This window comes from Bradyrhizobium sp. 930_D9_N1_4 (genome assembly GCF_052076015.1).
In the GTDB taxonomy this organism is placed as follows: domain Bacteria; phylum Pseudomonadota; class Alphaproteobacteria; order Rhizobiales; family Xanthobacteraceae; genus Bradyrhizobium.
In genome coordinates, this window is sequence record NZ_CP197236.1 from 5,726,517 (window position 1) to 5,781,370 (window position 54,854).

57 protein-coding genes and 1 other RNA gene (2 of these 58 cut by a window edge) are annotated in these 54,854 nt (G+C 64.6%); 18 read left to right on the forward strand and 40 right to left on the reverse strand.

The genetic code is table 11. The features are described from left to right. On the reverse strand, positions 1 to 238 hold the 5' portion of the coding sequence (locus AB7532_RS27260) for an ABC transporter substrate-binding protein (protein WP_441237775.1). The gene continues 788 nt to the left of window position 1, outside the view; only the first 238 of its 1,026 coding nucleotides appear in the window; the start codon lies at positions 236 to 238; its stop codon lies off the left edge, out of view. 138 nt (positions 239 to 376) lie between these two features. Here AB7532_RS27260 and AB7532_RS27265 point away from each other — a divergent pair, with 138 nt between their 5' ends. Next, complete coding sequence (locus AB7532_RS27265; RefSeq protein WP_441237776.1) at positions 377 to 826, forward strand: cupin domain-containing protein; 450 nt, start codon at positions 377 to 379, stop codon at positions 824 to 826. Positions 827 to 871: 45 nt separating this feature from the next. Here the strand turns inward: AB7532_RS27265 and AB7532_RS27270 are convergent, their stop codons facing one another. Together AB7532_RS27270 and AB7532_RS27275 are read right to left on the reverse strand one after the other, a co-directional pair. Next, complete coding sequence (locus tag AB7532_RS27270; protein ID WP_441237777.1) at positions 872 to 1,657, reverse strand: ABC transporter permease; 786 nt, start codon at positions 1,655 to 1,657, stop codon at positions 872 to 874. Further along, positions 1,657 to 2,475 carry an ABC transporter ATP-binding protein gene (locus AB7532_RS27275; protein WP_441237778.1) on the reverse strand — a complete coding sequence of 273 codons (819 nt, stop codon included), beginning with the start codon at positions 2,473 to 2,475 and terminating at the stop codon, positions 1,657 to 1,659. The genes AB7532_RS27270 and AB7532_RS27275 overlap by 1 nt, the downstream gene beginning before the upstream one ends. A gap of 122 nt (positions 2,476 to 2,597) precedes the next feature. On the opposite strand from AB7532_RS27275, the gene AB7532_RS27280 reads away from it, so the two are divergent. Further along, positions 2,598 to 3,380, forward strand: coding sequence for an ATP-binding cassette domain-containing protein (locus AB7532_RS27280; RefSeq protein WP_441237779.1), 783 nt, complete (start codon positions 2,598 to 2,600; stop codon positions 3,378 to 3,380). Then, the gene (locus AB7532_RS27285) at positions 3,377 to 4,936 is read left to right on the forward strand and encodes a glycine betaine ABC transporter substrate-binding protein (RefSeq protein WP_441237780.1); all 1,560 of its coding nucleotides are present in this window, start codon (positions 3,377 to 3,379) and stop codon (positions 4,934 to 4,936) included. Before AB7532_RS27280 ends, AB7532_RS27285 begins: the two co-directional genes overlap by 4 nt. 153 nt (positions 4,937 to 5,089) lie before the next feature. Here AB7532_RS27285 and AB7532_RS27290 read toward each other — a convergent pair whose 3' ends face one another. Next, the gene (locus AB7532_RS27290) at positions 5,090 to 6,805 is read right to left on the reverse strand and encodes a sulfatase-like hydrolase/transferase (RefSeq protein WP_441237781.1); all 1,716 of its coding nucleotides are present in this window, start codon (positions 6,803 to 6,805) and stop codon (positions 5,090 to 5,092) included. Between the two features lie 315 nt (positions 6,806 to 7,120). Further along, on the reverse strand, positions 7,121 to 7,693 hold the full coding sequence (locus AB7532_RS27295) for a TetR/AcrR family transcriptional regulator (protein ID WP_441237782.1): 573 nt from the start codon (positions 7,691 to 7,693) through the stop codon (positions 7,121 to 7,123). Between the two features lie 190 nt (positions 7,694 to 7,883). Between AB7532_RS27295 and AB7532_RS27300 the strand changes: the two genes are divergently transcribed. Beyond that, positions 7,884 to 8,501 (forward strand): hypothetical protein, encoded by a 618-nt coding sequence (locus AB7532_RS27300; RefSeq protein WP_441237783.1) that lies wholly within the window; start codon positions 7,884 to 7,886, stop codon positions 8,499 to 8,501. Positions 8,502 to 8,508: 7 nt separating this feature from the next. Here AB7532_RS27300 and AB7532_RS27305 read toward each other — a convergent pair whose 3' ends face one another. From AB7532_RS27305 to miaA, 9 genes are all read right to left on the reverse strand, one after another. Further along, entirely contained in the window at positions 8,509 to 9,360 is an 852-nt protein-coding gene (locus tag AB7532_RS27305; RefSeq protein WP_441237784.1) for an SDR family oxidoreductase, read from the reverse strand. A gap of 28 nt (positions 9,361 to 9,388) precedes the next feature. Beyond that, positions 9,389 to 9,550, reverse strand: a complete 162-nt coding sequence (locus tag AB7532_RS27310; protein WP_441237785.1) for a hypothetical protein — start codon at positions 9,548 to 9,550, stop codon at positions 9,389 to 9,391. Between the two features lie 331 nt (positions 9,551 to 9,881). Then, positions 9,882 to 10,901, reverse strand: a complete 1,020-nt coding sequence (gene ilvC / locus AB7532_RS27315; protein WP_441237786.1) for a ketol-acid reductoisomerase — start codon at positions 10,899 to 10,901, stop codon at positions 9,882 to 9,884. A 135-nt stretch (positions 10,902 to 11,036) separates the two neighbouring features. After that, positions 11,037 to 11,639 (reverse strand): LysE family translocator, encoded by a 603-nt coding sequence (locus AB7532_RS27320; protein WP_441237787.1) that lies wholly within the window; start codon positions 11,637 to 11,639, stop codon positions 11,037 to 11,039. 7 nt (positions 11,640 to 11,646) lie between these two features. Beyond that, positions 11,647 to 12,522 carry an EamA family transporter gene (locus AB7532_RS27325; RefSeq protein ID WP_441237788.1) on the reverse strand — a complete coding sequence of 292 codons (876 nt, stop codon included), beginning with the start codon at positions 12,520 to 12,522 and terminating at the stop codon, positions 11,647 to 11,649. A 173-nt stretch (positions 12,523 to 12,695) separates the two neighbouring features. Then, positions 12,696 to 13,391, reverse strand: coding sequence for a class I SAM-dependent methyltransferase (locus tag AB7532_RS27330; protein ID WP_441237789.1), 696 nt, complete (start codon positions 13,389 to 13,391; stop codon positions 12,696 to 12,698). A 3-nt stretch (positions 13,392 to 13,394) separates the two neighbouring features. Beyond that, a complete protein-coding gene (gene ilvN / locus AB7532_RS27335; RefSeq protein ID WP_234679905.1) occupies positions 13,395 to 13,937 on the reverse strand; it encodes an acetolactate synthase small subunit in 543 nt (180 codons plus the stop codon). 145 nt (positions 13,938 to 14,082) lie between these two features. Continuing rightward, entirely contained in the window at positions 14,083 to 15,858 is a 1,776-nt protein-coding gene (locus tag AB7532_RS27340; RefSeq protein ID WP_441237790.1) for an acetolactate synthase 3 large subunit, read from the reverse strand. Positions 15,859 to 16,187: 329 nt separating this feature from the next. Further along, positions 16,188 to 17,129 carry a tRNA (adenosine(37)-N6)-dimethylallyltransferase MiaA gene (gene miaA / locus AB7532_RS27345; RefSeq protein WP_441237791.1) on the reverse strand — a complete coding sequence of 314 codons (942 nt, stop codon included), beginning with the start codon at positions 17,127 to 17,129 and terminating at the stop codon, positions 16,188 to 16,190. A gap of 11 nt (positions 17,130 to 17,140) precedes the next feature. On the opposite strand from miaA, the gene serB reads away from it, so the two are divergent. Then, positions 17,141 to 18,046 (forward strand): phosphoserine phosphatase SerB, encoded by a 906-nt coding sequence (gene serB / locus AB7532_RS27350; RefSeq protein WP_441237792.1) that lies wholly within the window; start codon positions 17,141 to 17,143, stop codon positions 18,044 to 18,046. Positions 18,047 to 18,187: 141 nt separating this feature from the next. Here serB and AB7532_RS27355 read toward each other — a convergent pair whose 3' ends face one another. The 12 genes from AB7532_RS27355 to AB7532_RS27410 all read right to left on the reverse strand — a co-directional run bounded on the left by AB7532_RS27355 (position 18,188) and on the right by AB7532_RS27410 (position 28,900). Beyond that, positions 18,188 to 19,687: a Do family serine endopeptidase gene (locus AB7532_RS27355; protein WP_441237793.1), complete on the reverse strand. Its 1,500-nt coding sequence runs from the start codon at positions 19,685 to 19,687 to the stop codon at positions 18,188 to 18,190. Positions 19,688 to 19,855: 168 nt separating this feature from the next. After that, the gene (locus tag AB7532_RS27360; protein WP_270162114.1) at positions 19,856 to 20,062 is read right to left on the reverse strand and encodes a DUF2065 domain-containing protein; all 207 of its coding nucleotides are present in this window, start codon (positions 20,060 to 20,062) and stop codon (positions 19,856 to 19,858) included. A gap of 71 nt (positions 20,063 to 20,133) precedes the next feature. Continuing rightward, positions 20,134 to 21,030, reverse strand: coding sequence for a protease modulator HflC (gene hflC, locus AB7532_RS27365; RefSeq protein ID WP_441237794.1), 897 nt, complete (start codon positions 21,028 to 21,030; stop codon positions 20,134 to 20,136). Further along, on the reverse strand, positions 21,027 to 22,163 hold the full coding sequence (gene hflK / locus AB7532_RS27370) for an FtsH protease activity modulator HflK (RefSeq protein ID WP_441237795.1): 1,137 nt from the start codon (positions 22,161 to 22,163) through the stop codon (positions 21,027 to 21,029). Before hflK ends, hflC begins: the two co-directional genes overlap by 4 nt. A gap of 152 nt (positions 22,164 to 22,315) precedes the next feature. Then, a complete protein-coding gene (locus AB7532_RS27375) occupies positions 22,316 to 22,825 on the reverse strand; it encodes a dihydrofolate reductase (protein WP_441237796.1) in 510 nt (169 codons plus the stop codon). Continuing rightward, positions 22,825 to 23,310 (reverse strand): N-acetyltransferase family protein, encoded by a 486-nt coding sequence (locus tag AB7532_RS27380; protein WP_441237797.1) that lies wholly within the window; start codon positions 23,308 to 23,310, stop codon positions 22,825 to 22,827. Before AB7532_RS27380 ends, AB7532_RS27375 begins: the two co-directional genes overlap by 1 nt. Before the next feature lie 5 nt (positions 23,311 to 23,315). Continuing rightward, positions 23,316 to 24,110: a thymidylate synthase gene (locus AB7532_RS27385; protein WP_441237798.1), complete on the reverse strand. Its 795-nt coding sequence runs from the start codon at positions 24,108 to 24,110 to the stop codon at positions 23,316 to 23,318. 186 nt (positions 24,111 to 24,296) lie between these two features. After that, on the reverse strand, positions 24,297 to 25,280 hold the full coding sequence (locus tag AB7532_RS27390; RefSeq protein WP_441237799.1) for a tripartite tricarboxylate transporter substrate binding protein BugD: 984 nt from the start codon (positions 25,278 to 25,280) through the stop codon (positions 24,297 to 24,299). Between the two features lie 120 nt (positions 25,281 to 25,400). Then, positions 25,401 to 26,915: a tripartite tricarboxylate transporter permease gene (locus tag AB7532_RS27395; RefSeq protein WP_441237800.1), complete on the reverse strand. Its 1,515-nt coding sequence runs from the start codon at positions 26,913 to 26,915 to the stop codon at positions 25,401 to 25,403. A gap of 7 nt (positions 26,916 to 26,922) precedes the next feature. Next, on the reverse strand, positions 26,923 to 27,684 hold the full coding sequence (locus tag AB7532_RS27400) for a tripartite tricarboxylate transporter TctB family protein (RefSeq protein ID WP_441237801.1): 762 nt from the start codon (positions 27,682 to 27,684) through the stop codon (positions 26,923 to 26,925). A gap of 92 nt (positions 27,685 to 27,776) precedes the next feature. Next, a complete protein-coding gene (locus AB7532_RS27405; RefSeq protein ID WP_441237802.1) occupies positions 27,777 to 28,307 on the reverse strand; it encodes a chromate transporter in 531 nt (176 codons plus the stop codon). Then, entirely contained in the window at positions 28,304 to 28,900 is a 597-nt protein-coding gene (locus AB7532_RS27410; RefSeq protein ID WP_441237803.1) for a chromate transporter, read from the reverse strand. The genes AB7532_RS27405 and AB7532_RS27410 overlap by 4 nt, the downstream gene beginning before the upstream one ends. Positions 28,901 to 28,995: 95 nt before the next feature. On the opposite strand from AB7532_RS27410, the gene ssrA reads away from it, so the two are divergent. From ssrA to feoB, 7 genes are all read left to right on the forward strand, one after another. Next, positions 28,996 to 29,370, forward strand: a transfer-messenger RNA (tmRNA) gene (gene ssrA, locus AB7532_RS27415). Between the two features lie 114 nt (positions 29,371 to 29,484). Beyond that, positions 29,485 to 30,003: an SspB family protein gene (locus AB7532_RS27420; protein WP_441237804.1), complete on the forward strand. Its 519-nt coding sequence runs from the start codon at positions 29,485 to 29,487 to the stop codon at positions 30,001 to 30,003. 89 nt (positions 30,004 to 30,092) lie between these two features. After that, positions 30,093 to 31,520 (forward strand): class II fumarate hydratase, encoded by a 1,428-nt coding sequence (gene fumC / locus AB7532_RS27425; RefSeq protein ID WP_441237805.1) that lies wholly within the window; start codon positions 30,093 to 30,095, stop codon positions 31,518 to 31,520. A gap of 276 nt (positions 31,521 to 31,796) precedes the next feature. Beyond that, positions 31,797 to 31,985, forward strand: coding sequence for a DUF4169 family protein (locus tag AB7532_RS27430; protein ID WP_441237806.1), 189 nt, complete (start codon positions 31,797 to 31,799; stop codon positions 31,983 to 31,985). Next, on the forward strand, positions 31,982 to 32,236 hold the full coding sequence (locus AB7532_RS27435) for a ribbon-helix-helix domain-containing protein (RefSeq protein ID WP_354137563.1): 255 nt from the start codon (positions 31,982 to 31,984) through the stop codon (positions 32,234 to 32,236). The genes AB7532_RS27430 and AB7532_RS27435 overlap by 4 nt, the downstream gene beginning before the upstream one ends. Positions 32,237 to 32,350: 114 nt before the next feature. Continuing rightward, positions 32,351 to 32,626, forward strand: coding sequence for a FeoA family protein (locus AB7532_RS27440; protein ID WP_441237807.1), 276 nt, complete (start codon positions 32,351 to 32,353; stop codon positions 32,624 to 32,626). Positions 32,627 to 32,660: 34 nt separating this feature from the next. After that, positions 32,661 to 34,535: a ferrous iron transporter B gene (feoB, locus tag AB7532_RS27445; protein WP_441237808.1), complete on the forward strand. Its 1,875-nt coding sequence runs from the start codon at positions 32,661 to 32,663 to the stop codon at positions 34,533 to 34,535. Between the two features lie 252 nt (positions 34,536 to 34,787). Here feoB and AB7532_RS27450 read toward each other — a convergent pair whose 3' ends face one another. From AB7532_RS27450 to soxC, 7 genes are all read right to left on the reverse strand, one after another. Continuing rightward, positions 34,788 to 35,105: a hypothetical protein gene (locus AB7532_RS27450; RefSeq protein WP_441237809.1), complete on the reverse strand. Its 318-nt coding sequence runs from the start codon at positions 35,103 to 35,105 to the stop codon at positions 34,788 to 34,790. A gap of 98 nt (positions 35,106 to 35,203) precedes the next feature. Then, the gene (locus tag AB7532_RS27455) at positions 35,204 to 36,715 is read right to left on the reverse strand and encodes a YncE family protein (protein ID WP_441237810.1); all 1,512 of its coding nucleotides are present in this window, start codon (positions 36,713 to 36,715) and stop codon (positions 35,204 to 35,206) included. Positions 36,716 to 36,728: 13 nt separating this feature from the next. Beyond that, complete coding sequence (locus AB7532_RS27460) at positions 36,729 to 37,220, reverse strand: DUF305 domain-containing protein (protein ID WP_441237811.1); 492 nt, start codon at positions 37,218 to 37,220, stop codon at positions 36,729 to 36,731. Beyond that, positions 37,217 to 37,537, reverse strand: a complete 321-nt coding sequence (locus AB7532_RS27465; protein WP_441237812.1) for a hypothetical protein — start codon at positions 37,535 to 37,537, stop codon at positions 37,217 to 37,219. The genes AB7532_RS27460 and AB7532_RS27465 overlap by 4 nt, the downstream gene beginning before the upstream one ends. Before the next feature lie 2 nt (positions 37,538 to 37,539). Further along, on the reverse strand, positions 37,540 to 38,013 hold the full coding sequence (locus AB7532_RS27470; RefSeq protein WP_441237813.1) for a DUF302 domain-containing protein: 474 nt from the start codon (positions 38,011 to 38,013) through the stop codon (positions 37,540 to 37,542). 10 nt (positions 38,014 to 38,023) lie between these two features. Further along, on the reverse strand, positions 38,024 to 38,572 hold the full coding sequence (locus AB7532_RS27475; protein WP_441237814.1) for a c-type cytochrome: 549 nt from the start codon (positions 38,570 to 38,572) through the stop codon (positions 38,024 to 38,026). Next, complete coding sequence (soxC, locus tag AB7532_RS27480) at positions 38,559 to 39,830, reverse strand: sulfite dehydrogenase (RefSeq protein ID WP_441237815.1); 1,272 nt, start codon at positions 39,828 to 39,830, stop codon at positions 38,559 to 38,561. Before soxC ends, AB7532_RS27475 begins: the two co-directional genes overlap by 14 nt. A gap of 105 nt (positions 39,831 to 39,935) precedes the next feature. On the opposite strand from soxC, the gene AB7532_RS27485 reads away from it, so the two are divergent. The 4 genes from AB7532_RS27485 (at position 39,936) to AB7532_RS27500 (ending at position 44,439) form a co-directional block, all read left to right on the forward strand. Next, positions 39,936 to 40,100 carry a hypothetical protein gene (locus AB7532_RS27485; RefSeq protein ID WP_441239427.1) on the forward strand — a complete coding sequence of 55 codons (165 nt, stop codon included), beginning with the start codon at positions 39,936 to 39,938 and terminating at the stop codon, positions 40,098 to 40,100. 565 nt (positions 40,101 to 40,665) lie between these two features. After that, positions 40,666 to 42,180: an ATPase domain-containing protein gene (locus AB7532_RS27490; RefSeq protein WP_441237816.1), complete on the forward strand. Its 1,515-nt coding sequence runs from the start codon at positions 40,666 to 40,668 to the stop codon at positions 42,178 to 42,180. Beyond that, positions 42,177 to 43,877, forward strand: a complete 1,701-nt coding sequence (locus tag AB7532_RS27495; protein ID WP_441237817.1) for a response regulator — start codon at positions 42,177 to 42,179, stop codon at positions 43,875 to 43,877. The genes AB7532_RS27490 and AB7532_RS27495 overlap by 4 nt, the downstream gene beginning before the upstream one ends. A 64-nt stretch (positions 43,878 to 43,941) precedes the next feature. Further along, positions 43,942 to 44,439, forward strand: coding sequence for a GNAT family N-acetyltransferase (locus tag AB7532_RS27500; protein ID WP_441237818.1), 498 nt, complete (start codon positions 43,942 to 43,944; stop codon positions 44,437 to 44,439). 15 nt (positions 44,440 to 44,454) lie between these two features. Here the strand turns inward: AB7532_RS27500 and AB7532_RS27505 are convergent, their stop codons facing one another. Both AB7532_RS27505 and AB7532_RS27510 read right to left on the reverse strand, forming a co-directional pair. After that, positions 44,455 to 44,940 carry a YkgB family protein gene (locus AB7532_RS27505; RefSeq protein WP_441237819.1) on the reverse strand — a complete coding sequence of 162 codons (486 nt, stop codon included), beginning with the start codon at positions 44,938 to 44,940 and terminating at the stop codon, positions 44,455 to 44,457. A gap of 233 nt (positions 44,941 to 45,173) precedes the next feature. Beyond that, the gene (locus tag AB7532_RS27510; protein WP_441237820.1) at positions 45,174 to 45,716 is read right to left on the reverse strand and encodes a TetR/AcrR family transcriptional regulator; all 543 of its coding nucleotides are present in this window, start codon (positions 45,714 to 45,716) and stop codon (positions 45,174 to 45,176) included. A 150-nt stretch (positions 45,717 to 45,866) separates the two neighbouring features. On the opposite strand from AB7532_RS27510, the gene AB7532_RS27515 reads away from it, so the two are divergent. Beyond that, positions 45,867 to 46,604: a 3-oxoacyl-ACP reductase family protein gene (locus AB7532_RS27515; protein WP_441237821.1), complete on the forward strand. Its 738-nt coding sequence runs from the start codon at positions 45,867 to 45,869 to the stop codon at positions 46,602 to 46,604. A gap of 216 nt (positions 46,605 to 46,820) precedes the next feature. Here AB7532_RS27515 and AB7532_RS27520 read toward each other — a convergent pair whose 3' ends face one another. The 4 genes from AB7532_RS27520 to AB7532_RS27535 all read right to left on the reverse strand — a co-directional run bounded on the left by AB7532_RS27520 (position 46,821) and on the right by AB7532_RS27535 (position 53,706). Further along, entirely contained in the window at positions 46,821 to 47,066 is a 246-nt protein-coding gene (locus AB7532_RS27520; RefSeq protein ID WP_441237822.1) for a hypothetical protein, read from the reverse strand. A 36-nt stretch (positions 47,067 to 47,102) separates the two neighbouring features. After that, positions 47,103 to 48,221, reverse strand: coding sequence for a DUF2336 domain-containing protein (locus tag AB7532_RS27525; protein WP_441239364.1), 1,119 nt, complete (start codon positions 48,219 to 48,221; stop codon positions 47,103 to 47,105). A gap of 314 nt (positions 48,222 to 48,535) precedes the next feature. Beyond that, positions 48,536 to 52,180, reverse strand: coding sequence for an AsmA family protein (locus AB7532_RS27530; protein WP_441237823.1), 3,645 nt, complete (start codon positions 52,178 to 52,180; stop codon positions 48,536 to 48,538). A 278-nt stretch (positions 52,181 to 52,458) separates the two neighbouring features. Continuing rightward, positions 52,459 to 53,706 carry a cytochrome P450 gene (locus AB7532_RS27535; RefSeq protein WP_441237824.1) on the reverse strand — a complete coding sequence of 416 codons (1,248 nt, stop codon included), beginning with the start codon at positions 53,704 to 53,706 and terminating at the stop codon, positions 52,459 to 52,461. A 130-nt stretch (positions 53,707 to 53,836) separates the two neighbouring features. Here AB7532_RS27535 and AB7532_RS27540 point away from each other — a divergent pair, with 130 nt between their 5' ends. Next, positions 53,837 to 54,448, forward strand: coding sequence for a TetR/AcrR family transcriptional regulator (locus AB7532_RS27540; protein ID WP_441237825.1), 612 nt, complete (start codon positions 53,837 to 53,839; stop codon positions 54,446 to 54,448). Between the two features lie 15 nt (positions 54,449 to 54,463). Here the strand turns inward: AB7532_RS27540 and AB7532_RS27545 are convergent, their stop codons facing one another. After that, positions 54,464 to 54,854 carry the final stretch of an MFS transporter gene (locus tag AB7532_RS27545; protein ID WP_441237826.1) on the reverse strand. 761 nt of this gene lie beyond the right edge of the window, so only the last 391 of its 1,152 coding nucleotides appear in the window; its start codon lies beyond the right edge, outside the window; its stop codon occupies positions 54,464 to 54,466.

A 54,854-nucleotide genomic window follows, 5' to 3' on the forward strand; every position in this document is an offset into this window, starting at 1 on the left:
CCGCGCTGCCGCCGAGCACGGCCTTGAGCGCATCCGAGCCGCCCTTGAGGTCGACCAGCTCGACATTGAGGCCGGCCTTCTCGTACTCGCCGAGCTGCTTTGCCAGCACCGTCGGTAGATAGCACAGGCAGGCCCCGCCGCCGACCGCAATGGTGACCTTGCTTTGCGCCGCGGCAAATCCGGTGGTGAGCGTCAGCGCGAGCAGCGCGCCGGCGAGCCTGGCAATCGTGTTCTTCATTGGTTTCCTCCGTTCGGCTGGCGGCACCATAATGCAGCGCAACCGGCTTGAGAAGCACTGCCTAAGTGCACTGGCCATTGGCCTCCCGGCGCAATAGCATGGCCAGACAAGAACAATTCTTGATGGGGAGGATCATCCATGAATCGTTTCACTGCCGGGCTCGCTCTCGCCGCCGCCTTTGCCGCAGGGTGCGGCGCGAACCAGCTGCTCCGGCCGGCGCTGGCCGCCGAGAACATCAATGCACAGATCATCCATACCGGCGAGATGGAAGGCGACGCGCTTGGCCCCGCCAACAAGGTCGGATACCGCTCCAAGACGTTCATGACTGCCGACGGCGCCACCATCTCGATCCAGGTCGGCAATGTGCCCAAGCACATGCATCCCAACACCAACGAGATCCAGTACATCCTGGACGGGACCGGGACGATCTGGCTCGGCGACAAGGAAGTGACGGTGAAGCCGGGCGACCTCGTGATCATCCCGAAGGGAACGCCGCACGGCGGCACCAAGCCGATCAGCGGCCAGATCAAGGCGATCGCGATCAAGACCCCGCCGCAGGCCCCTGACGACACCAAGCTGCTGGATTAAGTCTTTGCAATCGGGGCTCGCGCCGATGCGCGGGCCCCATCAAGTCTAGCCGCGTCCATCCACAGTCGGGCGCCAGACCAGCAGCCTGCGCTCCACCAGCGTCACCCCATAATCGATCAGGATGACGAAGGCCGACAGCACGAACATGCCGGCGAACACGCCCGCGACGTCGAAGACGCCTTCGGCCTGCTGAATGAGATAGCCGAGCCCCGCGGCCGATCCGAGATACTCGCCGACGACCGCACCGACCACGGCGAAACCGACCGAGGTGTGCAGCGAGGAGAACATCCAGGACAGCGCCGACGGCCAATAGACGTGCTGCATCAATTGCCGCTCGCTCATCCCGAGCATGCGGCCGTTGTCGAGCACGGTGCGGCTGACTTCCTTCACGCCCTGATAGACGTTGAAGAAGACGATGAAGAACACCAGCGTCACGCCGAGCGCGACCTTGGACCAGATGCCGAGGCCGAGCCACAGCGCGAAGATCGGCGCCAGCACGACGCGCGGCAGCGCGTTGACCATCTTCACGTAGGGGTCGAACACCGCGGCGACCAGCGGCTGGCGCGCGAACCAGAAACCGACGAGCACGCCGCCGGCCGATCCGATCACGAAGGCGAGGAGCGATTCCGTCAGCGTGATACCGAGATGCTTCCAGATCACGCCGGTCGAGAACCACTTGACGATCTGGGCGAAGACGTCGACCGGGTTGGAGAAGAAGAACGGCGGCAGCAGGATCTTGCCGAACACCGGCACGGTCGACAGCACCTGCCACAGCACCAGGCCGACGACGGCGACCAGGACTTGCAGTGCGAGCAGCGTCGCGCGCGACATCAGACCGCCTCCGCCGCTTGGGTGGATTGCGCGTAGCCCTTCATCACCTCGTCCTTGAGCACGCTCCAGATCTCGCGATGAAGTGCGTGGAACTCCTTGTCCAGCCGCACCTCGAAAATGTCGCGCGGACGCGGCAAGCTCACGCGCCAGTCGCCGATGATGCGCGAGGACGGTCCGGCCGACATGATCACCACGCGGTCGGCAAGCGCGATCGCCTCTTCGAGATCATGGGTCACGAACAGCACGGCCTTGCGGTCGGCATTCCAGAGATCGAGCAGCAGATTGCCCATGACCTGGCGCGTTTGCGCATCGAGCGGTCCGAACGGCTCGTCCATCAGCAGGATCTTGGGATCGCGGATCAGCACCTGCGCGAGCGCCACGCGCTTGCGCTGGCCGCCCGAGAGCATGTGCGGATAGCGGTTGGCAAAAGCGCTGAGACCGACCGAGGTCAGCCACTTTTGTGCCCGCTGCACCGCCTCCGCGCGCGGCGTGCCACTGATCTCGAGCCCGATCGCGACATTGTCGAGCGCGGTCTTCCAGGGGAACAGCGCATCGGCCTGGAACAGATAGCCGGCGTCCCGGTTCAGCCCCGCGAGCGGCTGGTCGAAGATCTTGACGCTGCCGGCGGCGGGCTTGAGCAACCCGGCCGCGACATTGAGCAGTGTGGATTTTCCGCAACCGGTCGGCCCGACAATGGCGACGAACTCGCCCTGCGCCACCGAAAGATGCGCCTTCTCCACCGCCGTATAGACCCGGTCGTCCCCCAGCCGGAACGCGACCTTGGCATCTTCCAGCGCCACTGCCGTGGGCATTGTCATGTGTTCCCTCCGAACCCTGGCCCGATGCCTTAGCCGCTCGCGCGGCCAAGTTCAATCAAGGCGCCAAGCATGCTACGCATGGGCTCTTGCCACCCTGTGCCCCTCCGTTGAGCCCACCCGCAATGCCGTCCCAGCTGGCGATCAGCTACCAGCACGTCTTCAGGAGCTTCGGTCCCACCAGGGCCGTGGACGACGTATCGCTCGACATCGCCGAGGGTGAGTTTGTGGCCATCGTGGGCGGCTCCGGTTCGGGCAAGACGACGCTGCTGCGGCTCGCCAACCGGCTGATCGAGGCTGATGGCGGCACCATCACGGTGGAAGGCGATGACGTGCAAGACGCCGATCCGGTCGCGCTGCGGCGGCGTATTGGCTACGTGTTCCAGAGCGGCGGGCTGTTTCCGCATCTGAGCGTCGCCGACAATATCGGAATCACACCAAAGCTGCTGGGCGTCCCGGCGGCGGACATCACGGCGCGCGTCGATGAACTGCTCGAGTTGGTGCAGCTCGACCGAACCGCGCACCGCGACCGTCTTCCGGAGGCACTGTCCGGTGGCCAGCGCCAGCGCGTCGGCGTGGCGCGGGCGCTCGCGGCAAAGCCTCGCATCGTGCTGATGGACGAGCCGTTCGGCGCGCTCGATCCCCTTACCCGCGATACGCTCGGCGATGATTATCGTTCGCTGCACCGAAGCCTCGGCCTGACCACGGTCATGATCACGCATGACATGACGGAAGCGATTCTGCTTGCAGACCGCATCGCAGTGATGCGCGGCGGCAAACTGCTCGCGCAGGGCACGCCGTCCGACCTGTCGAAAAGCAGTGATGCCTATGTGCTGGAGCTGTTGCGCACGCCTCGACGCCAGGTCGAGCGGCTGAACGCACTGCTGCCGCAGAGCGGTGCCGCATGAGTCTCTTTTCCGATCCGCGCTGGGGCGAGGCGCTGTCGCATTTGCCCGACTATCTTGGCAACCATGTGCGGGTCAGTATTGCCGCACTCGCGCTTGGCCTGGCCGTCAGCCTGCCGCTGGCGATCCTGACACGCAACCGCCCGGCGCCGCGAAGCGTTTTGCTCGCGCTCGCCAGCATCGTACAGACGGTGCCGGGGCTGGCGCTGCTTGCGCTGTTCTATCCACTGCTGCTCGCCATGGCGTCCCTGACGCTCGCATGGTTCGGCGTCTCCTTCTCGGCATTCGGCTTCCTGCCTGCGGTGCTTGCGCTGGCGCTCTATTCGATGCTGCCGGTGCTGCGCAACGGCATCACCGGGCTGAACGGCATCGATCCCGCGCTGATCGAAGCGGCGAAGGGCGTCGGCATGACCGCGCGTCAATCACTCGTGATGGTCGAGTTGCCGCTGGCGCTGCCGGTGATGATGGCCGGCGTCCGCACCGCGGCGGTGTGGGTGATCGGCACTGCCACCCTATCAACACCCATCGGCCAAACGAGCCTCGGCAACTACATCTTCGCCGGGCTTCAGACCCAGAACTGGGTGTTCGTCCTGTTCGGCTGCTTTGCCTCGGCCCTGCTCGCGCTCGCCGTCGATCAGTTGCTCGGCCTGATCGAAAGCGGCCTGCGCCAGCGCAGCCGCCTGCGCACGGCCCTCGGCGGCGTCGGAATCGCGGCGCTGGTCGCGGCCACGCTGGTGCCGACGATGGGGCGCTCATCGCAAGGCTATGCGATCGGCGCCAAGACGTTCGCCGAGCAATATGTGCTGTCGGCCCTGCTTCGAGATCGCCTCCAGGCGGCCGGCCTCTCTGCCACCGCACGATCGGGCCTCGGCTCCAGCGTGATCTTCGAGGCGTTGAAGGCCGGCGACATCGATCTCTATGTCGACTATTCCGGCACGCTCTGGGCCAACCAGCTGCATCGCACCGACATCAAGCCGCGCACCGAGCTGCTCGCGGATTTGAAGACGGCGCTTGCCAGGGACAACATCACAATGCTCGGCGAGCTCGGCTTCGAGAACGCCTATGCGCTGGTGATGCCGAGGAAGCGCGCCGAGGCCCTCGGCATCCGCAACATCGCCGATCTCGCCGCACATGCATCGACGCTGTCCATTGCCGGCGACTACGAGTTCTTCTCGCGTCCGGAATGGGCGGCGCTGCAAAAGGCCTATGGCCTCTCGTTTCGCGCGCAGCGCCAGATGCAGCCGGACTTCATGTATGCGGCCGTCGCCAGCGGCGAGGTCGACGTCATCGCCGGCTACACCAGCGACGGCCTAATCGCGAAATATGATCTCGTTGCGCTCGACGATCCCAGGCACGCGATCCCGCCCTACGACGCGATCCTGCTGCTGGCACCCAAGCGCGCCGGTGACGAGAAACTCCAGGCGGCGCTGAAGCCGCTGCTCGGCAAAATCGACATCGCCACGATGCGCGAAGCAAACCTGCGCGCCAGCGGCAATGATGCGAATTCATCGCCCGATGCGGTGGCGAAGTGGCTGTGGGGGAAGGTGGGCGGGCGATAGGCCCGCTGCACGCCCCGTCATCCTGAGGTGCGAGGCGTGCGCTGCGAAGCGGTGCGCGCGGAGCCTCGAAGGATGAACGGCCGCGATCAGCCGGGCCGAGCATCCTTCGAGGCCTCCGCTTCGCTGCGGCGCCTCAGGATGACGGTGAAATAGCTACAGCCCCCGGATCATCCCCGCATTGATCAGCAGCCGGTTCAGTCGGCGCGCTTCGGCGCCGTCCTTGCAGCCGTAGAAGATGCCTTTGCAGCGGAGCATGATCTGCTTCTGCTCGGCGAACGACGGATCGAGCGGAATGCCGGCGGCTTCCTGGATCACCAGCGGCAGATAGGGACCGTCGACCGTGTCCATCACGGCCTCGCTTTTCACCGGCTCGAAATTGACGGCATCGATGGCGTAATAGGTCCCGTAAAGGCGCGGATCGTAAGCGTCGAGCTTCTTGCCGAGAGCGCCCTCGTCGAGCCCGGGCTCGAGGATAGCAGGCGCAAACTCGGGCTGATGATCGCCGTAGCGTACGATCAGGAAGGGCTCGCCCGGAAAATTCTTCTTCAGCCCCGCAATGAACGATCTATACTGCTCGGCGCTCATCGCCTGACGGCGCAGATATTCGTCGATGGACGCCACATTGCCCGGCGCGCGCCAGTTCGGCAGCAGATCAGGGCGGAAGCGCGTCTCCCACGGGAAATGATTGGCGCCGAGATAGATGAAGGTGAACAGCGGCTTGTTCGGCGGCTGCTGGCCCATCAACTGGAGCGCCTTGTCATAGAAGAAAGAATCCGGCTCGACGTCCTTGGCGCCGAGATCCCTGGAATCGAGGAAGCGTTCGATGCCGGTGGTCATCTGAAAGCTGCGTGCGCCCATGAAGCCGCCATAGGCGGGATAGAGCGACATCGTATCGTAGCCGCAGCGGCGCAGCGCCAGCGGCAGTCCGCGCTCGACGCGGTTGGAGGCGATGCGCGTCACGAAATAGGCGAAACGGCCGAATGAGCGCGAGGAGAGCCCCGCGAGCACGTTGTATTCGGTGAACCAGCTCGGCCCGCCATTGCTTTCGGCGAGGAACGTGCGCTGCTTGCCGTCCCAGGACTTGAAGTGATTGCCATAGCCTTGCGGCACCTTGATGCCCTGCGCGGCGCGGATGTCGAAGCTGGACTCATCATGGACCATGATGATGTTCGGCCGGCGTCCGGCGGGATGACAGGCATCGACCAGCGGCACGTTGAGCCGCTCGTTGGTCGAAGCCGCCGACTCCATGAAGCCGTATTGCACCAGGTCGGAGACTGAGCTGACACCGGAGCGGAAGAATTTCGAGAGATAGCCGTCGTCGTAATAGCCGCGCCAGGCTTCGTCCGGATGATAGAGCGAATAGCCGACGAGTGCGGCGACACAGGCGAGCATCGAAGCAAGCGCCGGCAAGCGGCGGATGCGGAACGGATCGAGCCACCACAGCGCATACATCAGCGGCAGCGTGACGAAGCCGGCCAGGATCACCGACCAGCGCAAATTCGGGAAGATCGTGAACAGGAATGCGACCGTGTCGCGGTCGATCATCATCAGGTCGATGAAATTAACCGTCATCTGCACGACGTCGTGCTTGAGCCGCGACAGCAGCATGAGCACGACGACCATTGTCAGCGACAGCGCGCCCGACAATGCGGGCCGGCGCAGCAACGTGATCCAGAAGAAATTGAGGATGCCCCAGGCCAGCGCAAAAGAGAGCCGCGAGCCGAAATCGGTCTCGGTCTCGTACATCAGGCCGAGTGCCGCCAGATGCGGCGCGGCAACCGCGAGCAGCCGCCAAATTCCGAGCGCGGCGACGCTCGCAAGCACGGCGGTGGTGGTGGCAGAAGGACCTGGATTCGGCGCGGACGCCATCGACGACACGCAACAGCTGGTCCGGCGCAATGAAACCTGGCCGTCTGGCCGGTCTGACGACGGCAAGGGCATCCGGGGCAGCCGGAAGCCTGCACCGTGTCATAAAACTGTAACGGAACGGTCAAGGACAGGCAACGCGCGTGGTGGTGCGATCTTCGCTTAATCGTGGCGGGTGGCGAAGCGCCGCACGTTCGCGGACCCCCCTGCTCTATCTCCTCACCCTGAGGAGCCCGCGAAGCGGGCGTCTCGAAGGGCGAGGCCCGAGCTGGGCCTGCATGGTTCGAGACGGCGCTTCGCGCCTCCTCACCATGAGGGTCAGGCCGGCTTCACGATCCCGGCGATGAACAGGTCGATCACCCCTTCCGCCATCCCGTCGATCTCGCCCGCTTCCACGCCCCAGCGCGGAAAGTGGCCGTCGAGCTTCATCCGGGCAAAACCGTAGACCAGGGCGCGGGCGGCGATCTCGATGCGCTTGAGGTCGGCTGACCGCAGCAGGCCCTGCGCCGCCGCGTCGGCCAGCATCTGCTCCGTCAGAGCGATCAGCTCGGCATTGTCGCGCGTCAACTCGGCGGAGCTCCCGTGGGCGAAATAGCGCCCCGTCGAGATGATCTCGAAATGGGCGGGGTTCTGCATCGCCCAGCGCAAATAGGCGAGGCCGAAGGCGCGAAAGCGGCCGAGCGGATCGGTCGCCGGGGCCTGGCCCAGCGCCACCTCGATCTCGGCGCGAAAGCGCCGCTGCGCCTCTTCGGCCGCCGCAGCCATCAGGGCGTCGCGGTTCGGAAAGTGCCGAAACGGCGCCCCCGGGGATACGGCCGCGCGGCGTGCGGCCTCGCGCACCGAGACTTCAGCCCCCTCCGCTGCCAGTTGCAGCGCAGCATCGATCAGCACGCGGCGGAGGTCGCCGTGATGATAGGGCCGGGCTTCGGATGTCGCGCGACGGGTACGCGGCTTGGACGGTTGTCGGGCAGGCATGAAGCTTCCTAGCATCACCCGAACGTGAATGTAAGCAGCGATTACACCATTGACGCCATCCCCGCCGCGAAATGTAATCGATGATTACATAAAGGAGGAGAATGCGATGTCACAACGTCAATGGTTCGAAGGCTCGCGGCTGCTGGCGGTGCTCACTCTGAGCCTCATCGCACTGAGCCTGTGGATCGCCTCGATGCGGCAGTTCGAGGTCGAGGGCGTGCGAATGGTGATCCGCTTCACGGCGCGCAGCTCACTGCTGCTGTTCTGCCTCGCCTTCAGCGCCTCGGCGCTGGCCCGGCTGTGGCCCAATGCCTGGACGCGCTGGCAACACCGCAACCGCCGCTATCTGGGCCTGAGCTTTGCGGCCTCTCATGCCATCCACGCGGTGGCGATCGTCGCGTTCGCCAGAATGGATCCGGCCGCTTTTGCGGAGGCGACGTCGGCCGCCTCGTACATCTTCGGCGGCATCGGCTACGCATTCATTATGGCCATGAGCGCAACCTCGTTCGACCGCACCGCCGCGCTGATTGGTCCCCGCGCCTGGCGCGCGCTGCATCTCGCCGGCGGCTACTATCTCTGGTTCCAGTTCATGGTGTCGTTCGGCATGCGCATTCCGGCGATGCCGCTCTATGCCGCCTTCCTCATTCCGCTGCTGGCCGTCATGGCGCTACGGTTGATCGCGATGGCTGCCCGTCCCCACCCACGGACGGCGGAGGCGGGCTGAACGTCGATCAGCCCTGCGGCAGGAATCCGAGACGCTTGGCAATGATGCGGTCGAGCGTCCGTTTCGGCAACACGGCGCTGATCAGATGACGCAGCGGGTCCGGCGTGATCTGGTAGCGCACCCTGGGCTTTGCGGCCGTGAGCGCCTCGAAGACGACCTCTGCGATCCGCTCGGCCGGCAACCCGGTCTCACCGAGCTTCATCATGAACGCCATGACCTTGTTGAGTGCCGGCAGATAGGGCGAGTTCTGGTAGACGGAGAGATCGAACTGCTCGGCCTTGCTCCAGATCGGCGTCTTCACAGCGCCGGGCGCGACGATGATGACATCGATCCCGAACAGCATCAGCTCGCGGCGCAGGCTTTCCGACAGACCCTCGACGGCGTGCTTGGAGGTGCAGTAAGGCGCCGAGAGCGGATTGCCGTTCTTGCCCGCGACCGAGCTGATCATCACGATGCGGCCCTTCGACCCCTTCAGCGAGGGGTCGGCACCGAGCAGGGGCCCGAAGGCCTGCGTCGCGATGACGGGGCCCATGACGTTGATATCCATCTGGCGGCGAAAGTCGTCAGCCGACAATTCGAGCACGGGGCCGGCGACCGCGACGCCGGCATTGTTGACGAGACCGGCCAGCGTCTCGCCGCCCAGCGCCTCCCGAACGTTTCGCGCAGCAGCGAGGACCGCTGCCTCGTCGGTGACGTCGAACAGAAGCGGCGTGAAGTTGGCGCCGAACTCGCTTGTGAGCCGGTCAGCATCGGCCTGCTTGCGGACGCTGCCGAAGACGCGATAGCCGCGCCCGATCAGAAACTTTGCAACGGCCCAGCCGATGCCGGTGGACGCGCCGGTGACGACGACGGATCGCATGGTCATTTCCCCCTGTTGTGCCCCGCGATCAATGTAGGGAAAGGCCGAGCCGGTGCAACGCCGTCAGCTTCTCAAGCCGCGCATCGACGAACTTTTTCCGGTCGACGGCGAGCCGCAAGAACACGCGGCAGGTGTCGGCTCTTAAGATGAAGCAGCGCGCGAACTCAAAAAGGACGATCGGCCGCGTCATGAGAACGCGAATGAAGAGTCGAATCCTAGGCTCTGAGGATACGGAGCTTTTCCCGATCGCAGCCTCAGAAAACATTCTGAGAAACAACGCGAGCCCAAGAATGTGGTTTAAGCGTCAGTTCTTCGTGCTCAGAGGGTACATCAGCTCGCGAAGAATTTGAATGAAGTAGCAATGCTTCGCGCGAGACGAAAAGAGCGAGACCGCTGTTTGCGATCTCGCTCGAATATAGTCGCGAAGATTTAAGATTTGGTGTGGCGAGCGAAGCTTGTGCTTTTGCTCTCGTGTCCCGGACGTAGCGCGATGCGTCGCGCCACGCCCTGAGACCGTCGACTTAGTTCTTCGACTTGTCGACCAGCGCGCCCTTCTTGATCCAGGGCATCATGTCGCGGAGCTTCGCGCCGACTTCCTCGATCGGGTGCTGGGCGAGCTTGGCGCGGGTCGCCTTGAACGAGGTCTGGTTGACCTTGTTCTCGAGCATCCAGTCGCGAGCGAACTTGCCGCCCTGGATGTCGGCGAGAACGCGCTTCATCTCGGCCTTGGTCTCGGCGGTGACGATGCGCGGACCCGTGACGTACTCACCGTACTCGGCGGTGTTGGAGATCGAGTAGTTCATGTTGGCGATGCCGCCTTCATAGATCAGGTCGACGATCAGCTTCACTTCGTGCAGGCACTCGAAATAGGCCATCTCCGGGGCGTAACCGGCTTCGACCAGGGTCTCGTAGCCGGCCTTGATCAGTTCGACCAGACCGCCGCACAGCACAACCTGTTCGCCGAACAGGTCGGTCTCGCACTCTTCCTTGAAGGAGGTTTCGATGATGCCGGCGCGGCCGCCGCCGACGGCGGAGGCGTAGGACAGGCCGAGGTCATGGGCGTTGCCCGAGACGTCCTTGGCGATCGCGATCAGGCAGGGCACGCCGCCGCCGCGCTGATACTCGGAGCGCACGGTGTGGCCGGGGCCTTTCGGCGCGATCATCAGGACGTCGAGATCGGCGCGCGGGTCGAGCAGGTTGAAGTGGACGTTGAGGCCGTGCGCGAACACCAGCGCCGCACCCTTCTTCATGTTGTCGTGCAGGTGCTCACGGTAGATGTCGCCCTGGAGCTCGTCCGGGGTCAGCATCATGACGAGGTCGGCCCATTTGGCGGCGTCGGCGACTTCCATCACCTTGAAGCCGGCGGCTTCCGCCTTCTTGACCGAGCCCGAGTCCTTGCGCAGCGCAATAGCGACTTCCTTGACGCCGGAATCCTTGAGGTTGAGCGCATGGGCATGGCCCTGGCTGCCGTAGCCGACGATGGCGACCTTCTTGCCCTTGATCAGGTTCAGGTCGGCGTCGCGATCGTAATAAACACGCATGGTCGTTTCCTCGGTTCAGGTGGCCAGAATCGGCCGTTGGTCAGGTCTCGGACGGTGGAATTTGCGGATTTCGGGGGCTGTCTAGAGCATTTTCAGCCCCCTGGGAAACCCGTTTCTGCATGGAAAACTGCGGCATCATGCATCCATGAAGACAGGGTAGAGCGATGCCAGAAGCAGGATCGCCATCAGGATATTGAAGGCGCGGACCAGCCGCTCGGAGGTCATCACTGGTCGTAGTGCAGTGCCGAAGAAGGCCCAGACGACGGTCGAGACCGTGCCGACGAGGAGGCTGATCAGGGTTTGGATCGCGATGTTGAGCGGGAACTGGGCGATCGCCGCATAGGCGGTGATGGTGCCGATCACGATCACCCAGCCCTTGGCGTTGATCCACTGGAACATGGCAGCGCCCCAGAAGGTCATCGGGCCGCGGACACTCCCCTCGCCCGGCTTGGCGGGACCGGACAAGGCAATCGCGGCGGCCAGGTAAATCAGATAGGCGGCACCGGCGTATTTCAGGATGGTCTGGAGGATCGGATAGGCCAGGAACACGGTCCCGAGCCCGAGGCCCACCGCGGCGACCATGAAGGCAAAGCCGATGGTGATGCCGGCGATGTGCGGAATGGTGCGGCGGAAGCCGTAGGTCAGCCCCGACGACAACAGCATGATGTTGTTCGGCCCCGGCGTGAAGAACATCACGAGCGCGAAGATGATGAAAGCATAGAGCAGCGAATGGGCCATGTTCACCTCACGCAGTCTTCGGCAGAACTTGCGGGCGCTTCGCCAGCACCATCACCGCGATGCCGCCGATCACGGTCAGCATGCCGGCGAGCCTCAGAGGTCCGAACCGCTCGCCGAACACGATGCTGGAGGCGGCCGAGCCGACGAACGGCACCAGCAGCGCGAACGGCACCACTTGCGCCGCCGGATAGTCACGCAACAACCGGCCCCACAGCCAATAGGCAATGCTGGTCGAGATGGCGCCGATCGTCAGCAGGCAGACGAGGCCGGTGAGCGACATGTGGATCAGTGACCGGAAGGTCGGCACCGGTCCGTCGACGACCAGCGCCAGCGCGAACAGCGGCACCGCCGCTGTCAGACAGAGCCAGGCGAACAGATCGAACATCGGCGCGCCACGGGCACCGCGCAACAGAAGATTGCCGACGGCGAAACAGATCGGGGCGATCATCAGCACTCCGAAGGCGCCGACGCTGAAATCATAACCGACAGTGCCGCAGATCATCAGAAGACCGGCCGCGGCGATGACGATGCCGAGCGTCTGCACCGGTGTCGGACGTTCGCCGAATGCGACCGCGGCGAAGCCGATGGTGAACAGCGCCTGGCTCTGCACGACGACGCTGGTCAGCCCGACCGGCACACCATGAGCAATGCCATAGGCCTGGCTCAGGAACTGGCCGAGGAACAACGTGAAGCTGATCGCGATCAGGAGCGACCAGGCGACCTTCGGCTTGGGAATGAACAGGCACGGCACCGCAGCGATGGTGAAGCGCATCGCCGTCATCAATTCCGGAGAAAACTCGTCGAGCGCGATCCGGCTCGCCACGAAGGCAAGCCCCCAGATGACCGCCACCAGCATGGCGATGAGGATATCGGCCGGCTTCATGCCAAACTCCCTAATCTCTCCCGCTTGCGGGAGAGGTGGGCGCGAAGCGCCGGGTGAGGGCTTTCTCCACACGGGGGCTCCGACTCGTGGAGGCACCCCCTCCCCAGCCCTCCCCCGCAAGCGGGAGAGGGAGCGCACCACCGCTCTGGCAGTTTGAGTTCGTTGACACTGCTCTAGCCTTGCTCGCCGGCCTTCGGTTTCCGCAGCAGATAGGTCCCATGCATGGGGGCGTGGTAATCGGCAGAGACCAGCGTGAAGCCGACGTCGGTCAGCATCCGCTCCATCACCCAGCCGAAGGTGGAGTATTCGTCGCGCATGTGCGTGACGACGCTCTCGCGCGAAAAATCGTGGTTCTTGATCTGGCAGTCGGCCCATTGCTCGACGTCGCGCTCGATCGCGTCGGGCATCGAAGCATAAACGATGTCACGCAAATAGAAGCTGGCACCTGGCTTTAACGCACGAAGAATCCGCGACATCGCCACCGCCTTCCAGAAATCCGGCAGATGATGCAACGTGAACTCGCTGACGATGAGGTCATAGGATTCCGGCTGGTAGGCGAAGGAGAGCAGCCCGGCCGACTGCGTCGCGACCTTGGCCTTGCGGTCCCGGGCGTAGATCTCGGCGAGCGCCAGCATCGCGGGTGAGATGTCGATGGCGTCGACCTGCGCACCGATCAACGACGCTTCGGTCGCCAGCACACCGTTGCCGCAGCCGATATCGGCAATCCGCCAGCCGCGCTGTACGCCCAGCATTTTCAGCGCCGCGCGCGCGCGCAGATCGGCATCGTCGTGGGCGTCATAGATCGACGCCACCGTGGGCCCGATGCCCATCCGGTTCCGCTCGTTATAGTACCAATCGCGCGCCAGCATGGCTCACATCCCCTCAGGCCCGCGGCCGATCGCGGCAACGCCGGTGCGCGACACCTCGACGAGGCCGAGCGGGCGCATCAGGTCGATAAACTGGTTGATCTTGTCGGTATTGCCTGTGATCTCGAACACAAAGCTCTCGGTGGTGGCGTCGATCACGCGGGCGCGGAACGCATCCGCCAGCCGCAGCGCCTCGACGCGATGCTCGCCCTGCCCGCGTACCTTGACCATTGCGAGCTCCCGCTCGATCGAACGTTTGGTCTGGGTCATGTCGACGACCTGATAGACCGGGATCATGCGATCGAGCTGGTGTTTGATCTGCTGGATCACCATCGGCGTGCCCGTGGTGACGATGGTGATGCGCGACAGATGCTTCTGCGCCTCGGTCTCCGAGACCGTGAGGCTCTCGATGTTGTAGCCGCGGCCCGAGAACAGGCCGATGACGCGCGCGAGCACGCCGGGCTCGTTCTGCACGAGCACCGCGAGCGTGTGCGTCTCGTTCGGATCGTGACGCTCTTCGATGAAGTAGGCGGATGCGGGCTGGTTCATTGTCGTCCCCTCTATTCTTTCTTGTCATGCCCCGCGAAAGCGAGGCATCCAGTAGTCGTCGGCGCCCGAGATCTTCGCGGCCGCTGCAGCGTACTGGATCGCCGGTCGAGCCGGGCGATGACAGCGGAGTTTGTGACTATCGCGCTCACACCAGCGCCTTGCCGCCGGCGAACGCCTTGGCGGTGGCCTCGTCGTTGGCCTGTTCCGGCAACAGCATCTCGTTGTGCGCCTTGCCGGAGGGGATCATCGGGAAGCAGTTTTCCAGCGCGGCGACGCGGCAGTCGAACAGCACCGGACGCTTGACCGAAATCATCTCCTGGATGGCGCCGTCGAGATCGCCGGGCTTGTGCACCTGGAAGCCGACGCCACCATAGGCCTCCGCGAGCTTGACGAAATCCGGCATCGCCTCCGAGTAGGAATGCGATAGCCGGTTGCCGTGGAGCAGTTGCTGCCATTGCCGCACCATGCCCATGTACTGGTTGTTCAGGATGAAGATCTTGATCGGCAGCTCGTACTGAACCGCCGTCGACATCTCCTGCATCGTCATCTGCACCGAGGCATCGCCCGCGATGTCGATGACGAGGCTGTCGGGATGAGCCACCTGCACGCCGACCGCGGCCGGCAGGCCGTAGCCCATGGTGCCGAGCCCGCCCGACGTCATCCACCGATGCGGCTCCTCGAAGCCGTAGAACTGCGCCGCCCACATCTGATGCTGGCCGACCTCGGTGGTGATGTAGGTGTCCTTGCCGCGCGTCGCCTCGAACAGGCTCTGGATCGCGTGCTGCGGCAGGATGACGTCGTTGCTCTTCCTGTAATAGAGCGAGTTGCGGGCACGCCACTGCGCGATCTGCTGCCACCACGCCTTGATGTCGGGCTTCTTCGCCTCGGCCTTGAACACCTGGAGGATGTCGCCGAGGATGTTGGCGCAATCGCCGATGATCGGCACGTCGACACGGATGTTCTTGTTGATCGAGGACGGATCGATGTCGATGTGAATCTTCTTCGAGTTCGGCGAGAACGCGTCGACACGGCCGGTGATGCGGTCGTCGAAGCGCGCGCCGACGCACAGCATGACGTCGCAATCATGCATGGTCATGTTGGCTTCGTAGGTGCCGTGCATGCCGAGCATGCCGAGCCAGTTCTTGCCGGACGCCGGATATGCACCGAGGCCCATCAGCGTGGACGTGATCGGGAAGCCGGTCGCCTCGACCAGCTCGCGCAAGAGCCTGGTCGCCTCGGGGCCGGAATTGATCACGCCGCCGCCGCTGTAGATGACGGGACGCTTGGCGTTCGCGAGCAGCGAGACGGCCTTGCGGATCTGCGTCGCATCGCCCTTCACGCGCGGCGCGTAGGAGCGATGCACGTCGGATTTGCGCGGCGGATGATAGGTGCCGGTGGCGAACTGCACGTCCTTGGGAACGTCGACCAGCACCGGGCCGGGACGACCCGTGGTCGCAACGTAGAACGCCTCGTGCAGCACTTTTGCGAGATCGTTGACGTCGCGCACCAGCCAATTGTGCTTGGTGCAGGGACGCGTGATGCCGACGGTGTCGCATTCCTGGAACGCGTCGTTACCGATCAGGTGCGTCGGCACCTGGCCGGAGATGCAGACCAGCGGGATCGAGTCCATCAGCGCGTCGGTCAGCGGCGTCACCATGTTGGTGGCGCCGGGGCCGGACGTCACCAGCGCAACGCCAGGCTTGCCGGTCGAGCGCGCATAGCCTTCGGCGGCGTGACCGGCGCCCTGCTCGTGGCGAACCAGGATGTGCTGGACTTCGCTCTGCTGAAAGATCTCGTCGTAGATCGGAAGCACAGCGCCGCCGGGATAGCCGAAAATGTCGGTCACGCCGTGATCGATGAGCGCGCGGACGATCATCGCGGCGCCGGTCATCTGGTTCGGATCGTGGCTCTTGTCGCTCATTGGCTTGCTCCGGATGCGCTGTTGCCAGCGGCTTCGTTCGTGTCGGGTTCGGGAAATAAAAAAGGCCCCGAAGAGGGACCCTGCACACCGCCTGTCATGTGGATGGCAGCTAGCCACCCCCGGCGGTGTGCCTGGGTACGACGGCGATAAGGAGTTTGGTAATAATGTTGCGCATGACAGACGCTCGGCTTCCCAAAGGTTGCGCGAAACATAGCGGCCAAAGCCCGGATGTCAAGGCAATGCGGCCATTCCTGCGCGATTTTGGCAGTGTAGCGGTGTTCCCGGGGTTCGGCGAGAGGTAAATGCGGGAACCCGGGCACAAAAGCGCGTCAGCCGGGGTCTCGTGCCGCATTTACAATGGCGGCCAACCATCCCCTCACCTCCTCCGGCTTCACCCACTCGAACTCCGGCAATTGGTGCCGGAACCAGGTGAATTGGCGCTTGGCGTAGTGGCGGGTATCGGCACGGCCGATCGTGGCGGCCTCATCCAGGCTGAGCTCGCCGCGCAGATGCCGGATCAGCGTCGGCACGCCATGGGCTTTCATCGCCGGCAGCAGCGGATCTAGATTTCGGGCCGCGAGCCGTTCGACCTCCTTCAGCGCGCCGCCGCCCAGCATGGCGTCGAACCGGGCATCGATACGGGCGTAGAGCTCATCGCGCTCGGGCGTGAGAAATACCGCGCGAAAACTGTCCTTGGGCAGGAGCGGTGGCTGGCCCTCATGGTGCCAGTCCAGCAGCGAGCGTCCGGTCGCCTCGACCACTTCGAGCGCGCGCGCGATACGGGTGCGGTCTCGCAAATTCAATCGTTCGGCCGCGCGCGGATCACGCTGCGCGAGTTCCGCATGCAGCGCCTCGACGCCGTTCTGCTCCAGTCGCGCCCGTACGTCGTCGCGAACTTCTGCGGGGATTGGCGGCACAACCGAGAGCCCTGCGGTCAGCGCCTTGAAATAAAGCCCGGTGCCGCCGATGAAGATCGGCAGGCGGCCTTCGGCTTTCGCCTCTTCGAGCGCCCTCGCGGCATCAGCCACCCAGGCGCCGGCCGAAAAATTCACGGCTGCATCGACATGGCCGTAGAGACGATGCGGCGTGCGCGCTTCCTCGCCATGGGTAGGACGCGCCGTGATGATGCGGAGGTCGCGATAGACCTGCATGGAATCGGCATTGATGACCGTGCCGCCCGTGCTCAGGGCGAGCTCCAGCGCCAGCGCCGACTTGCCGCTGGCGGTCGGGCCTGCGATAAGCACGGCCTTGCTTGAATGCCCCTCGCTCACGAAAACCTCAAATGTCCCTCGTCGCCACGCTGATCTGCAACCCGAACAATCCCGCGCTCGACTCTACCATCGTCGACGGCGCCCGCGCCGTGCTGCCTCAGGCGCAACCGGCGCATTGGCTGTTCGACGGGGTTGCGGTCGACATCCCCTTCGGCGCGCAGGATAACCTCGAAGGCGACCGTCACGCCATCGAGCAGCGGTTGCGCGAGCTGCGCGGCGACCTCCCGATCGACATCGTGGTGCAGCCAGTCGGCTTCCGGCGCAAGAAGCTTTTTCTCGCCGATATGGATTCCACCATGATCGGGCAGGAATGCATCGATGAGCTCGCTGATCTCGTCGGGATGAAGGCCCATGTGGCAGGCATCACCGAGCGCGCGATGCGCGGCGAGATCGAGTTCGAGCCGGCGCTGCGCGAGCGCGTCGCGCTGCTGAAAGACCTTCCCGCCGACGTCGTCGACGAGGTGCTGGCCAAGCGCATCACGCTGACCCCGGGCGGCCGCGAGCTGGTCGCGACCATGCGCAAGCACGGCGCCTATACCTGCCTCGTCTCCGGCGGCTTTACCCTGTTCACGAGCGCGGTCGCGGCAAAGATCGGCTTCCAGGAGAATCGCGCCAACGAGCTCGTCGTGCGCGACGGCAAATTCACCGGCGAGGTGAAGGAGCCGATTTTGGGGCGCGCGGCCAAGCTTGCGACACTGGTCGATCTGATGGAGTCGTTCGATCTCGACGACATCGACTCCGTCGTGGTCGGCGATGGCGCCAACGATCTCGCGATGATCCAGGCCGCGGGACTGGGTGTGGCGTATCACGCCAAGCCCGCAGTGGCCGCGGCTGCGGCGGCGCGGATCGACCATGGCGATCTCACCGCGCTGCTCTATGCGCAGGGCTATCGGCGCGAGGAATTCGTGGAGGCCTGACGTCATCACCCGCGAAAGCGGGTGATCCAGTATTCCAGAGACCGCAGTGATAGGGTCGAGAGGCCGCGGCGTACTGGATGCCCCGCTTTCGCGGAGCATGACAGGAAGTGTGTGGCCGCGCAGTCCCGCACCACGATCAGTCTACTGCACGCTCAGCGCAACAAACCGCAGCTCGCCGTCGGCATTCGAGACCAGCAGCAGCACGGACTTCTTGCCGTCCTTCTTGAGCTGGTCGACACGCTTCTGGATGTCGGCGCCGCTGGAGACTGATTCCTGCGCGACCTCGACGATGACGTCACCGGCGGACAGGCGCTTTTCGGCGGCGTCCGAATTGGCATCGACATTGGTGACGACGACGCCCTTGACGCTCTCCTTGATCTTGTAGCGCGTGCGCAGATCCTTGTTGAGCGCCGCGAGATCGAGGCCGAGCGCCTTCTGCGTCACCGGCTTCTCGGGCGCCGGCTCGTCGGTCTTCACCGCGGCTTGCACCTTGTCGGGATCCTGGAGGCGGCCGAGCGTGACCTTCTTGGTCTCTTCCTTGCCTTTGCGGATGACGATGACGTCGACTTCCTTGCCGACCGCCGTGTCGGCGACGACGCGCGAGAGATCCTTGGGATCCTTGACGTCCTTGCCGTCGAACTTGACGACCACGTCGCCGGGCTCGATGCCGGCGGGCTTCGCCGGGCCCTTGTCGTCGACGCCGGCCACCAGGGCGCCGCGCGCCGGCTTGATGCTGAGGCTCTCGGCGATCTCGTCGGTGACACTCTGGATGCGCACCCCGAGCCAGCCGCGACGGAGCTCGCCGAATTGGCGGAGCTGATCGACGACGCCCGCGACCGTCTTTGACGGCACGGCGAAGCCGATGCCGATCGAACCGCCGGAGGGCGAGATGATCAGCGTGTTGACGCCGACGACGTCGCCATCAAGGTTGAACAGCGGGCCGCCGGAATTGCCGCGGTTGATGGCGGCGTCAGTCTGGATGTAGCTGTCATAGGGACCTGAGGAGATGTCGCGGTTCTTGGCCGAGACGATACCTGCGGTCACGGTGCCGCCGAGGCTGAACGGGTTGCCGATCGCGACCACCCAGTCGCCGAGGCGCAGCTTGTCGCTGTCGCCGAACTTCACCGCGACCAGCGGCTTGGTGGGCTTGAACTTGAGCACCGCAAGGTCGGTCTTCTTGTCGACACCGACCAGCTCCGCCTTGATCTTGGTGCCGTCGTTGAGGATGACGTTGATCTCGTCGGCGTCCGCAATGACGTGGTTGTTGGTGACGGCGACGCCTGATGTGTCGATGATGAAGCCGCTTCCGAGCGAGTTGGTCTTGCGCGGCGGGTTGTTCTCGCCGCCCTTGCTGCCGCCGCCGGGTCCTTTGCGGTTCTTGAAGAAGTCGTCGAAGAATTCCTCAAAGGGCGAGCCGGGCGGCAATTGCGGCATGCTGTTGCTGCCGCCGCCGCCGCCCTTGGCCTCGACGGTCTGCGAGGTCGAGATGTTGACGACCGCGTCGATCACCTTCTCGGCGACGTCGGCGATACCCTCGGGACCGCGCGCATAGGCCGGCGCTCCGAACGCGCTGAATGCACTGACGGCGAGCGCGGCCAGCCCTAAGCGCAAGCGGGTCGGGGCAATGGTGGCAGCGGTCATTGTCATCTCCAGAAAATAAGGATTCGGCGCCAAGGCTTTGACTCCAAGGCTTTGACTCAAGACTGCGCTCGAACGGGGGGATGGCGCAAGCGCGGACCTTAACGGGCCTCAGGCGGATAATATGGCCAAAACCCGCCTCTCGCCTTCACTTTGGCGTTGGCGCGAGGCCTAAACCGGACGCCGCATCACCCAGATCAGGATCAGGCCGGCCACGGCCGAGCCGATCCCGACCACGCGCAGGATATTGTCCGGCGTGGCGATGGCGCTCTTCATGGCCTTGCGCATCCAGTTGGGACTTGCCGCGAACATCAGGCCTTCCAGCACGAACAGGATGCCCAGGCCGATGAGGAAGTCGGCGAACGCAATGGACCTCATCGGATTGGAACCTCCCGTGGTACTGTTCTTGTCTGGACGAAGGGCGGCCAGACCGGCCGCCCTTGTCTAGCTTACGGCTTTGCCGGCGTCGCGGTCGCCGTCTTGCCCGACGGGTTACCAAAGAACCGGAAGAAATCCGAGTCCGGCCGCAGCAGGAAGCGGGTGTCGCTCGACTTCAGCCCGGTCTCATAGGCCGCCATAGACCGGTAGAAGGCGAAGAAGTCGGCATCCCTGCCGTAGGCTTCCGCGAACAGGCGGTTGCGTTCGGCATCGCCCACACCGCGGGTCTGCTCGGCCTGGGACCTCGCTTCCGCCTCGATCACGGTCGCCTCACGGTCGGCCTTGGAGCGGATTTCCTGTGCCTTCTGGCCGCCCTGCGCGCGGAACTCGGCGGCTTCACGCTCGCGCTCCGTTTTCATCCGCAGATAGACCGCCTGGCTGTTCTGCTCCGGCAGATCGGCGCGGCGGATCCGGACGTCGACGACCTGGATGCCGTAGCCGTCGGCCTCGCGATCAAGCTGCTCGCGGATGCGCTGCATCAGCTTCTCGCGGTCGTCGCGCACCACGTTGATGAAGGTGACCTCGCCGAGCACGCGGCGCAGCGCCGCGTTCAGGAGCGTGGTGAGCTGGATGTTCGCCGCCTGGATCGAGCCGATACTCTGATAGAAGCGCAGCGCGTCCTTGATCCGGTAACGCGCGAAGGCGTCGACCACGAGCCGCTTCTGATCGGACGCGATCGCCTCCTGCGACGGGTTCTCGAGATCGAGGATCCGCTTGTCGATGTTGATCACCGAATTCCACGGCGCCTTGAAGTGCAGGCCGGGATCGGTGACGACGTCGACGGGCCTGCCGAATTGCAGCACGATGGTCTGCTCGGTCTGCTGCACCGTGAACAGCGACATGTAGCCGACGATCACGACCAGCAGGAGGGCGAGCAGCGTGACGATACCTGTGACCGGAGACCTCATCGTGTGGCTCCGCTCGAGGGCTGACCGGTGGTAGGCGGCCGCTTGGTCGTCAATTCGCCGAGCGGCAGATAGGGCACGACGCCCTGGCCGGAGGGGCCACCGTCATAGACGAGCTTGTCGGCACCGCCGAGCACACGCTCCATCGTCTCCAGATAGATTCGTTCACGCGTCACGTCGGGCGCCTTCTTGTATTCCTCGTACACCTTCAGGAAGCGCGCGCTCTGGCCCTTGGCCTCGGCGACGGTCTGCTCCCTGTAGCCTTCGGCGGCTTGCAGGATCTGCGCGGAACGTCCGCGCGCCTGCGGCACGACCTGGTTGGCGTAGGTCTGCGCTTCGTTCTGCAACTGCTCGAGATTGGCGCGCGCCGCCTGGACGTCGCGGAAGGCGTCGATCACCTGCGCCGGCGGGTCGACCTTCTGCATCTGCACCTGGGTGATCTGAATGCCGGCGCCGTAGCCGTCCAGAGTCCGTTGGATCAGTTCCTGCACGCCCTGTTCGGTGACGTTGCGCGCGCCGGTCAGGATCGGCTGGATCTGCGAGCGGCCGATCACCTCGCGCATGGCGCTCTCGGCCACCGCCTTCACGGTGCCTTCGGGGTTCTGGATGTTGAACAGGAAGTTGCCGACGCCGTTCGGCTTGATTCGCCACAGCACGGTGAAATCGACGTCGACGATGTTCTCGTCGCCGGTCAGCATCAGGCTCTCTTCCGGCACGTCGCGAATCGAGCGGCCGCGCCGCGCCGGATCGTCGATCAGCGTCATGCCGATGGAGAGCGTGTTGACGCGCAGCGCCTTGGGCAGCAGCACCGTCTCGATCGGATAGGGCAGATGATAGTTCAGGCCCGGGTCCACGGTACGCACGTGCTTGCCGAAACGCAGCACGACGCCCTGTTCTTCAGATTGCACCCTGAAGAAGCCCGACAGCAGCCAGAACGCGATGATGAGCAGGATGATCAGCGTGATGCCGATGCCGGAGAAATAGCCGCCCGGCATGATCTGCTGGAGCCGGTCCTGGCCGCGCCGCAGAAGGTCTTCCAGATCCGGCGGCCTTGGCCCGACTGGTTGCGGGCCGTTGCCCCATGGTCCCTTCGGACCCGAGCCCCATGGGCCACCGCCCTGATTCTTCCACGGCATTCAACTCTCCTCGGCAGGGTGGAATTTGCCCCCGCCCGCTTTGTCCGGTCCGGCTTTATAGGGGACACGCAAGTCCCTTACAACGCAGCCCTAGCCCTCTTCCGAGCTAAGCTCGGGGCCAGAAAAGTCAATGTTAACATTGGCAAATGCGGTTAATGGCGGGGCCGCCGACGATATGTCACATATGAGTAGTCGGCGCTGTCGTTGGGGCCGGCGGGATGGCGGACACGCGCCACCTCATCCCACGCAGCCTTGTCGATGTCGAAATGCGTGTCGCCTTCGGGCCGCGCGTGCACTTCGGTGATTTCGAGCCGATCGGCGCGATCGAGCCATTGCCGATAGATCTCGGCGCCGCCGATCACCGCGATCTCGGCGACCGAACGCCGCAGGGCATCGCCAAGCGCGACCGCACCCGCATCCGCCGACGACGTCGTCACGACGGCCCCATTGGCGCGATAGGCCGCATCACGCGTGATGACGATGTTGGTGCGGTTCGGAAGCGGCCGGGGCAGGGATTCGAAGGTCTTGCGGCCCATGATCACGGGCTTGCCGATCGTCAGCGCCTTGAAGCGCGCCATGTCGGATTTCATGCGCCACGGCATCGCGTTTCCGGCACCGATGACGCCGTTCTCCGCGATGGCGACGACGAAGACGATCTCCATCAGGACGCACTCCCGGCAAGCCGGTTGAGCGCGGGACCTGTGACGCGGCACAGCGTCCAGTCCTCCATCATGACGGCGCCGAGCGATTTGTAGAACGCGATTGACGGCGCGTTCCAGTCGAGCACCGCCCATTGCAGGCGCGACCAGCCGTTGTCGACGCATTCCCTGGCGAGATAGACCAGCAGCGCCTTGCCGAGGCCCCTGCCCCGGTGCGACGGCCGCACGTAGAGATCTTCGAGATAGATGCCGTGGCGGCCGCTGAAAGTGGAGAAATTCGCAAACCACACCGCGAAGCCAACGGCCTCGCCGTCGCATTCGGCGATCGCGCAATAGAGCTGCGGCCTTTCGCCGAACAGCGCATCGGCGATGTCAGCCTCGGTGGCCTCGACCTCATGCGAGAGTTTTTCGTACTCGGCGAGCTCGCGGATGAAAGAGAGAACGAGCCCGGCCTCACCGGGACGCACGCGGCGGATGTTGAGCGACATTGGCGCTAGACCGCGACTGCCGCCTTGATGTGCGGATGCGGGTCGTAGCCGACGAGTTCGAAATCCTCGTAACGGAAAGAAAAGATGTCCTTCACATCAGGATTGATCCGCATTACCGGCAATGCACGCGGCGCGCGGGTGAGCTGGAGCCGCGCCTGCTCCAGATGGTTGGAGTAGAGGTGAGTGTCGCCGAGCGAATGCACGAAGTCGCCGGGCTTCAGGCCGGTAACCTGCGCGACCATCAAGGTGAGCAGCGCATAGGATGCGATGTTGAAGGGCACACCGAGGAACACGTCGGCCGAGCGCTGATAGAGCTGGCACGACAATTTGCCGTTGGCGACGTAGAACTGGAACAGCAGGTGGCAGGGCGGCAGCGCCATCTTCTCGACGTCGGCCGGATTCCAGGCGGTGACGATCAACCGGCGAGAATCCGGAGTGCGCTTGATCATGTCGATGACATTGGCGATCTGATCGATGCTGCGTCCGTCGGCCGTAGGCCACGAGCGCCATTGATGGCCGTAGACCGGACCGAGATCGCCGTTGGCGTCCGCCCACTCGTCCCAAATGGTGACGCCGTTGTCCTTGAGGTACTTGATGTTGGTGTCGCCCTTCAGGAACCACAGCAGCTCATGCACGATCGCCTTCAGCGGCAGCCGCTTGGTGGTCAGCATCGGGAAGCCGGCGGACAGATTGAAGCGCATCTGATGGCCGAACACCGAGAGCGTGCCGGTACCGGTCCGGTCGGTCTTCTCGGCGCCGTCTGAAAGAATCCGCTCAAGCAGGTCCTGATACTGGTGCATGTGCCCAAACCTTGGAAAGACGGCAGCCTTTTGGGGAGGCGGCGAACTTAACGGCGCCCCCCGCGCTGCGACAGCGGCGATTCGCTGCCTCCACCGATTATACCCCGAAAAATGAGAGCTCCCGGCGCAAACGACAAGGGGCGGAACCTGCGTCCCGCCCCTCGCCTATCGGTTTGAAAGTGCTGGCTAAGTTGCCGGCTTGAGCACCGGGGTCCACTTCGCGATCTCGTTCTTGACGAGGGTCGCCAGCGCCTCCGGCGTGCGGTCCTTGGCCGCCGGGATGACGCTGCCGAGCTCGAGCAGGCGCTTCTTCACGGTCTCGTCGTCGAGCGCCTTGATGGCGGCGGCATTCAGGCTCGCGATGATCGCGGGCGAGGTTCCCTTCGGCGCGAACATCGCATTCCAGGCCTGGGCCTGGAAGGCCGGCAGCCCGGCTTCCGCCGTGGTCGGCACGTTCGGCAGCGACGGGTTACGGTCGGGCGTTGCGATCGCATAGGCCTTGATGGTGCCGCCGTTGATCTGCGGCACGGCATTGACGATCTGGTCGCACATGTAATCGACCTGGCCGGCAACCAGCGCGTTCATCGCGGGGCCTGTGCCGTTGAAGGGCACGCCGACCGGCTTGATGTCGAGGATGGAGTGCAACAGCTCGCAGGACACGTGCGAGACCGAGCCGATGCCGGCATGCGCTGCATTCACCTTCTCGGCATTGGCCTTCACGTAAGCGACGAACTCCTTGAGGTCCTTCGGCGGAAAGTCCTTGCGCGCGAGGATCAGGATCGGCGTGCCCGCGAGCAACGCGATCGGCTCGAAGTCTTTCTCGGGATGATAGGCAAGCTTCGGATAGAGCGGCACGGAGGCAGCGTGCGTGCCCATATGCCCGGTGATGAGCGTATAGCCGTCATTCGCCGCGCGTGCAGCACGCGTGGTCGCGGTCGTGCCGCCGGCGCCGACGACGTTCTCGATGATGATGCTCTGGCCGAGCGTCTGCGCCATATGCCCTGTGACGATGCGCGAGATCACGTCGGTCGGACCGCCCGCCGCGAACGGTACGATCATAGTGATGCTGCGCGTCGGATAGGTCTGCGCCTCCACCGGCGTGACAAGGGCGCACAGCGATGCAAACGCGGCAGCACATGCGCCCGTAGCGAGCGCGCGAATGGAAGTCATAGCGTTTCCCCCGGGACAAAAAAATGCCGGCCACAAGGGCCGGCATTTTCATTTCACGAAGACGTCACACAAGTCGATTCGACTTCCGAATGCGGCGCGCGGACGCAGGGCGCGGCGCGGTCAGTTCTCGGATTCGGTGAACACCTCGTCGCGCTTGGCGCGCAACGCAGGTAGCACCGTAAGCAGCAGAAGGAAGGCCGCAATCCCGAGCAGCACGGCCGACAGCGGACGCGTCAGGAATACGCTCCAGTCGCCGCGCGAGATCAGAAGCGCGCGACGCAGGTTCTCTTCCATCAGCGGTCCCAGCACCATGCCGAGCAGCAACGGCGCCGGCTCGAAATCATGCTTGATCAGCCAGTAACCGACCAGACCGAACACACCTGCGAGAATGACATCGACCGGCGCATTGTTCACCGAGTAGATGCCGATCGCACAGAAGATCACGATCGAGGGGAACATCAGACGGTAAGGCACGCGCAGCAGCCGCACCCAGATGCCAACCAGCGGCAGGTTGATGATGATCAGCATCAAATTGCCGATCCACATCGAGGCGATCATGCCCCAGACGAGGTCGGGCTGCTTTTGCATCACCTGCGGACCCGGCACGATGCCGTGGATCGTCATCGCGCCCACCATCAGCGCCATCACCGCGTTCGGCGGGATGCCGAGGGTGAGCAGCGGGATGAAGGAGGTTTGCGCCGCAGCGTTGTTGGCACTTTCCGGCGCCGCCACGCCCTCGATCGCACCGCGGCCGAACCGCCTCGGATCCTTCGCGATCTTCTTCTCGAGCGTATAGGCCGCGAACGAGGCGATGACCGCGCCGCCGCCCGGCAGGATGCCGAGGATCGAGCCGAGCACGGTGCCGCGCAGAATCGCAGGCGCGGAGTCCTTCAGATCCTTCTTGGTCGGCATCAGGCCGGTGATCTTCTGCTGCACGAGGTCGCGATTCATCTCGGCGCCGGCGTCGAGATTGCGGATGATCTCGGCAAAGCCGAACACACCCATCGCCACCGTCGCAAAGCCGAGACCGTCGGCCAACTCCGGAATGTTGAAGGCCATGCGCGACGCACCGGTCTCGATGTCCGAGCCGACGATCGACAGCAGCAGGCCAAACACGATCATCGCGATCGCCTTCAGCACCGAGCCCTTGGCCAGCACGACCGCGAAGATCAGGCCGAGCACCATCAGCGAGAAATATTCGGCCGGACCGAATGCCAGCGCGAGCTTGGTCAGCGGCGCGCCGAGCACGGCGATGAGCACGGTCGCGACGCAGCCGGCGAAGAACGAGCCGATCGCGGCAATCGCCAGCGCCGGGCCGGCACGGCCCTGCTTGGCCATCTGGTGGCCGTCGATGGCGGTCACGACCGATGTCGCTTCACCTGGAATATTGACCAGGATCGACGTGGTCGAGCCGCCATATTGGGCGCCGTAATAGATGCCCGCGAGCATGATCAGCGCGCCGACCGGCGGCAATCCGAAGGTGATCGGCAACAGCATCGCGACCGTCGCGATGGTGCCGATGCCCGGGAGCACGCCGACCAGCGTGCCCACGAGGGCACCGATCAGGCACATCAGGAGGTTGATCGGAGTGAGCGCGACGGCAAAGCCGTGAGCGAGGTTGGCAAAAATATCCATCACGCCCTCACTGGATCAGGAAACGCGGAAACATCGGCATCGGCAAGCCGAGCACGTATGGGAATAGGATGGCGCAACCGACCGTCAGGCAACCGCCGACGATGGCGGCCTCCAGCCAGCGCGTCTCATGCGACCCCGTCGCCGCGATCATGAAGCTGACAAAGGCCGACACGACGAGGCCGAGCGGCCGGATGGCCAGCGCGAAGAACAGGATCGAGATCATCACGAACAGCGGCCCGCGCCAGGAATAATGGGCGAGCGCCGGGCCATCGGCCAGAAGGCCGGTCAGGGCGATGCCGGCGGACAGGGCCACCAGCAATCCGCCGAACATCCGCGGCGCGGTGCCGGCACCGAAGGAAAAGCCGCGCATGCCCTGCAAATCGCTCGAGGCCCACAGCGCGAACAGTGCGAGCGCCATCAGGATGACGCCGCCGATATAGTCCTGCGCCGACCTGATGGTCATGAACAGCGTGAGGATGGCCACCGCAAAAATCGGATAGGAGTAGATCAACGCCAGCAGCACATCGGATGACGTCTTCTTGGTGTCACCGCCGATGGCTCCGATCATCGCGCCGGGACCGCCGGCAAGCAGCGCGGTGGCGTGGCTCATCAGGACGGTGGCCGGGCCGCGCCCTGCGCCCCAGCCGAAAATCGTCCCGATCGACCAGATGAATTCGAAAATCTGCGGCGCGACCGCCAACAGACAAAAGCCGATCGCCACCGACGTGTTTCGGGTGGCCGTCGCTGAGTGGCCCATCGTCTCGGCCATGCATGTCTCCTCCGCGACCCGTAAGTCACGAGCACTGTTGTTCTAATCGGCTGGAAGGGATCCCCGGCCCGCCCACTGCCTAGCGATTTTCATCACACAATGCCAGCAAAACCAAACAGACCCCCGGCCAGCAGAAGCCATAATGGATTGATGCGCGAGACCGAAGCGATCACTGCAACCGTTGCGGTCAGAAGCAGTGCAGCAATGGTGCGATCGGTCGACTGGGCCAGGATCAGGGCACTCGCCGCCATCAATCCGATCGAGAGCGGAACAAGTGCAGCCTGAATCAGGCCGGGCCAGCGCGACTGGCTGGGCCGGCTCAAGAGACGGCTGACATAATAGGCAAGCAGCGCCGTCGGCAGGCACATCGCCAGCGTCGCCGCCAATGCGCCGGGGATGCCCGCGACGGCATAGCCGATTAACGTCACGATAAGCACGTTCGGACCTGGCGAGAGCTGCGCGATCGCGTAGGCGTCGGCGAATTGTTTCTCGGTCATCCAGTGATGCACGTCGACGGCGATGCGGTGCATCTCTGGTACCGCCGCCGCGGCGCCGCCGACCGCGAACAGCGACATTAGACCAAAGGTGGAGATCAGCGCCCAGATCGGGTTCTCGCTGTTCATGCTGCTACCTTCCGCCGCATCAAATAGGTGACGCCGATGCTGACGGGGATCGCGACCAGCAGCACCGCCTGGAGCGGCAGGCGGAGCACGCCGATGGCCACGAACACGCCGAGCATCAGGACGATCACGACTAGGTCCATCCGCTTGAGCAGCGGCGTCATCATCCGGAAGACCACCGCGATCAGGAGGCCGACCGCGGCGCAAGAAATGCCCGCGAGAATACGACGCAGCACCTCCACATCGCCGAAGCGGGCGTAGATGATCGCCAGCACGGTCATGATCACCGTCGGCGGCAGCAAAAGTCCGGTGAAGGCGGCCACGCCGCCGGCGATCCCGCGCAGCCGCGAGCCGAACACCATCGACAGGTTGACGATATTGGGCCCGGGCAGGAAGTGGCAGAGCGCAAAGGTCTCGTTGAACTCGTCGGCCGTCATCCAGCGGTGCTGGTCGACGATGGCGCGCCGGGCAAACACCAAGACCCCGCCGAAGCCGGCCAGCGACATCCGGGCGAACGCCAGGAACAGGGCCAGCAGACCGGGCGGTGAGGCGTGGACGTCCGGCTCTTGGGCGGCCGGTGCGGAATCCGGGGACATGTCAGGAGCTTAGAACGCAGGCCGCCGCGTGGCCAAGTTCTCCGGAAGGCGGTTCGGAACCTATCCAAAGGGAACCTCGCCAGGCCTCCTCGAAACACCTGTCATTTGAAACCTTTGCCCCCTATATTGGGGGTGCCGGTTCGCCGGCTATGGAAATAAACGGTCGTCGCAATAAACCATTCGGACCCGGGGGCGGTACCCGGCGCCTCCACCAAAGCTCATCGTTCGGCGGGCTTGGCCCACTGACAGGTGAGCTTCGGCGGGGGCGAAATAGGATCGACGAGGGCGTAAAGGGCGAACTTTTTCCCGGTATTGTTCCGCCGTTATCGGGCTATGCAATAGTTGCCAACGACAACTTTGCTCCGGTTGCTCAGGCTGCGTAACGCAGTTTGAAAGACCATTCTGAAGTCCTAACGGGTTAAGCTCCGTTAGGCGGGGTTCGGAGGCACCTGGCAACAGAAGCCTCCACTTACCTTTGATTTCCTTCCCGGCGGGGACTCCTGCTGACCCGTCAGGCGCGGTACTATTGCGGCTTGGCGAGTCGGGCCGGCAGGGCCCAACTCCTGGAATGCAACAGGACCACCATGGCGACCGATCATATCCGATACGATGTGCTGGCCCGCGACGCGCTGCGCGGCGTGCTGCGGAAGGTGCTGACCGATGCCGCGTCCCATGGACTTCCCGGCGAGCACCATTTCTTCATCACCTTCATGTCGAAGGCTGATGGCGTGAAGATCTCGTCGCGGCTGCTCGCGCAATATCCGGAAGAAATGACGATCATCCTCCAGCATCAGTTCTGGGACCTGACCGTGCTCGAGGATCGTTTCGAGGTTGGCCTGTCCTTCGGCGGCATTCCGGAGCGGCTGATCGTGCCGTTTGGCGCCATCAAGAGCTTCCTCGATCCGTCCGTGAAATTCGGCCTCCAGTTCGACACCTCCGATGTCGCCGAGGTCGCGCCCGAGAATCTGCCGGCCGCTCCGGCGGCCTCGGCCGTCGCGGTGCCGGCACCTGCGACGGAAGCGGCGGACAGCACTGAAGAGCCGGCTGCCCCGAACCAGGGCGGCGCCGAGGTGGTGCGGCTCGATCGTTTCCGCAAGAAATGATCTAGGTTGGGCGCGAAGCCGTCGCGCCGGGCCAAACTCTCTATATAGAGAAGCACATGACGAGGCCGCGCGGCGTTTCGTGCGGCAGAATGGATGTGCTCATGGCCAAGCTTGCGAAGACTGCCCGCCCCGCGACCCGCACCGAGACCGACAGCTTCGGTCCCATCGAGGTCCCCGCCGATCGCTATTGGGGGGCGCAGACCGAACGCTCGCGCCAGAATTTTCGCATCGGCATCGACCGCATGCCAATCTCGCTCGTGCATGCGCTCGGCATCGTCAAGCTTGCCGCCGCACAGTCCAACCTCGAGCTTGGCCTGCTCGACCAGCGCCGCGCCAATGCAATCATCCGTGCCGCGCGCGAGGTGATCGAGGGCAAGCTCGACGATCATTTTCCGCTGGTGGTCTGGCAGACCGGCTCGGGCACCCAGAGCAACATGAACCTCAACGAGGTCATCGCCAACCGCGCCAACGAGATGCTCGGCGGCGAGCTCGGTGCCAAGAAGCCGGTGCATCCCAACGACCACGTCAACATGAGCCAGTCGTCGAACGACTCGTTTCCGACCGCCATGCACATCGCAGCCGCAAGCCGCATCAATGTCGATCTCGTCCCTGCGCTCGGTGAGCTGCTCCGCGCGCTGCGCAAGAAGGAGAAAGAGTTCGCGAAGATCGTGAAGATCGGCCGCACGCATACGCAGGACGCGACGCCGCTGACGCTCGGCCAGGAATTCTCCGGCTATGCCGCGCAGGTCGAAAGCGGCATCGCCCGTCTCAGGGTCGCGGTGAAGGATCTCTATCCGCTGGCGCAGGGCGGCACCGCCGTCGGCACCGGCCTCAACTCCAAGCCGCGCTTTGCAAAGCTGTTTGCGAAGCACGCGGCCGGGATCACGAAACTCCCCTTCACCAGCGCCGCCAACAAATTCGAGGCGCTGGCGTCCAACGACGCCTATGTGCTGGCGCACGGCGCCATCAATTCGGTCGCGACAGGCCTGTTCAAGATCGCCAACGACATCCGCCTGCTCGGATCGGGCCCCCGCTCGGGCCTCGGCGAACTGGTCCTGCCGGAGAACGAGCCGGGCTCCTCGATCATGCCGGGCAAGGTCAATCCGACGCAGTGCGAGGCGATGACCATGGTGTGCTGCCAGGTGTTCGGCAATCACACCGCCATCACGGTCGCAGGCAGCCAGGGCCATTTCGAGCTCAACGTCTACAAGCCGGTGCTGGCCTACAACATGCTGCACTCGATCCGCCTGATGGCGGATGCGGCGCGCTCCTTCACCGAACATTGCGTCGACGGCATCCGCGCCGACGAGAAGCGCATCAAGGAGCTGATGCAGCGCTCGCTGATGCTGGTGACGGCACTCGCCCCGAAAATCGGCTACGACAACGCCGCCAAGGTCGCCAAGACCGCGCATCACAACGGCACCACGCTGAAGGAGGAAGCGCTCCGCATGGGCTTCGTCTCGGCAGACGAATTCGATCGGCTGGTGCAGCCGGAGAAAATGACGCGGCCCGGATGAATTCCGAATTCCGATAGCCATCCGTAATGATACGGAGCCCGCGAGCCCATAAATTTAAGGCTAAGCGGGCCGGATTTGATTACCGTCAATGCCGCGGCGAGGGAGCGTGCTACGCAGCCTCTCCGCTCCTGACGGGCCTAATTCATCGTTTGATGGCCCGAGGGGCCGATTGACGAGGACGAGCGAATGGCGATCAAATCTTGCGGGGCCCGACGCGGCGCCCAGTTTCTGAATGTTTCATCCTGCCTGAAGAGGAGCGGATGATGGAGACGCGGCATGGGGAACGTCATCAACCTGAATCGTTTCCGGAAGCGCGCCGAGCGGGAAGCATCGGCGAAGCAGGCGGACGTCAACCGAACGAAGTTCGGCCGCACGAAGGCGGAGCGATCGGTGGAGGAGACGCGCGCGGACAAGGCGAAGGCGCATCTGGACCAGCACCAGATCGATCACGAGGATCAGTCATGAAGTCGCCCGTCGTGAAACGATCGATCGTGGTCGCCGGCCACAAGACCAGCGTCAGCCTGGAAGAGGCGTTCTGGAACGGCATGAAGGAGATCTCGGGCCTGCGCAACATGACGCTGTCCGAGCTCGTCGGCGAGATCGACGGCGCCCGCCAGCAGGGCAATCTGTCCTCGGCGATCCGCCTGTTCGTGCTCGACTACTTCAAGAGCCGCGCCATGGCCGCCATCCAGGCGGAAAAGGTCCCGGCGCTGTAGCCGCCGGGGGCGCTTTCCCGGGTCACAACCTTTTGCACTTTAAAATCACTCTAAGGTGCAGCTTCGGCGACCCGGCGCGCTTGACCTCCATGCCCTGCGTTGAAAATACAGGGCATGACCGACACCAATGATACGCGTACGCAAATGCCGCTGGGCCTGGCCCAGCGCGGCTATACCGGCGTCATTCAGCACCTCTCCGCCAAGGGCGCGGGCTCGGCCCTCTCGGACATCGAGCTGGAGAGCCGCCTGATCGAGCTCGGCTTCGTCGAGGGCGCCCGGGTCGAGGTCCTGCACGAAGGGCTGGTCGGGCGCGACCCGATCGCCGTCCGTGTCGACAACATCACGATCGCGGTCCGCCGTCGTGAGGCCATGGCCATCATCGTCGCCTAGACAGCGACCGGACCCCGATCCAAGGCCTGATCCCATGGAATTACCCCTGCTGCATCTCGCCCTGGTGGGCACGCCCAACAGCGGCAAGACCTCGTTGTTCAATGCGCTGACCGGCAGCCGGCAGAAGGTCGCGAACTATCCGGGCGTCACGGTCGAGCGCAAGGAAGGCTTCTTCGTCACGCCGCAGGGGCGCCAGGTCTCCGTCGTCGACCTCCCCGGCACCTATTCGCTGCGCGGCCGCAGCCCGGACGAGGAAATCACCCGCGACTTCGTGCTCGGCCAAGCCTCCGGCGAGACCGTGCCGGACCTCGTGCTGTGCGTCGCCGACAGCACCAATCTGCGCCTGACCATCCGCCTGCTGCTGGAGCTCAAGCGCACCGGACGGCCGATGGTCCTCGTGCTCAACATGTTCGACATCGCCAGCCGCCGCGGCATCACGGTCGACGTCGAACGGCTCGCCAAGGAACTCGGCGTCCCCGTGGTCACCTCGATCGCGGTGCGCAAGGGCGGCACGGCCGACCTGCTGGCCCTGACAGACGAGATCTCGGCCAAGCTCGCCGCCGAGCCGCCGCAGGAGAACAACTGGCGCACGCTCAGTGTCGCGGAGCTGCGCGCGACCCAGCGCGAGGCCGATCGCATCATCGCCGATTGCGTCAGTCTGCCTGCCAGGCCCGACACCTGGACCGCGCGGATCGACGCCGTGGTGCTGCATCCCGTCGGCGGCCTGGTCGTGCTCGCGCTGATCCTGTTCGTGATGTTCCAGGCGGTGTTCGCCTGGGCGCAGCCGGTGATGGACCTGTTCAAGTCCAGCTTCGACGCGCTCGGCGAGCTCGTGCAGGCCACGCTGCCCGACGGCCTGCTGCAGAGCTTCCTCCAGAACGGCGTGATCTCGGGCGTCGGCAGCGTCATCGTGTTCCTGCCGCAGATCATCCTCATCTTCCTGTTCATCCTGCTGCTGGAAGATTTCGGCTACATGGCGCGCGCCGCGTTCCTGATGGACCGCATCATGGGCGGCGCGGGACTGCATGGCCGCGCCTTCATTCCGCTGCTGTCGAGCTTTGCCTGCGCCATTCCCGGCATCATGGCGACGCGCGTGATCGACAACAAGCGCGACCGGCTGACCACGATCCTGATCGCGCCGCTGATGACCTGCTCGGCGCGCATTCCGGTCTACACGCTGATCATCTCCGCCTTCATTCCGGCGAAGGACGTCTGGGGATTCATCAACCTGCAGGGCCTCGTGATGTTCGGCCTCTACGCCGCCGGCATCGCCAGCGCGCTCCTGGTTTCGTTCCTGATCAAGTTCTTCATGCTGCGCGACTATGCGCCCGCGCCGTTCATGCTGGAGCTGCCGGACTACAAGATGCCGCGGCTGAAATCGATCGTGATCGGCATCTACACCCGCGCCAAGATGTTCCTCTACCGCGCCGGCACCACGATCTTCTCGATGATGGTGCTGATCTGGTTTCTGGCCTCGTTCCCGCAGCCGCCCGCGGGCGCCACCGAGCCGGCCATCGACTTCAGCCTCGCCGCCATGATCGGCAAATGGCTCGAGCCCCTGCTCGCCCCCGTCGGTTTCAACTGGCAGATCGCGGTCGCGCTGATCCCGGGCATGGCGGCGCGCGAGGTCGCGGTCGCGGCGCTCGGCACCGTCTATGCGATCGAAGGCGGCAAGGAAGCGGCCGAGCAGATCGGCTCGGTGCTGGCGACGAAATGGTCGCTCGCAACCGCGCTATCGATGCTGGCCTGGTACATCTTCGCCCCGCAATGTGCCTCGACCCTCGCCGTGATCAAACGCGAGACCGGAAGCTGGGGCTGGATGGCCGCGACGTTCGGCTACATGCTGGTGCTGGCCTATGCAGCGAGCCTCGTGACCTACAATGTCGCGGTCGCGCTGGGGGCGGGCTGAAGCCCTCTCACAACTAAAACCGCGAAAACAACCCCATGCACAGTAGACGGGGGTTGTGAAATCAATGGCTTACGTGAGTGCAAGAATCCGAGACCGCAGCCCGGATGGAGCGCAGCGAAATCCGGGATCTTTGCACGACGCATCACCGGCCCCGGATTGTGCTGCGCTCCATCCGGGCCACGGTTCGATTCGGAAAATCCGTTGACGCGTCGGGCAAGACAGGAGCATGATGGCATCGTCGATCTTTGCCCCTCAACGCGGGCGGACTTCTCCACCCTCCGGTTCGCTCTCCGGCTCCGGGATCAGCACCACCGGTTCATCATAGCCCTTGCGGCTGCTGTAGAACACCAGCGCCATCAGGCCGACGCCGACGACCAGCGAGAACACGACACCCAGCGCCAGCGCGACATAGCCTGACGCCGGCACGTTGGTATCGGTGCTGGTCCAACCGAGATAGCCGAGAACGCCGGCGCCGACGAGCATCGCGCACAACACTGCGATGACGAGCCATCTGGCGAACTTGCTGCCTTGTGAGGTGGATGGTGCCGGTGGCTCTTCCGTCGCGCTCATGGCGTTCTCCTGCGGTATGCGTCGCTGTCGGCGCCGGCAACGAACAGCTCCGGTTGCTTTGTCGGGCAACACAGGAGCAGCATGACATCATCGGCAATTCAGGGGACCTGCACCTGCACAGCCTTGCCGAGCTCGGCCATGGACCCCGGTGCAATCACCAGATAGCGCCGCGCTCCCTCTGCACTTCCTTGCACGATCTGCCTGATAGGACCAAGCGCGTTCACGATCGCAGCGCCGGCGGGGTTGGTGACGAAACTGGCGAGCGGCTCAAGGCTCCCGCTGCCGTCAGGCAGACCGGCCAGCGCAAGGACATAGGAGCGTCTCGGCTCGAGGCCCGTGACCGCAGCCTGCAACACCTGCGACAAGCCCTGATCGAACAGGCTCACACTTGTCGCTGCCGGCGCAACGCTCGACACGGCCGCACCTGGCGCAGTCATCGCGATATGAGCGACACGGCCGGCCACGTCGAGCGGCTGCAGCGCACCGGTCCCGGGACTCGCGGCACCGTCCATGACGCTCATGGCCTCGTTGCCGGACATGCCCATTCCAGGCACCGCGTTGGGGACATAGGCCACGGCCTGGGGAGCCTGGCCGATCGGAATGCTCGCGATGACGCGATTGGCGAGCGTGTCGACCGCGATCATCTGATCGTCGTTCTCCAGCCCGACATAGACCCGCGTGCCATCACCGGACGGCCAGATGCCGTGCGGCAACTTGCCGACAGGAATCGTCGCCACCTTTATGAAATCGTCGGTGCGATAGACCTGAATCTCGTTGAGGCCGCCGACGGTGATATAGGCGAACTGACCATTGGAGTTGCGAACGATGTTGACGTGGTTCGTAATCGGACCGGTGTCGAGGGTCTTCAGCACGGTGAAGGGCGGACGCGCGTCGAAGACCTGCGCCTTGCCGATGTCCTTGAGGGTGAACCAGACCTGCGTGCCATCCGGCGTCGCCGCGATGTCGGGACAGAACGGGCTCGCCTGCGCGACCTTGCCGACGATCGCATGGTCGGCGACCGACACGACGGTCGTTTCCGGATTGAACGACGAGCAGACATAGCCGTACTTGCCGTCGGGCGAGAAGATTTGCATGCCTGGGCCATTGGGGAGCGTGATGCGGGTCTTCTCCTGATAACTGCCCGCATCGAGCACGGCGACATAGTTCTCGCCGCGGACCGTGACCCAGACCTCCTTGCCGTCGGGCGTGAAGAACGCCTCATGAGGCGAGCGCCCGACATAGGTCGTATGCTTGACGGCGTTGGTCGCGGTATCGATGAACGTCACCGAGTTCGAGCCGATCGAAACAACGGCGAGCGTGCGATGGTCGGGCGAATATCCCATGCCATGCACGAGCAACTGGCCACGGTAGAGCGGGCTGAAATTCGCCGGCGACGGCGCGCCCAGGCGAATGACGCCGAGCAGCTTGTTGTCCATCGGGTCCGTCACCGAAACGGTGTTGGAGAATTGCTCGGCGGCGTAGACGCGGTCGTGATGACTGATCGGGATGTCGGCGGCCGTTGCGAGCCCCGGGGCCTGGCCAGCCCATGCCGCCACGGATAAAGCGTTCATCGCGACGGCCGCGACCGCAATCTTCAACATTCGGCGCATGATGGTAGCCTCCTTATTGGCGTGGGGCGGTCGATGCGACCGTCGTTGGGTAAGACAGGGCCTTGACCGGCGCCAGCGACTGGACGGCTCGATCCGGCGAGGCCGTGGAGCGCGCAAGGCTTTCACCGCGCGCCAGACGCATCGCGGCGATCTCCTGCTGCTGCTCGACGACGATTTCCTGCGCGATCCGGCGCAGCAGCTCGTTCCGGCCATGACGCAGCTCGGCCTGCGCCATCTCGATCGCGCCCTGGTGATGAGCGATCATCATGGTCGAGAAATCGCGATCGACATCGCCGGACGGCTCGATCGCCATGCCGTCCATCATGCGCTGCATGGCAGCGCGGTTCTCGGCGACGAACGGCGCTTCGTCCCCGCACAGCTCCGACATGATCGAGAGAAGATGCCCCGATGGATGGCTCCATTGACAGCCGGCCACGAAGGCGATGACCGCCACGACCGTCACGAGCAGGGCACTTCCGGCCCGCATCGTCAGGTGCCTCGTCATATGACCTCCTCCTCGCGCAGCGTCAGGGCACTTCCGATCGCGCAACGCGCGATCTCGTTCTTGCGCATGATTTGGGAAACCATGGCCCGAACTCCTCCGGTGTTCCACAACGTGTCGTAGTTGCGCGCGGCGAGGATCTGCGCCTCGACCTCCGCACGCGGCCGGCTGTCGTCGACGATCAGCTGTTTTGGCTGCACCGGTTCGGCGGCGGCAGCCGCCGTGAGCAGTGCCAGCGCGGCACCAACGCTCACGACGACCACGCAGAGGCGCGAGCCGCGCCGGGCACATCGATGCAGGATCTCCAGATGCTCATGCATGTTCAGGGTGCGCTCGTCGCCTTGGCGGCGATCGCCTTCAGCGCGCCCGACATCGCCTCGACCGGGGGCTTGACGGCATCGCCAACGCCATGCCGGTGCGTGAGCCAGTTCGGATCGTTGTAGCTGAGCCAGGTCGCGCCTTGCTCGTCCTGCCAGACCAGCGCCTTCAACGGCAGGTCGATGCCGATCGTCTGCGCCTGCTGCATCAACGGCGTGCCGCCCTTGGCGTTGCCAAAGATAAGGAGATCGGTCGGCCGCAGCGGCAGGCCGACCGCAGCGGCGCCCGCGGCGTGATCGACATGGGCAAACACGGTGAGGCCTTTCGCCTTCACTTCGGCCTCGAGCCGCTTCATCGTCTCTTCCGGTCCAAAGGCACTCTTGATGGTGATGAGTCCGTCTGCGGCCATTGCCTGTGTCTCCCATGAACATATCGCTGCAAGCAGCGCGAGGATCCTGATCCGTGCCGAAAGCCTCATGATCACCCGCTCACTTTTTGCGGAATAACTTCGCCGGGTCGAATTCCGGCTCCGGAATGAAGCCGTCGCGATTGGGCATTTTGATCTTCGGCAAGGAGTCCTTGTCGATCTTGCCGTCGGCGGGAACGATGCCGTTGAGGCTCAGGATGTAGGCCGTGACGGCATAGGTCTCGTCGGTGCTGAGCGAGCCCGGCGTCGGATACGGCATCGCGCGATGAATGTAGTCGAACAGGGTCGTCGCATAGGGCCAGAAGCTGCCGACGGTCTTGACCGGCATGTTGGACGCGAGCGTGCCCTGCCCGCCGGCGAGGCGATCCTTGATGCCACCCTGGCCGTTGTCGCCATGACAGGCCGCGCAATAGTCGGAATACACCTGCTTGCCTTGCGCTGCCGTGCCGCTGCCGTCTGGAAGGCCGTTGCCGTCCGGTCCGACGTCGATGTCCCACAGCTTGATCTCACCTGGCGTCGCGGGACGTCCGAAGTCGAAAGCCAGTGCGGGCGCTGCGAGTAGCCCGACCGTGAGGATCCCGGCGAGAAGCAGCTTGTCATGCGAGGACATTGCGAACCCTCCCGGCCTCGTCGATGCTCCAGGTCTGCTGGGCATTGTAGTGAAACAGGGCGTTGGTCCCCGTCGCGGCGATGAACGACTGCCGGTCCGGCTGAACGTTGCCCTTCTCGTCGGTCGAGCGGCTCACGATCTTGGTCGGCTTGCCGTCCCAGACCCAATCCATCTGGAATCGAACCTGCGCCTTGGAGAGGACGGGCTGGGTCAGTTGCGCCCGCTTCCAGGTTTTTGCGCCGTCGGTCGATATCTCGACGTTCGCGATCTTGCCGTGGCCGCTCCAGGCAAGGCCGGAGATGCGGCTATAACCCGGCTGGATCTGCATCATGCCGGAGGGCTGGGTAATGACCGAGTTGGTTTCCATCCGGAGCTGGAATTGGCGCGCCTTCCCGTTCGCCAGCAACTGCGTGTAGCGCGCCGTCTCCCAGCGCGTCATCCAGGGTGCGTTGCCGAACTTGAGGCGCCGCAGCCATTTGATATTGAGGTTGCCCTCGAACCCGGGCATCACCAGCCGCATCGGAAAGCCGTGCGCGGGCCGCAGGGGCTCGCCGTTCTGTCCATAGGCGACGAAGGCCTCGTTCACGATCTCGTCGGTGAGCGGAATGCTGCGGTCCACGCCCGCGCCGTCGCCGCCCTCCGCGAGCATCCAGCTCGCACCCTTGTCCCTGGCGACAAGGTCGATCAGGGACTTGAGCGGCACGCCGGTCCACTCGTTGGTGCTGACGAGGCCGTGCGTGTTCTGCACCGTCACGTCCGGGTCGGCCTTTTTCCAGTTCTCCCAGCCGTTGCCGGTGCATTCGATGAAGACCACGCGCGTGATCGACGGCATCCGCTTCAGATCCTCGACACTGAACACCAGCGGCTTCTGCACCATGCCGTGGATCAGCAATCTGTGCTGTGCGGGATCTATGTCCGGCACGCCGGAATGGCTGCGCTCGTAGTGCAGATCGGTCGGCGTGATGTTGCCGACCAGCTTTTGATGCGGCGTCTTGGAATTGATGGCATCGCTCGGATCGACGTTGCGCTTGCCCGGCGTGGCCTCGGGAATACGATCGAGCTTGGAGAAACGGGATCGTTCGCTGTGCGCGCCAAGATCGGCGCCGGGCCCGCGATCGGGTACGTCGGCCAGCGACTCGGCACCTGCCGCCTCGGTCGCAACCGCGCCGAGAATGCCGGCCGAGAGGCCTCCCACGAAGCCGCGGCGCGATACATTCGCAGGCCGCGGCAACAATTCGATTGGCGCCTTGGACGTCATATCATCTCCCGTTGGTATCGTGCTTTTTTGAAAATCGCAGCCGCTGTCGTCCCGCGACATTTAGCGAACGCGGCGAAGATTGCTCGTTAGGTTGTGTTAGAATGAATGAGTGCCTCGGCGATCTCACCCGCATTCGCGCTGATCCCGGGCATGGCGTCATGCGAGGTCGCGGCGCTCGGCACCGTTTATGCGATAGAGGACGGCAAGGAAGCAGCCGAGAGCATCGGCCCGGTGCTGGTGCGGCGGCCGAAACCTCCTCTGCACCAATGAACTTTTCCGCAGAGGCGTCGTTGTCTCATCTTTCAGCGGAAGTTCACGTCATGGGCAGGATGTCGGAAGAGTTGCGGGACCAGGCCCGAAGGGCGGAACGTCTCTCCAGCACAATCAGCAGCCTTGAAGATTCGCGGAAGCTTCGCGACCTCTCGAGGCAGTTCGATGCGGAGGCTGATGCGCTGGACCGCAGCACCATTGTGAAGGCCGGTTAGCCGGACCGCTCCTGCGGGGGGCGCTGCGTGCGTTTGCCTTCGAACGATCCGAAACTCCCTCACCCAAGCCGGTCGCATTCACCCGCGCGGGGCAGAAATCTGACCGGCAAGCCCCGGACCGAACGATTGAGCTTGGTCTGGCAGGAATGCGATGGACCGCGCGTGGTCACGAACCCGCTCATTCCAGTCCTTCCACCTCGCGACGACCGCTGGCGGGTTACCGCCGGTCAGACATGGAACTCGGCGCCGATCTTCGAGTTCCTTCCAACTGCCTTTTAGGCCAAGGTCTCAGCCTTGGTACTCAAACACCGATGGCGCCCTTTTCGGGGTAAACAGCGTCAGGAAGTTCGATGATCAGTAAAGCCGGCGCCGCCCAAGACGGTGAGCCCACAGATTTGCCGAGGATTTCGACAGGCAGCCAGGGGCTGGATGACATCCTCGGAGGGGGCTTCGACGCCAACCGGATGTACCTGTATGAGGGCAGGCCCGGCACCGGCAAGACCACCATGGCGCTCCAGTTTCTGCTGAAGGGCGTCCAGAACGGCGAACGCGTGCTCTACATTTCCCTGTCCGAGAGCAAGCGCGAGCTGGACCTGGTGGCGAAGCGGCATGGCTGGTCGCTCAAGGGCCTCGACATCTTCGAACTGGTGCCGGCCGAGACGACGCTCGATCCTGACCGCGAACTCACGGTGTTCCACCCGGCCGAGATGGAGCTGAGCGAAACCACCGGACTGATATTCAAGGAGGTCGAGCGCATCAATCCCACCCGCGTGGTGCTCGACAGCCTGTCCGAATTACGCCTGCTTGCACAGAACCCGCTTCGTTACAGGCGCCAGGTTCTGGCCCTGAAACACTTCTTCACCAACCGCAATTGCACGGTCGTCCTCCTTGACGATCTCTCATCGTCCCAGGACGATCTGCAACTGCATTCGATTGCGCACGGCGTGGTGATGCTCGAACAACTCGCCATCGACTATGGCTCGGAGCGGCGGCGGCTTCGCGTGATCAAGATGCGCGGCATGAATTTTCGCGGCGGCTTCCACGATTTCAATATCGAGGCGGGAGGGTTGCGGATCTTCCCCCGCCTGGTCGCGGCCGAACATCACAGGTCTTTTCTCGGCGAGCTCACCCCCAGCGGAAACGCCGAGCTGGATCAACTCCTGGGAGGCGGTCTCGAGCGTGGCACGAACGCGCTTCTCATCGGCGCTGCCGGAGTCGGCAAGTCGTCCGTTGCACTCACCTACGTGACGGCAGCGGCGCAACGCGGCGAGCGCGCCGCCTTCTTCGCATTCGACGAAGGTCGCGGCACAGTCGAGGCGCGCTCCAGGACGCTCGGTCTACCTCTCGAACAGTACGTCGAGTCCGGACATATCCGCTTTCAACAGATCGACCCCGCCGAGCTGTCTCCGGGCGAGTTTGCCGCAAACGTGCGGAAGAGCGTCGAGATCGACAACGCCCGCGTCGTCGTCATCGACAGCCTGAACGGCTATCTGGCCGCGATGCCCGACGAGCGATTTCTCATCCTGCAGATGCACGAGCTCCTGACCTATCTCGGGCAGCAGGGCGTGCTGACCATCCTGGTCCTCGCCCAGCACGGTCTGGTCGGACCGATGGATACGCCGCTGGACATCAGCTATCTGAGCGATGCCGTCATCATGCTGCGATATTTTGAAATGGGAGGTACGGTGCGACGCGCGCTCTCAGTCGTCAAGAAGCGCAGCGGCCACCATGAACACACCATCCGCGAATTTCGCCTCGGCAGCGCCGGCATCAAGCTCGGGCCGCCGCTCCGGGATTTCAGCGGCATCTTCTCCGGCAATCCCGTATATACGGGCAAGACGATGCCGGAAGGGTCCGCCGGATGAGCGCCGACCGCGATCAGCAGGTTCTGATATTCGCTCCGATCGGCCGCGACGGACAGGCTTCCGCCGAACTTTTCCGCAACGCGAACCTTGCGGCCATCAATTGTCGAAGTCTCCCTGAGCTCGTCAGCGAGATGAGTGCTGGCGTGGGCGCGGTTCTCCTGGCCGAGGAAGGCCTGTTCGGAAAAGATACCGCGCCGCTGGCGCAATGGATCGCGAACCAGCCGCCATGGTCCGACCTCCCTTTCGTCATCCTCACCAGCCATCGCGAACAGCCCGCCGTCGTCGCGTGGCGACGCAGCATCGTCGCGCTTCTTCGTAACGTCTCGCTGCTGGAGCGGCCGGTCCAGCCGATGACGCTGACCAGCGCCATCCAGTCGGCCATGCGGGCGCGGCGGCGCCAGTATGAAATTCGGGCCTTGCTCGCGGCGCGGGAGCAGACAGCGCAGCAGCTCGAAAAGCTGGTGGTCGACCGCACCCGCGCGCTGGAGGAGGCCAACGAGCAATTGCGCCGCGAAATGAGCGAGCGGACCCGGGTCGAGGAGACGCTCCGCCAGGCCCAGAAGATCGAAGCCATCGGCCAACTGACCGGCGGCGTGGCGCACGACTTCAACAATCTGCTGATGGTCATCTCCGGCGGCCTCGACATGCTCGACCGCCAGACCGACCCTGCCCGCCGCCGCCGGCTGATGGACGGCATGGTCCAGGCCGCCCAGCGCGGCGCCAGCCTGACCCGGCAGCTTCTCGCGTTCTCGCGCCGGCAGACGCTCCGGCCGGAGCCCGTCGACATCGCATCGCAGATGGGCGGCATGCGCGAACTGCTCGATCGAAGCCTGAGAGGCGACGTTCACGTCGAATTCGACTTTCCGGACACGCTGTGGCCGGTGGAGGTCGATCCCGGCGAGCTTGAACTCGTGATCCTCAATCTTGCCGTCAACGCCCGCGACGCCATGCCCAATGGCGGCACGATTGTCGTGCGCGGAGAAAACCTTCCCGAGCTGGACGACGAGCAGATCGCCGGAGACTATGTGCGCCTGTCGGTCGTCGATACCGGCGTCGGCATGGCGCCTGAGATCATGTCGCGCGTTTTCGAGCCGTTCTTCACGACCAAGGAGATCGGAAAGGGCTCGGGTCTCGGGCTCGCCCAGGTCCATGGATTTGCCACGCAGTCCCGGGGCTCGGTTCGCATTCGGTCGGCGGTCGGCAAGGGCACCAGCATCGAACTCTATCTGCCGCGCTCGCTCAACGTTCCCACCAAGGAGCGGCACCTCATCGATCTCAACATGGTGCGGCCGACCAGGAGCACCCATGGCCGGATCCTCCTGGTCGAGGACGATGACGAGGTTGCAGCGCTGGTCAGCGAAATGCTCGGGCAGCTCGGTTACGAGGTCACGCGCGCGGCGAGCGGCGCCGCCGCGCTCGGTGCCCTGGCCGACGGCCGTGCCGTCGATCTGATCTTCTCAGATATCATGATGCCCGGCGGCATGAACGGCGTCGAGTTGGCGCGGGAGATCCGGAGGAGACGGAGCGACTTGCCCGTCCTCCTGACCAGCGGTTATTCCGAGGCCGCGGTTCACGAGGCCGAACTGGCGGGAATCCAGATTCTGCCGAAGCCCTATCATATCGACGAACTGGCCGCGGCGCTCAGCGCGGTGAAACCAGAGCTCGGGCACGACACCAAGCGCTCCAACCGGCGCTGATATCGCGCGGCCTCGCATCGCGAAAGCGATCGACGGCAGGCTTCGAAAGCGGCTATCTGTCCGCATGGATCACTTCAGGACCGCCAGGCTGACGGCGGAGAAACTTTCCCACCATCACCTCCCCGATCTCGTCGCGCTGCATCTCGACGCCGAGGTCTCCCGCTATCTCGGCGGCGTCCGCTCGGCGGAGGCGACGAAGGCCTATCTCGCCGTCAACATGGAGCATTGGAACCAGCACGGTTTCGGGCTTTGGGTGCTGCGCACGAAAGACGGCAGGTTCGCCGGACGGGCGGGTATCCGGCACATCGTCGTGGACGGCATCGACGAGGTCGAGATCGCCTACACGTTCAAGCGCGAACTCTGGGGCCAAGGCCTGGCGAGCGAGATCACGGCCGCACTGACGGACATCGGGCTGACGCAGCTGAAACTGCCGTCGCTCATTGGCCTCGTCTTCGTCAAACACGGCGCCTCCCGCCGTGTGTTGGAGAAGGCGAACTATGTCCTGGAAAAGAACACCACGCATCACGGCGAGGACGTCGTGATCTATCGGACCCGGCGATGAGAGACGGTCCGACGCTCAGCCGGTGCGGAGCCGGACCACCGAGCGTGGCAGCGACGCGAGAAACAACACGACGCAAACACACATCAGGACGATGTCCTTGAACAGAAATTCGCCGGTCAGATTCCACGCCATCGGATCGGAGGACAGGCTCCATGTGACGACGCCTGGCGTCGTGAAGAAGAACGACCACGTGATCGCGAATGTCACAACGCCCATGAAGGACCCGAGCGCCGAAAAGACTGGACTGAAGCTGCCTGCCGCGAGCAGCGCAGCAATCAGGAATTCGGCAACGCCGAGGACATAGGCCTCTCCCCTCAAGCCGAACACCGACAGCCAGGAGATGAATGGGCTGTGGCTGATGAACTGGGCGATGCCCTGTGCGGATTGTGGCGTGAACTTCTGCATGCCGAACGATACGAAGATGATCACCATGACCCAGCGTAGAATGGCGAGAGGGCGATAGGACCCGCCGCCAGTCTCGGCGATATGGAACCCTTGCATATGACGATATCTCCCCGGCTTGCGCGTACATTCTGTTGGCGAACGACGTGTTCGCTAACGGCAATACGGCGGGAAGCGTTCGCCGTTACATGCATGGGGAGTTCCAGGGATCACAGCTGCGTGCAACACGCGTGTCTTAGGATGGGTAGAGCGAAGCGAAACCCATCGCGCTTCGGCCCGCGCGAAAGGAATGACGGGTTTCGCTGCGCTCGACCCATCCTACGGGCCGCGAGCTACCCCACGCCCGGCCACGCCGCCATCGCCGCCTTCGCTGCGCCCCGCAGCTCCGCCGGAGTCGCGCCGTCCTTGGCCTGGATGGCCATGCCCTGGAAGACGCTCAGGTAAAACCGGCTCAGCGCGTCGATGTCGGTCGCGGCGGGCAGCTCACCACTGGCGATCGCTCCCTCGACCCGCGCGTGCAGATTGCCCAGCATGTCGAGCCGGACGTCTCTGATGACGCGGGCAATGCTGGCCGGCCATTCGTCGCTGACCCCGCCGAGTACGGCCATGCAACCGGCCGGTGCGGTCCGGGACTTCGGCAGTATCTCGGCGGCCCCGATCAGCAGGTTTTCGATGCCTTCGCGCGCGGTTTTTCCGATCGCAAGTTTGTCCCACACCGGGGGGCCCTGGGTCAGGACGTAATGCTCGATGGCGGCGAGATAGAGCGCTTCCTTGCTTTCGAAGGCCGCATAGAGGCTCGGCGAGCGGACGCCCATGGCGTCGCAAAGGTCGTGCATCGATGCCGCCTCGAAACCCTTGCGCCAGAACAGGAACATGGCGGCTTCGAGTGCTGCGTCGCGATCAAATTCCCGTGGCCGACCTGCCATCGCCCGCCTTTCTGTAATGATCAACACATAATTCACTTGACCGCCGCGATCAAGACTCCACATATTCTGTGTCGATCGATACAGAATTGGAGAGATCAGATGACGCTTTCAGGAAAACGGGCCCTCGTGACGGGCGCAAGCAGAGGTATCGGTGCGGCCATCGCGACGGCGCTCGCCGCCGAAGGTGCCGATGTCGCGATCACTTACGAGAAGTCCGCGGACAGCGCGGCCAAGGTCGTTGACGCCATCAAGGCGAGCGGGCGAAAGGCCGTGGCGATCCAGGCCGACAGCGCCGATGTCGCCGCCGTTCAGGCTTCGGTCGAGAAGACCGTGGCCGCCTTGGGCGGGCTCGATATCCTCGTCAATAATGCCGGCATCCTGCGACTGGGGGGCCTCAACGACATCTCGCTCGCCGACATCGACGCGCTGCTGAACGTCAACGTGCGCGCCCCGATCGTCGCAAGCAAGGCCGCGCTGCCGCACCTCGGCAAGGGGGGCCGCATCATCACCATCGGCAGTTATTTCGCCGACCGCGTGCCCTCGCCGGCGCTTGGCATCTACGCAGCGTCGAAGTCGGCGCTTGCCGCATTTACGAGGGCGCTGGCGCGGGAGCTCGGTCCCAGGGACGTGACAGTCAATTTGGTGGCACCGGGGTCGATCGACACCGACATGAATCCGGCGAGCGGCCCGACCGCGGAGACGTTGAAGCAGTTCATGGCGCTTGGCCGCTACGGCGCGACGGATGACATCGCGAACGCGGTCGCGTTCCTGGCGAGCGCAAAGGCGAAGTACATCACGGGATCGACGTTGACCGTCGACGGCGGCGCGAACGCATAGGGCGTCAGCGAGCGATAATGTGGTCAGCGCATCGATGCGCTGACCAATGGAACGACGGCGGCGCTCCACGCTCCATCATCGCGAGCACAGCGAAGCAATCCAGGCTCTTTCCGCGGAGACAGTCTGGATTGCCTCGTCGCAAAAGCTCCTCGCAATGACGATGTGGAGGCAGCTACGGCCCGGATTGCGCTGCGCTTCATCCGGTCTGACAAGATCCTACCGGAAATACCCCAGCACAAGATCGACATCCGCGTTGCCGGCGACCGTGCCGTTGAGCTCGGCGTCGATGACGCGGCGGCAGGCTGCGATCGCGGCATGATCGCCGAGGTCGTTGGCGGCTTCGAGCACGAGCCAGGCGGCGTCGACGGACGCCTGCTCCGGTGTTCCGCCGCCGCGATCACCGGCCGCGGCGTTGTTGAGGTTCTTGTTCTTGCGAACGGCGGTGCCGAATTGAGGCAACATGTGAGATACTCCCCTCTTCCCGCTCAGTGGACCTTGTTAGTGGACCTGGAGCTCGGGCTGACGGCCCGCATCGGCACCCGCGCCGGTCTTGCGCGACTGGTAGAACTTCAGGACGCTGCGCGAGGTCTCGACCTTGAGCTTGCCGAACTCGCGCTCGGCGTCATGGAGCTCGCGCGCCGTGATCAGATGATCCTTGGCGCCGAGGAACAGCAGCGACATGGTGGTGTCCCAGGAGAAGTCGAGCGCCTTGCACAGCACCAGCAGAATCTCGCGGTTGCGGTCCATCATCGCGCGCTCGATCACGTCGACCGGCAGCGACGACAGCAGCGACAGGCCGATCTGCACCTCGTCAAAGCGGTGCTGGCGCGCATAGTTCGAGATCGAGTCCTGGTTGAGATTGCCCTGGCGGTACTGCGTCGTCACCACGCGCTTGGCGACGAAATAGCTGCGCGAGGACGGACCGAACTTGGACTGGAGATCGCCGGTGACCTCGGTCACCGAGCTCTGGATCTGCGACATCATCTCGGGCCGCTCGCTCTCGAGGCGGCGGCGGACGTCTTCCGACGCCTTCGAGATCAGCTGCTGGAAGATGTGGCGGGGCACGTCCTTGCGCAGCCCAAGCTGCTCGGCGAGGATCGAATCGCCCTCGGCGCGGCGGACCATGTGCAGCAGGCCGGAGCCGGAGAAGCGCGCGCCCTCGTTCTTCGCAACGGAGGTAACGACCTGCTGGTCGCCGCGCTTGACCAGCACGTCGGTGACGGCCTCGCCGATCGACTGGCGCTGGGCGATCGCGAGCAGATGCGCCTGGCCCTTGGTCATCGCGCTCTCGACCAGCATCTTCTCGTCGATCCGATTGGAATCGCGCAGCACCGGACCGGCGACGGCGATTTCGTCGTCGAGCGCGAGCTTTGCGATGACGTTGAGCGGCGCGTGGTCACACGCCGACATTACGTCCGAGAGCTGCGCGCGCGCGGCGACCTCGATCTCGTCGGCGAGCCGTCCGATGACCTCTCCGAACATGCTGATCTCGTCGTCGCTGTAGCGGCCGGTGATCAGGATATCGGTCGCATGCCACAACGCCTTCGCCCGGCTCTCGTCGGAGCCGCGCGCGATCGCGTCGTCCAGATCCTGTAGAAGCGATTTCGCCCCGTTCATCTCGATACCCCAGTTCTTGGTAGCCATCCTGTCTGTGCTGGCAGGATGCCGAATTCCTCTGGGAGCAAGACTAGGGAACAAACGCGCAGATCCGGTAAAACCGGTGCAGCAGTTTTGCAGAGGAGAATTCGTTAAAATGCGAGGGAATGGGTTCACCGGCGGGTGAGGCGCAGGAGGTGCGCCCCCTCTTCCGCTTGAGGGAGAAGGCGCCTCTCCGCCGTCATGGCCGGGCTTGTTCCGGCCATCCACGCGTTGCCGCAGGGGTGCGAAGGACGTGGATGCCCGGGACAAGCCCGGGCATGACGGGTGTTGCCTTACGGATTCTGTGGCGTCAGCACCAGCGGCGGCTTCGGCCGGGGTTTTGCGGGCGCGGGACCCGGGGCCGGTCTCACCTCGATCGGCGGCGGCAGCGGCGCGATCTGCTGGCTCGCGAGCGGTGGGCTCGTGAGTGCAGGGCTTGTGAGTGGAGGGCTTGGCGCGGCGGGGGCTGCCTGTGGCGCTTTCGGCGTCGGTGCGGATTTGGGCTTCGGCGCTGGCGCACGGCGGGGATCGCGGCCGGGCATCGGCACGTCGGTGAGCGCCGGCTCGGGCACGGGCTCGGGCGAGACCAGCGTCGGCAGCGCCGCGGTCGCCGGCGGCGGCTCGCCGCGCTCGATGGCATCGAGCCGGCGCGTCTCGCGATCGATCATGCGCACGGCGAGCCATGACGACAACGGCGCGAGATCGACGGTGCGGTTCAGCCTGTCGGGCGGACCTGCCGCGAACAGCTGGATTTCCGGCGGCGCGCCCGAGAGCCCGGTCATGATCGGTGTCAGGCTGGCGCGGATGTCGGCCTGGTCGGCCGGAATGTCATAGCCGCCGGAGACGATCGCGCGGGCGTTCTTGGCTTCGAGCTGGGTCGCGCCGACGCGCAGGCGGCCGTCGCGGATCGTGAACGGGATCTGCGCCGAGGCCACTGCAATCGGCGCTGCGGCAAGCGCGGGTTCGACCAGCTGTCGCAGCCGGTCGTCGTTGGCAACCTGGCCGCCATCGCTGGCGCGGATCGCGATCTCGAAGGCACGCGGATTGAGGCCGCTGATCTCGGCGGAGTCGAGCGTCACCGTGCCATTGCCGGCAAGCGCGCCTGTCAGGGCCGTCACACTGCGGCCCTGGCTGGTCAGCGCCATCTGCACCGAGGCGCGTCCCTTCGGCAGCGCGAGGTCACGATAGCGTAGCGTCGTCGCATCGACATTGGTGAGATCGAGATGCAGGTTCAGTGCAACGCCATTGGCACCGTTTCGTGCGTCGAAGCTCGCCGACATCTGGCCACCACTGAGGCCACCCTTGACCGCGTCGAGCGCGAGCGACTGGCCGTCGCTCCGGATGATGCCGCCGACGGGGCGCAGCTCGATGCCGCCGGGCAACGTGCCGTGCAACGCCTGGAACGCGATGCGGCCGCGCCAGCCGCCGAGCAGTCCCGCGCTCAGGGGCTCGCCGGCATCGTGTCCGGCAGCACCGATCGCCATCGCCAGCGCAGGCATGAGATCGAGCGAATCGAGACCGACTTCGCCCTCGACGCTCTTCTCCTGATCGAGCGTCACCGAAAGATGCCCACGCAGATGCGAGCCGGCCGCGCTGCTGTCGAGATCGTCGAAGGTGAGCCGGTTGCCGGCAAGACCGACGCGCGAGGACAGGTTGACGCTCTGCACCGATTTGTCGGCCGCGCTGGTCCCGAACAGCGGTGCCAGATTGGCGTTGCGCACGCGAAGGTTTACGCTGCCTTTCGGCTCCGACAGTTCGACGCTGCCTTGCGCATCGGCGTCGATCCCGCCGCCGCTGAGCCTGGCGTTCAACTGCAGAGGCTTCCGCCACGCACCGCTCAGCTTGCCATCGAACTGCGAGGCGCCCTCGCCTGCGGCCATGATGCGATCGAGGCCGAGCAGCGCCAGCAGCGCGCCCGCCTGCGGCGTCGAGACCTTCGAGTCCAGCGTGAAGTCGCTGTTGCGCAATTTGTCGAGATCGATGCCGTTGACGGCGGCGACCGGCGTCTGCCCGGCCAACGTCACGGTGGCTTTGAGCTGGGGCGCATCGAGATCGAGCACGGCTCGGGCATTGCTGCGATCGGCATGCTCGGCGTTCTTGTCGAGGCTGAGGTCGAGCTTCAGGCGCGTCGAGCCTGATAGAGACGGCAAGGCATCGAACCGCGCGCGGACCGACGGCGCAAACGGCTCGAGCAGCGCGGTGAGCTCGCGCAGCGAATTGGCGGAGGATTTCAGCGCGAGCTTGCCGGTGGCCTTGGTGCGGTCAAAACTGCCGCTGGCTTCCGTGGTCACGCCGCTGGCCTGGCCGAACCGCAATTGCTCCAGCGACAATGCCGCCGGGCCGTAGCCGAGCTTTGCGGCGAACGGCCGCAGCTCCTGGCCGGCGGAGATGGCGCGGCCGACGTCGAGCGACAGTTTTGCTTCTTCCGGCCATTCGCCCTGCGGCCCCGCGAGCGCACGCACGAAGCTTGCGGCGGTATCGAGGTCGAGACGGTCGGCCTTGATATCGGCATCGATCCGCGAGCCCTTGCTCGCGCCTGTCTGCACGAAGGCGATGCGGCCTTCGACGGCGCCGCCTTCGATCTCCGCTTTCAGCTTGTCGATGGCAAAATGATTGGCGGCGATGGTCACGTCGCCGGCGAGGCGCAACGGCCGCGTGCTGCGGCGGTTGATCTCGCTGCGGCCCTGCAGCCAGGCCACCAGCGTATCGGGATCGGACGACTCGACGCTGAGACGGCCGCTGAAGCTGTCGGCGCCAGGCGTCGCACCGTTGAGCGAGAGCTGCGTCATGCCGGGCGCGCGCAGCTCCAGCCGCTGGAAGGTCCAGGACCGTCCGTCGGTCTGAAGCTCGGCGGTGATGTTCTGCAGCGGACGGCCGCCGAGCATGATCTGGTCGGAGTTGAACTCGATCTGCGCCGGGATCGGTGCCTGCGGGATTGCCGCGAGGCCAGCGCGCAGCGCCGGCATGACACGCTGCGGATCGGCATCGTCCTTGGCGGCGAGCTTGTCGGCATCGACCTGCCGCGCCGACAGCACCGCGCGCAGCAGCGGCGAGGCGCCGAACCTGAGATCGCCGACGCCGCCGAGCTTGAGCGCATTGTCCTCCGCGCCGAAGCTGGCATCGACCTGCTCGAACTTGGCACCGGCCGGATCGGCCTTGAGCTTGGTCGTCAGCTTCCAGGGCATCGGCCCCGCTTCGCCTTTTTTGGCGGCGGGCACGGCGAGCGTCAGCGCGCCCTCGAATTTCGGCAGGCGGTTGTCGAAGGCGAGCACGCCTTCGAGATCAGCGAGGATGGCGCGCTCGCCGGGATCGATGTTGAGGTGAAGGCGGGTGGCGCTGCCGTCGGCGCTGGGGCCGGAGGAGACGCGGAACGGATAACGCACCTTGTTGGCCGTGAAACGGCCATCGCCACGAACGGCACCGGCCAGCGAACGGACGTCGCCGGAGAAGGCGATGTCGGTGAGCTCCAGCGTCGAGCGGCTGGCGGCATCATGCAGCGCAATGCGGCCGGTGAGGTTCACACGCTCGATGGCGAGCGAAGCCAGGTTGAAGGTGCCGCTCGCGGTGGAGGGCAGATCGACGCGTCCCCTGGCATCGAGGCCGAGATCCACCGCCATGCCGTTGACCGTCAGCTCGGTGGCGCGCCATTCGCCGCGCATCAGCGAGCTCAGGCTGAACTCGACGTCGAGCTTGTCGGCGCGCAGCCGGCCAAGATCGTTGTTGCCGCCGAAGGTGACCGAACGCAGCCGCAGGGTCGGCGCCGGCAGCAGCCGTGCGTCGAGCTCGCCCCCAACCCGCACCGGCACGCCGATGATCCGGCCGGCCTCCGCCTCGAACTGGGGCCTGAACTGGTTCCAGTCGATGAAGTAGGGCCCGATCAGCGCGGCCAGCAGCGCTAAGATAAAGGCAATCGCCAATCCGAGCAGTGTCGTCTGCACGGGTCTCCCCTCGGCCAAACCGGCACCCGGGCCAAACCTTGACCCTGGAAGGCATCAGGCGCACCGGAACAGCCCCTTATATAGGGGGAAGTGTGGCGAAGTCACAGCGACTGTTGCGCGCGGAGGTTAATGCCGGGCGCAGGACCCTCATGGTGAGGAGGCGCAAAGCGCCGTCTCGAACCATAGAGGCCCCGCTCTCGCCCGCGGCCATCCTTCGAGACGCGCTGGCGCGCTCCTCAGGATGAGGAGCGGCGCTGGCAAAATCAGCGTTTAGGCCCTTACCAGCTCGCCGGCAGATTCTTGAGGCCGCGGAGCACGAAGGTCGGCCGCCATTCCGGGTTCTCGACGTCGTCGATCCGCAGATCGGGCAGCCGCCGGAGCAGCGTCGCGATGGCGATCTCGGCCTCGATGCGCGCCAATTGGGCACCCAGGCAGAAATGGATGCCGCCGCCGAACGACAGCGGCCTCACATTCTGACGGGTCACGTCCAGCCGGTCAGGCCGGTCGGGATAAACAGCCGGATCGCGGTTGGCCGAGCCGAGCAGGCAGAGCACGGTCTCGCCCTTGGGTATCCGCTTGCCGCCGAGATCCTCGATGTCCTCCAGCGTGACGCGGCCGGTCATCTGCACCGACGAATCGTAGCGCAGGAATTCCTCGATCGCACCCACCATCAGCTCCGGCCGGGCCTTGAGCAAAGCGAGCTGGTCCGGATTGCGGTGGAGCGCGAGCAGGCCGTTGCCGATCAGATTGACGGTGGTCTCGTGGCCGGCGCCGAACAGCAGGATGATGTTGGCGGTCAGCTCCTCGTTGGTGAGCTTGTTGCCGTCTTCCTCGGCCTGCACCAGCTGGGTGATGAGATCGTCGCCGGGAGTCTTGCGGCGCAGCTCGAACAGCTGCTGGAAGTACATCTGCGCCATCATGTTGCCGGCGTTGCCCTTCGCGATCTCCTCCGGCGTCAGCGGCACGGGATCAAGCAGCCGCCCGCCGTCGCGGGAGCTCTTGTAGAAGGTCTCGCGATGGTCCTCGGGAATGCCGAGCATGTCGCAGATGATGGTGACAGGCAGACGGAAGGCGAAATCCTCGATCAGGTCCATGTGGCCGCGCTCGATCACGGCATCGATGGTCTGGTCGACGATCTCCTGGATGCGCGGGCGCATGTCCTCGACGCGGCGGGCGGTGAAGGCCTTCACCACCAGGCCGCGCAGGCGGGTGTGATCGGGCGGATCCGCCTGGAGCATCCAGTGGCTCATGCTGCGGAACACCGGCTCGTCCATGATCTTCTCGCCGTAGCGCCGCTTGGAGCGCTCGACGTAGTCCTTGCCGAAGCGCTTGTCGCGCATCACGAGGCTGACGTCAGCGTGGCGGCTGGCGAGGAAATGGCCGAACGGGGTCACGTGGATCGGATCGATCGCGCGCAGCCGCTCATAATGCGGATAGGGATCGCGGATGAAGTCCGGCGACAGCGGGTTGAACAGCGGTCCGCCGCCGTCAGGTTCAACCTGGGTGGGTTGCACTTGCTCGTTCATGGTGACCTCGAACCGGTTGCCGTGACACGAATACGCCGTTCGCAGCCCCACTGCCCGGCGTAACCATCCCTTGGAATTATCAACTCGATACATTGTTGTATCGAGTTGCATTCTGCCCTAACCTGTGCCGATGTCAAGGGTGAGAACCAGGCCGACCAGGGACGATACGCGCGACAAACTGTTCGAGGCCGCCGCGCGCGTGTTCGAGGCGGACGGCATCGGCGGCGCCAGCATTGAGGCGATCGCGACTGCGGCGGGCTTCAGCCGCGGCGCGTTCTATTCGAATTTCAAGAGCAAGGACGAATTGATCATCGCCATGCTCGAGGACCATGTCGAGCAATCGATCCGGCGCAACATGGACATCCTCGCCGAGCACGACAATCTCGACGACTTCATCGCGGCGCTGAAGGCGATGGACCGCAGGCGGCAGGATCCGCTCGGCCGCTCGCCCCTCCTCCACATGGAGATGATCCTGTTCGTCGCGCGCGCGGAGAAGCGCCGGCCCGAGCTTGCCAAGCGGCTGCGCGCGCGCCGCAAGCTGATTGCCGACATCGTCGAGGCGACGCTGAAGAGCAACGGCAAGAACAGCTCGCTGAACCCGCCGTGGATGGCCTCCGTCGTGCTGGCGCTGGAAGACGGCTTTCGCCTGCACCGGCTGATCGATCCGGAGACGACGCCGGCCGACAGTTTTCTGCGCGCAATCACGGATTTGCGGCGCAGGACGGGGTTGGGGCCGGAGTGAATGGCGCCTGAAGGGTCAGGTCAACACCCCCGCAGCGGCCGGCAGACGGCCGCGATGCGAGAGCACCAGCAGCGTCATCACGAGAGCCAGATTCAGAACGCCCGCGATTGAGCCGATGGCGAAGGCCGTCATGTAACTGCCGGTCAGATCAAAGGTCGCAGCGCCCTGATATCCGCCGAATGCGTGGCCGATCCAGGCAAAGGCAAGAATGATTCCCATCAGGGCCCCACGATGCGCAGGCGGCGTCAGCGCCCGCGCAGAGACCAGCACGCTCGTCATGACGCCGGCGTAGGCGAAGCCGTACACGATGGAGAAGATCAAGAACCCGTGCAGGGACGTAAATTGTGTGAACGCCAGGACGCCCGCCGTCTGGAGCGACGACGCCACCGCCCACGATGAAAGCGGG

What these genes read in the sequence shown, in the direction of transcription:
- AB7532_RS27290 (WP_441237781.1), bottom strand. Translation starts at nt 6,805, where the DNA reads ATGGCGTCCGCGCCGAATCCAGGTCCTTCTGCCACCACCACCGCCGTG.
- ilvN (WP_234679905.1), bottom strand. Translation starts at nt 13,937, where the DNA reads ATGAACCAGCCCGCATCCGCCTACTTCATCGAAGAGCGTCACGATCCG.
- AB7532_RS27475 (WP_441237814.1), bottom strand. Translation starts at nt 38,572, where the DNA reads ATGTCCTCGCATGACAAGCTGCTTCTCGCCGGGATCCTCACGGTCGGG.
- AB7532_RS27485 (WP_441239427.1), top strand. Translation starts at nt 39,936, where the DNA reads ATGAGTGCCTCGGCGATCTCACCCGCATTCGCGCTGATCCCGGGCATG.
- AB7532_RS27270 (WP_441237777.1), bottom strand. Translation starts at nt 1,657, where the DNA reads ATGTCGCGCGCGACGCTGCTCGCACTGCAAGTCCTGGTCGCCGTCGTC.
- soxC (WP_441237815.1), bottom strand. Translation starts at nt 39,830, where the DNA reads ATGACGTCCAAGGCGCCAATCGAATTGTTGCCGCGGCCTGCGAATGTA.
- AB7532_RS27510 (WP_441237820.1), bottom strand. Translation starts at nt 45,716, where the DNA reads ATGTTCCTGTTCTGGCGCAAGGGTTTCGAGGCGGCATCGATGCACGAC.
- AB7532_RS27450 (WP_441237809.1), bottom strand. Translation starts at nt 35,105, where the DNA reads ATGAGCGCGACGGAAGAGCCACCGGCACCATCCACCTCACAAGGCAGC.
- AB7532_RS27275 (WP_441237778.1), bottom strand. Translation starts at nt 2,475, where the DNA reads ATGACAATGCCCACGGCAGTGGCGCTGGAAGATGCCAAGGTCGCGTTC.
- AB7532_RS27435 (WP_354137563.1), top strand. Translation starts at nt 31,982, where the DNA reads ATGAAGTCGCCCGTCGTGAAACGATCGATCGTGGTCGCCGGCCACAAG.
- AB7532_RS27525 (WP_441239364.1), bottom strand. Translation starts at nt 48,221, where the DNA reads ATGAACGGGGCGAAATCGCTTCTACAGGATCTGGACGACGCGATCGCG.
- AB7532_RS27430 (WP_441237806.1), top strand. Translation starts at nt 31,797, where the DNA reads ATGGGGAACGTCATCAACCTGAATCGTTTCCGGAAGCGCGCCGAGCGG.
- AB7532_RS27390 (WP_441237799.1), bottom strand. Translation starts at nt 25,280, where the DNA reads ATGACTTCCATTCGCGCGCTCGCTACGGGCGCATGTGCTGCCGCGTTT.
- AB7532_RS27265 (WP_441237776.1), top strand. Translation starts at nt 377, where the DNA reads ATGAATCGTTTCACTGCCGGGCTCGCTCTCGCCGCCGCCTTTGCCGCA.
- AB7532_RS27310 (WP_441237785.1), bottom strand. Translation starts at nt 9,550, where the DNA reads ATGACGCGGCCGATCGTCCTTTTTGAGTTCGCGCGCTGCTTCATCTTA.
- AB7532_RS27380 (WP_441237797.1), bottom strand. Translation starts at nt 23,310, where the DNA reads ATGTCGCTCAACATCCGCCGCGTGCGTCCCGGTGAGGCCGGGCTCGTT.
- AB7532_RS27420 (WP_441237804.1), top strand. Translation starts at nt 29,485, where the DNA reads ATGGCGACCGATCATATCCGATACGATGTGCTGGCCCGCGACGCGCTG.
- AB7532_RS27330 (WP_441237789.1), bottom strand. Translation starts at nt 13,391, where the DNA reads ATGCTGGCGCGCGATTGGTACTATAACGAGCGGAACCGGATGGGCATC.
- AB7532_RS27470 (WP_441237813.1), bottom strand. Translation starts at nt 38,013, where the DNA reads ATGAGGCTTTCGGCACGGATCAGGATCCTCGCGCTGCTTGCAGCGATA.
- AB7532_RS27405 (WP_441237802.1), bottom strand. Translation starts at nt 28,307, where the DNA reads ATGAACAGCGAGAACCCGATCTGGGCGCTGATCTCCACCTTTGGTCTA.
- AB7532_RS27490 (WP_441237816.1), top strand. Translation starts at nt 40,666, where the DNA reads ATGATCAGTAAAGCCGGCGCCGCCCAAGACGGTGAGCCCACAGATTTG.
- AB7532_RS27340 (WP_441237790.1), bottom strand. Translation starts at nt 15,858, where the DNA reads ATGAGCGACAAGAGCCACGATCCGAACCAGATGACCGGCGCCGCGATG.
- AB7532_RS27280 (WP_441237779.1), top strand. Translation starts at nt 2,598, where the DNA reads ATGCCGTCCCAGCTGGCGATCAGCTACCAGCACGTCTTCAGGAGCTTC.
- AB7532_RS27400 (WP_441237801.1), bottom strand. Translation starts at nt 27,684, where the DNA reads ATGGCCGAGACGATGGGCCACTCAGCGACGGCCACCCGAAACACGTCG.
- AB7532_RS27465 (WP_441237812.1), bottom strand. Translation starts at nt 37,537, where the DNA reads ATGCATGAGCATCTGGAGATCCTGCATCGATGTGCCCGGCGCGGCTCG.
- AB7532_RS27495 (WP_441237817.1), top strand. Translation starts at nt 42,177, where the DNA reads ATGAGCGCCGACCGCGATCAGCAGGTTCTGATATTCGCTCCGATCGGC.
- fumC (WP_441237805.1), top strand. Translation starts at nt 30,093, where the DNA reads ATGGATGTGCTCATGGCCAAGCTTGCGAAGACTGCCCGCCCCGCGACC.
- AB7532_RS27535 (WP_441237824.1), bottom strand. Translation starts at nt 53,706, where the DNA reads ATGAACGAGCAAGTGCAACCCACCCAGGTTGAACCTGACGGCGGCGGA.
- AB7532_RS27395 (WP_441237800.1), bottom strand. Translation starts at nt 26,915, where the DNA reads ATGGATATTTTTGCCAACCTCGCTCACGGCTTTGCCGTCGCGCTCACT.
- hflK (WP_441237795.1), bottom strand. Translation starts at nt 22,163, where the DNA reads ATGCCGTGGAAGAATCAGGGCGGTGGCCCATGGGGCTCGGGTCCGAAG.
- AB7532_RS27440 (WP_441237807.1), top strand. Translation starts at nt 32,351, where the DNA reads ATGACCGACACCAATGATACGCGTACGCAAATGCCGCTGGGCCTGGCC.
- AB7532_RS27460 (WP_441237811.1), bottom strand. Translation starts at nt 37,220, where the DNA reads ATGACGAGGCACCTGACGATGCGGGCCGGAAGTGCCCTGCTCGTGACG.
- hflC (WP_441237794.1), bottom strand. Translation starts at nt 21,030, where the DNA reads ATGAGGTCTCCGGTCACAGGTATCGTCACGCTGCTCGCCCTCCTGCTG.
- feoB (WP_441237808.1), top strand. Translation starts at nt 32,661, where the DNA reads ATGGAATTACCCCTGCTGCATCTCGCCCTGGTGGGCACGCCCAACAGC.
- AB7532_RS27540 (WP_441237825.1), top strand. Translation starts at nt 53,837, where the DNA reads ATGTCAAGGGTGAGAACCAGGCCGACCAGGGACGATACGCGCGACAAA.
- AB7532_RS27305 (WP_441237784.1), bottom strand. Translation starts at nt 9,360, where the DNA reads ATGCGATCCGTCGTCGTCACCGGCGCGTCCACCGGCATCGGCTGGGCC.
- AB7532_RS27455 (WP_441237810.1), bottom strand. Translation starts at nt 36,715, where the DNA reads ATGCGCCGAATGTTGAAGATTGCGGTCGCGGCCGTCGCGATGAACGCT.
- AB7532_RS27505 (WP_441237819.1), bottom strand. Translation starts at nt 44,940, where the DNA reads ATGCAAGGGTTCCATATCGCCGAGACTGGCGGCGGGTCCTATCGCCCT.
- AB7532_RS27410 (WP_441237803.1), bottom strand. Translation starts at nt 28,900, where the DNA reads ATGTCCCCGGATTCCGCACCGGCCGCCCAAGAGCCGGACGTCCACGCC.
- AB7532_RS27385 (WP_441237798.1), bottom strand. Translation starts at nt 24,110, where the DNA reads ATGCACCAGTATCAGGACCTGCTTGAGCGGATTCTTTCAGACGGCGCC.
- ilvC (WP_441237786.1), bottom strand. Translation starts at nt 10,901, where the DNA reads ATGCGTGTTTATTACGATCGCGACGCCGACCTGAACCTGATCAAGGGC.
- AB7532_RS27500 (WP_441237818.1), top strand. Translation starts at nt 43,942, where the DNA reads ATGGATCACTTCAGGACCGCCAGGCTGACGGCGGAGAAACTTTCCCAC.
- AB7532_RS27515 (WP_441237821.1), top strand. Translation starts at nt 45,867, where the DNA reads ATGACGCTTTCAGGAAAACGGGCCCTCGTGACGGGCGCAAGCAGAGGT.
- AB7532_RS27325 (WP_441237788.1), bottom strand. Translation starts at nt 12,522, where the DNA reads ATGAAGCCGGCCGATATCCTCATCGCCATGCTGGTGGCGGTCATCTGG.
- serB (WP_441237792.1), top strand. Translation starts at nt 17,141, where the DNA reads ATGTCCCTCGTCGCCACGCTGATCTGCAACCCGAACAATCCCGCGCTC.
- AB7532_RS27520 (WP_441237822.1), bottom strand. Translation starts at nt 47,066, where the DNA reads ATGTTGCCTCAATTCGGCACCGCCGTTCGCAAGAACAAGAACCTCAAC.
- AB7532_RS27320 (WP_441237787.1), bottom strand. Translation starts at nt 11,639, where the DNA reads ATGGCCCATTCGCTGCTCTATGCTTTCATCATCTTCGCGCTCGTGATG.
- AB7532_RS27300 (WP_441237783.1), top strand. Translation starts at nt 7,884, where the DNA reads ATGTCACAACGTCAATGGTTCGAAGGCTCGCGGCTGCTGGCGGTGCTC.
- AB7532_RS27375 (WP_441237796.1), bottom strand. Translation starts at nt 22,825, where the DNA reads ATGGAGATCGTCTTCGTCGTCGCCATCGCGGAGAACGGCGTCATCGGT.
- AB7532_RS27285 (WP_441237780.1), top strand. Translation starts at nt 3,377, where the DNA reads ATGAGTCTCTTTTCCGATCCGCGCTGGGGCGAGGCGCTGTCGCATTTG.
- AB7532_RS27355 (WP_441237793.1), bottom strand. Translation starts at nt 19,687, where the DNA reads ATGACCGCTGCCACCATTGCCCCGACCCGCTTGCGCTTAGGGCTGGCC.
- AB7532_RS27360 (WP_270162114.1), bottom strand. Translation starts at nt 20,062, where the DNA reads ATGAGGTCCATTGCGTTCGCCGACTTCCTCATCGGCCTGGGCATCCTG.